This is a genomic window from Paenibacillus sp. FSL H8-0048, assembly GCF_038002825.1.
Taxonomy (GTDB): Bacteria; Bacillota; Bacilli; order Paenibacillales; family Paenibacillaceae; genus Paenibacillus_AQ.
In genome coordinates this window covers 5,301,775-5,359,445 of sequence record NZ_JBBODF010000001.1, presented here as the reverse complement: position 1 = coordinate 5,359,445, position 57,671 = coordinate 5,301,775, and the positions used below count along the sequence as shown (strand labels likewise).

Below are 57,671 nucleotides of genomic sequence, written 5' to 3'. Positions count from 1 at the left end.
TACTTATAGCAGGAGCTGCAGCCGAACCGTCCCAGCTTGCTGAACTGTGAATAGGTCATGCCGCAGTTTTCACAATGCAGACCCTGCACACTTTGTGCTGCTGCTGATTTGCCCTTGCCCGAGCCCTCCAGATCCAGGAGACCGGAAAGCAAGCTGTGGATAGAGAAACCGCCCGCAGTTCCGGGAATCAGTTCACCCTTCTCCCGCGCACAGCTTTCGCAAATATGAAATTCCGTCTTCTCCCCGTTCACGATCTTCGTGAAGTGGAGTGTAGCCGGTTTGACGCCGCATTCCTGGCATAGCATGAGCGGTGTCCCTCCTTACCATTTGACAAATTATTTGCCCAATAAAGAGATTAGCATAGCCTTCATAAGCTTGGCACGAATCTCATCCCGGTACGGCAGATTAACCGTCAGGCATTCCCGGGAAACCGCAGACCGCATCAGACACGCTTCACGTTTGGAGAGGAAACGGGCCTCCTCCAGCTGATAAATCAGCCCTTCGGCAGAATTCTGATCAATATCATTCCCTATCGTGGAGTTCAGATGTGCGTATAAGGCCACATTCTGAGGCAGCTCATAGCGCTGAATCCGGATATATCCACCCCCGCCGCGTTTGCTCTCCACCACATATCCCTTTTCCAATGTGAACCGTGTGCTGATGACGTAATTGATCTGTGACGGGACACAGGAGAACTGGTCCGCCAGATCATTGCGCTGAATTTCCACCGTACCTTCGGGACTTTCATGCAAAATATTCTTCAGATATTGTTCAATAATATCGGAGATATTACGCATCACTCATCCTCCAGTGTGTAAGCATTGGTTAAATCTGTGCTGCGCCAACGCCTGCCGTCAGAGACATGCTCTTAAGAACTTAACCCTTGCAATGCAATAAGAATCGGCTGTAATAGCCGCTGCACTGCACTTTTACTCTAAATGTTACATTCCTGAGAACGATCCTATCCGGCCTGCGTTGACTTTGACTTTCTTTGACTTTTTCATATTATAACATATTCTCACTGAATTCCAAGGGGTTACTCTTATTTTTTACTTTTTGGCTGTAATGTATTCCGGTTGCCTGCTTAGTTCACTGAACTTGGGCATTATGTATAGGAAAGCTCCTCCGCTTCCAAGGGAAGAAGAAGAGCCGTTCGCTGTCAGAAAAAATCGAATAATGCCGTCTCGGCCTGCGGAATCAGCGTTTCAAGCCAAGCTGTCGCCTCGGCATTCCCGGATAATTGTCCGTACTTTGCCGCCTGAAGCGGACGTTTGTATCCCATCAGCAGCACAGTAAGCGTGCCGATACTGCATTCCAGGTCAGCGTCTGACCGCTCGCCCTGAATCCGGATAAACGTCGCCTCCCCCTGCTCCGACACCGTCCACCGCCATAACCCGTTGTTCCAGGACGCATGCTTATCTTCAATATAAAGCACCCGCTCCCGTTCCCCCTCCGGCACATTGAAGCTCATGTTCTCCACAAAAGCCTTAGCATTGACGATACGCGCCATGAAGTATGGATAATTCTCCTGTGCAATCCGCGGGTCCGGGAGGAGGAATGGCAGAATGTCGTCAGCAGGCACCAGCTTCAGCTGTGCAGCCGTAATCATGGAGTCATGATTGGCAAGGAAGGTCCACAAGCCCTGGCGGGCAAGCTCGTTCCCATAGATGAACTCATCTATGACCAGCTCCTGCTGCACTATTTTATACAGCACATAGCCTTCCGGTTCACCCGCCTCAGAATAAAACACACAGGAATGCGTATCGTCATCAAGCACACTTTCCTTCCACCAGGTCTCTGTACGCTGGAGACTTCCGTTATACCTCGTGGCGAATTGGTCATACAGCTGCTGGAATACTGCAAGATCAAGAGTATCGCGCTTCACGCTGCCCTTAATCTCCGTCTTGTGCGGGAACTTCCCTACCGGAAGAGTGTACTTCTTATATTCACAGTAGATTTCCCAGCCGAATTTACGGTAAAAGGGAATCAGGAACGGATGCAAAAAGGACAACGTCTGACCGGCTTCGTTCATGGTCTGGAGCGCATGGGTCAGCAGATGGGCCACATACCCCTGCCGGCGGTTCTCCGGCCAAGTCGCTACACCGGCGATGCCCCCCATAGAAACGGGCTTGCCTTGTATATATACCTGTAATGGAAGAAGAGTCAGCTTCGCACCGATGCTGTCCCCTTCAAAAATCGCCCAGGTTTGTTCCGGTTTGAAATTCTCCTTGGCACGTACTCTATCTTCTGCAGCAACCTTATATTTAAAAGCATATTCGGACAAGCTCAGGCTGTCCTCAAATTCTCCGGCACGTAATTGCCTGATTTCCATTCTGTTCCCCCCGTTACAATTCATAAATTAGCTTCAGTTATTTGCTTAATAGAGAGTATAACAAGCGAAGCCGCCAGATGCTAATAAAGGCTTGCCATCAGCTGCAAAAAGAATAGTTATCCACACCTTTTGCACAGCAAAGCAAAAAACCGGAAGGAGTTTCTTTCCGGCTGAAATGAGTTATCCACGATTACATATTATCTATCCACATTATTCACTTTTTATCCACAAAATCGGTGTATTACTTATGTTTTTGCTTGACTCATCCACAAAATTATGCGTTATGTACCCATGATCCGGGGATCATTCTGTTCCTGTAAAGCTATCCACATGTGCGCAACTTTTCTGGACTTACTGAAATTTATCCACAGCTTTTCCACAGCCCTGCCCGCACGCAAAAAAACCACTGTCGATTGCTCAACAATGGCTCATATGCTTGGCAACGTCCTACTCTCCCAGGACCCTTCGGTCCAAGTACCATCGGCGCTGGAGGGCTTAACGGTCGTGTTCGGGATGGGTACGTGTGGAACCCCTCCGCTATCGCCACCAAACGTGATTTTTGCGCTGCTTGGACATCTGTGAGATCACTCTCGCAAAATATCAATCCTTAGAAAGGACATGCAGCTTAAAATCGTTCAGGAATTTGATTCCTGAAAACTGAATCCGAAACGAATCTGCGCTCGCCCTTCTTACGGGGCCCCCGGAAAGTACTCGGAATTCGCTTCGTCAGCGTCATCTTCACTTTTTGGGGTAGTTTTTTGGATAAGCCCTCGACCGATTAGTATTGGTCAGCTCCATGCATTGCTGCACTTCCACCTCCAACCTATCTACCTCGTCGTCTTCAAGGGGTCTTACATGTTGGGAAATCTCATCTTGAGGGGGGCTTCACGCTTAGATGCTTTCAGCGCTTATCCCGTCCGTACGTAGCTACTCAGCCATGCTCCTGGCGGAACAACTGATGCACCAGCGGTACGTCCATCCCGGTCCTCTCGTACTAAGGACAGCTCCTCTCAAATTTCCTGCGCCCACGACAGATAGGGACCGAACTGTCTCACGACGTTCTGAACCCAGCTCGCGTACCGCTTTAATGGGCGAACAGCCCAACCCTTGGGACCTACTTCAGCCCCAGGATGCGATGAGCCGACATCGAGGTGCCAAACCTCCCCGTCGATGTGGACTCTTGGGGGAGATAAGCCTGTTATCCCCAGGGTAGCTTTTATCCGTTGAGCGATGGCCCTTCCATGCGGTACCACCGGATCACTAAGTCCGACTTTCGTCCCTGCTCGACTTGTAGGTCTCGCAGTCAAGCTCCCTTATGCCTTTGCACTCTGCGAATGATTTCCAACCATTCTGAGGGAACCTTTGAACGCCTCCGTTACTCTTTAGGAGGCGACCGCCCCAGTCAAACTGCCCGCCTGACACGGTCCCCGTACCGGGTTACGGTACTAGGTTAGAACCTAGATACGATCAGGGTGGTATCCCAACGGCGCCTCCACAGAAGCTTGCGCTCCTGCTTCAACGGCTCCCACCTATCCTGTACAGATCGTACCCAAATTCAATATCAAGCTGCAGTAAAGCTCCATGGGGTCTTTCCGTCTTGTCGCGGGTAACCTGCATCTTCACAGGTATTAAAATTTCACCGGATCTCTCGTTGAGACAGCGCCCAAGTCGTTACGCCATTCGTGCGGGTCAGAATTTACCTGACAAGGAATTTCGCTACCTTAGGACCGTTATAGTTACGGCCGCCGTTTACTGGGGCTTCGGTTCACAGCTTCGGACTTGCGTCCTAACCGCTCCCCTTAACCTTCCAGCACCGGGCAGGCGTCAGCCCGTATACTTCGCCTTACGGCTTCGCACAGACCTGTGTTTTTGCTAAACAGTCGCTTGGGCCTTTTCACTGCGGCCCCCTCGGGCTATTCACCCTACCGAGGCACCCCTTCTCCCGAAGTTACGGGGTCATTTTGCCGAGTTCCTTAACGAGAGTTCTTCCGCGCGCCTTAGAATTCTCTTCTCGCCTACCTGTGTCGGTTTGCGGTACGGGCACCTTCTCCTGACTAGAGGCTTTTCTTGGCAGTGTGAGATCATGACCTTCGCTACTGTAATTTTCGCTCCCCATCACAGCCCAGCCTTACGGTGTGCGGATTTGCCTACACACCAGCCTCACTGCTTAGACGGACATCCATCAGTCCGCGTCACTACCCTCCTGCGTCACCCCATCGCTCATAGCGGATTACGGTGGTACAGTAATTTCAAACTGTTGTCCTTCGACTACGCCTGTCGGCCTCGCCTTAGGTCCCGACTTACCCTGAGCGGACGAGCCTTCCTCAGGAAACCTTGGGCTTTCGGCGGATCAGATTCTCACTGATCTTTTCGTTACTCATACCGGCATTCTCACTTGTGTAGTGTCCAGCGCTCCTTACGGTACACCTTCAACCCCTACACAACGCTCCCCTACCCCAGGATCGACTTCACTCCAGCTTCGAAGTCTGTGTTTATCCCCTGAAAGCATTTAGCCATTCATCCCTTCGGAGGGTTCACGGCATTCATGTCAATCTGGATAAACACGCCTCAAAGGCGCAGTGAAGTCGATCCTAGCCATAGCTTCGGTGGTGTGTTTAGCCCCGTTACATTTTCGGCGCAGAGTCACTCGACCAGTGAGCTATTACGCACTCTTTCAATGGTGGCTGCTTCTAAGCCAACATCCTGGTTGTCTGTGCAACTCCACATCCTTTCCCACTTAACACACACTTGGGGACCTTAGCTGATGGTCTGGGCTGTTTCCCTTTTGACAATGGATCTTAGCACTCACTGTCTGACTCCCGGCAAGAAGTAAATGGCATTCGGAGTTTGACTGAGCTTGGTAACCCTTGCGGGCCCCGCACCCAATCAGTGCTCTACCTCCACCACTCCATTCACCGAGGCTAGCCCTAAAGCTATTTCGGGGAGAACCAGCTATCTCCGAGTTCGATTGGAATTTCTCCGCTACCCCCACCTCATCCCCGCATTTTTCAACATGCGTGGGTTCGGGCCTCCAGTGCGTGTTACCGCACCTTCACCCTGGACAGGGGTAGATCACACGGTTTCGGGTCTACGTCCACATACTTAGTCGCCCTATTCAGACTCGCTTTCGCTGCGGCTCCGGCTTCTCACCTTAACCTTGCATGTTAAACGTAACTCGCCGGTTCATTCTACAAAAGGCACGCCATCATCCATAAAGAGGACTCTGACTTTTTGTAAGCACACGGTTTCAGGTTCTATTTCACTCCCCTTCCGGGGTGCTTTTCACCTTTCCCTCACGGTACTGTTTCACTATCGGTCGCCAGGTAGTATTTAGCCTTAGCAGATGGTCCTGCTGGATTCATACGGGGTTTCACGTGCCCCGCACTACTCGGGATCCGTCTCGGAGAGAATACCATTTCGGCTACAGGGCTTTTACCTCTATCGCGGGCCTTTCCAGACCTCTTCGCCTACCGTATTCCTTTGTAACTCCATGTGAGACGTCCCACAACCCCAAGGGGCAAGCCCCTTGGTTTAGGCTGTTCCGCGTTCGCTCGCCGCTACTGACGGAATCACTATTGTTTTCTCTTCCTCAGGGTACTTAGATGTTTCAGTTCCCCTGGTCTGCCTCTGCGTATCCTATGTATTCAGATACGAGTAACTGCGAATTACCACAGCTGGGTTTCCCCATTCGGACACCCCCGGATCAAAGCTTGCTTACAGCTCCCCGAGGCAGTTTCGTTGTTCGCCACGTCCTTCGTCGGCTCCTGGCGCCTAGGCATCCTCCGTGTGCTCTTAGTAGCTTAACCAATGCGTTTTCCGTTAGGAAAATCGCTTAGCATCACTAAAATATTGAAACTTGTTTACACAAGTTCAGCTTAAAGGAATGTTCTAAAACGCAAATTCGTTTCGGTATCCAGTTTTCAAGGATCAAGTTGTATCCATTATTTCAGACATACAAATAGATGAAGTTTGTTGGTGGAGCCAAGCGGGATCGAACCGCTGACCTCCTGCTTGCAAGGCAGGCGCTCTCCCAGCTGAGCTATGGCCCCGCAAATTCCATCAAAACCGAACAAATGGAAACGCTCAAGGCTTTACAAAGTAAAGCCTGCTTCAGGAAGTAAGCTTCCTGAAGACTTTTATTTGAATGTCACCATTGCAGGTGACGATTCTCCATAGAAAGGAGGTGATCCAGCCGCACCTTCCGATACGGCTACCTTGTTACGACTTCACCCCAATCATCTACCCCACCTTCGGCGGCTGGCTCCCTTGCGGGTTACCCCACCGACTTCGGGTGTTGTAAACTCTCGTGGTGTGACGGGCGGTGTGTACAAGACCCGGGAACGTATTCACCGCGGCATGCTGATCCGCGATTACTAGCAATTCCGACTTCATGCAGGCGAGTTGCAGCCTGCAATCCGAACTGAGACCGGCTTTGCTGGGATTGGCTCCACCTCGCGGCTTCGCTTCCCGTTGTACCGGCCATTGTAGTACGTGTGTAGCCCAGGTCATAAGGGGCATGATGATTTGACGTCATCCCCACCTTCCTCCGGTTTGTCACCGGCAGTCACTCTAGAGTGCCCAGCTTCACCTGCTGGCAACTAAAGTCAAGGGTTGCGCTCGTTGCGGGACTTAACCCAACATCTCACGACACGAGCTGACGACAACCATGCACCACCTGTCTCAACTTTCCCCGAAGGGCACCTGATGCATCTCTGCTTCGTTAGTTGGATGTCAAGACCTGGTAAGGTTCTTCGCGTTGCTTCGAATTAAACCACATACTCCACTGCTTGTGCGGGTCCCCGTCAATTCCTTTGAGTTTCAGTCTTGCGACCGTACTCCCCAGGCGGAGTGCTTACTGTGTTAACTTCGGCACCAAGGGTATCGAAACCCCTAACACCTAGCACTCATCGTTTACGGCGTGGACTACCAGGGTATCTAATCCTGTTTGCTCCCCACGCTTTCGCGCCTCAGCGTCAGTTACAGCCCAGAAAGTCGCCTTCGCCACTGGTGTTCCTCCACATATCTACGCATTTCACCGCTACACGTGGAATTCCACTTTCCTCTTCTGTACTCAAGTCACCCAGTTTCCAGTGCGACCTCAGGTTGAGCCCAAGGTTTAAACACCAGACTTAAATAACCGCCTGCGCGCGCTTTACGCCCAATAATTCCGGACAACGCTTGCCCCCTACGTATTACCGCGGCTGCTGGCACGTAGTTAGCCGGGGCTTTCTTCTCAGGTACCGTCACTCCGGCAGCAGTTACTCTACCGGACGTTCTTCCCTGGCAACAGAGCTTTACGATCCGAAAACCTTCATCACTCACGCGGCGTTGCTCCGTCAGGCTTGCGCCCATTGCGGAAGATTCCCTACTGCTGCCTCCCGTAGGAGTCTGGGCCGTGTCTCAGTCCCAGTGTGGCCGTTCACCCTCTCAGGTCGGCTACGCATCGTCGCCTTGGTGGGCCGTTACCCCACCAACTAGCTAATGCGCCGCAGGCCCATCCCCAAGCAGCAGATTGCTCCGCCTTTCATTCTCTCCTCAGGAGAAGAAAGAAATTATCCGGTATTAGCTACCGTTTCCGGTAGTTATCCCAGCCTTGAGGGCAGGTTGCCTACGTGTTACTCACCCGTCCGCCGCTAAGTCTGAAAGGAAGCAAGCTTCCTCTTAGACTCCGCTCGACTTGCATGTATTAGGCACGCCGCCAGCGTTCGTCCTGAGCCAGGATCAAACTCTCCAATTAGGACGCTTGCGAAGCAAGCATCACCTGCAATCTCCTCGATCCAGCTCGGTTGAGCGGATGAAGAGATTGCAGTATAGAAAGAGCGATTGCTCATTTTGAAACTGACGATTCATTGAATGAATCTTGTGAAAATTAAAGCGTTCCATTTGTTCAGTTTTCAAAGAACTTGCTCCCGGCATTTCAACATTATGTCTCTTGCACAGGAATTAGATCATATCATTTTATTGCGCTTGTTGTCAACTTATTTTTCTTCCGCCGCTCAATTCAGCGTCGATGACTCATAAGCACAAGAGATAATATATCACGCACTCCAAGCCTTTGCAAGCTTTTTTTCAAATGATGATTAGCCCCCCCCTTTTTTTTGAGCTAATAATGAATAGTTGACCGCTTCCCTGCACAAATTGATTCCCATAATGCCTCATTTGTCGCTACAATAGAATTTATCTTCATATCCATAGTTAGCTTACTTATTAGTTGTTCCTGAAAGGAGTTCAAATGTCCAACAAGACCCTGCCTCAAGCTCCACCCGGCCCTCTGGGGGAATCACGCAATCTGCAGCAGGCTACCATCTACCGCATTTTGCTCGCTGTCAGCTTTGTTCATTTATTCAACGATTCCATTCAGGCATTGATTCCGGCGATGTTCCCTGTACTGAAAGATAATCTGGTGCTCTCCTATACCCAGATCGGCTGGATAGCATTTGCGCTGAACCTCACCTCCTCGGTGATTCAGCCTATTATTGGCTTCGCCGCTGACCGTAAGCCGCGTCCGATTCTGCTGCCGCTGGGGATGTGCTGCACCTTTGCAGGAGTGTTCCTGCTCGCTTTTGCCGGTAATTATGTATTAGTGATCGTGTCCGTAATGCTGGTGGGCTTCGGATCCGCTGCGTTCCATCCGGAAGGCATGCGCGTGGCTCATATGGCTGCCGGTCAGCGCAAGGGGCTGTCACAATCTATCTTTCAGGTGGGCGGCAACGCCGGTCAGGCCCTGGGTCCACTATTAATGAAGTGGGTATTCATTCCCTTCGGTCAGATGGGTGCGCTCGGCTTCACCGTTATCGCCGCTGCCGGAGTCGCCATACAAGCCTATGTGGCCCGCTGGTACCGGGAAATGCTGGATGCCGGATACACCTTCCGCAAAAAGTCGGCGGCACGCTCTATCGACCCTGCCCGCAGCAAACGCATTCTGATTACAACGGTTATTCTGGTCTTCATCGTATTCGTGCGGTCCTGGTACGGCGCCTCCATTGGCGGGTACTATGCCTTCTATTTAATGGACAAATACGGGATGACGCTGGATAAGGCACAGATCTATATCTTCATCTATCTAGCTGCCGGCGCTGTCGGCACTTTCTTCGGGGGCCCGCTTGCAGACCGCTTCGGCCGCCGCAATCTTATTCTGGTGTCGATGATCGGGACGGTGCCGTTTGCGCTGGCCCTGCCTTTTGTGAACCAGTTCTGGGCGGCTGTGCTGCTGATCATCTCCGGGTTCATTCTGCTATCCAGCTTCTCCGTCACTGTGATCTACGCGCAGATGCTGTATCCGGGCAATATCGGGACGGTCTCGGGTCTGATTACCGGCCTTGCCTTCGGGCTGGGCGGAATTGGTTCTGTCGTAATCGGGTACCTGATCGACACCATCGGAATCGCCACGGTGTTCGTGACCTGCGGCTTCCTGCCGCTGCTCGGCCTGCTGGCACTGCTGCTGCCCGGTGACAAGAAGCTGGAGGAATGGGCTGCCGAATAAGCACAACTATTCATAGCATCGAAAGAACCTTGGAGAACATAGCAGCCGCAAGCCCGCTGCCGGCAGTCATATAGTTATCCGGATCAGAGTGGTCGAAGCCCATCCATACCGCTGCGGTCCATCTCGGGGTATAGCCTACAAACCATAGATCCCGGTTGGCTTTGCCGGGAACTCCCGGCAGATCCAACTGCGTGGTTCCTGTCTTACCGGCGACCGTAACCTCCATTCGCGCCCGTTTGCCCGTCCCTTCACTCACCGCCTGACGGAGCATTCCGGTCATATCCGCTGCGGTTCGCGCCGAAATGACCTGCTGCGGCGCAGAGACATGCGAGTAAACTACCCGGTCCTGCGTATCCCTGATACTACGTACCAGATATGCCTTGTTAAGAATGCCTCCATTCGCAAAGACAGTGTATGCCTGGGCCATCGTGAGCGGGGATACGCCGCCATGCAGACCTCCAAGGGCAATAGCCAGATGATTGTCCTCTACACCGAGTTCTACCCCCAGCTTGGCAGCAAACCCGCGGGCGTAGCTGACCCCCACCTGATGCAGCAGCCATACCGCAGGGGCATTGATGGACTGCTGCAGGGCTACCCTCATGCTCACCTGCCCACGGTATACTCCGTTCAGGTTAGCGGGTCTGTAGCTGCCATAGGTTGTTTTAATGTCAGGCAGGAGACTGTCCGGCGTATATTTCCCGCTCTCCAGCGCCGGCCCATAATCTATAATGGGTTTGAGTGCTGAGCCTGGCTGCCGGGAAGGCGTTACGGCTCTGTTCAGACCGCCTGTACGCGGGTTTCTCCCGCCCAACAGTGCAGCCACTTCACCGGTCCGCTGGTCCATGATGACCATGGCTGCTTCAGCTCTCTGGTTTTTGCCATCCGGCGGAAATGCCTCTTCCTGTGAGAAGGCCCGCTCCATAGCCAGCTGCGCCTCAATATTCATGCCCGTCACCAGTGTATATCCGCCTGTGCTTAGCTCCTTTTGCGATAATCCTGTCTGCCGCATTGCTTCCTGAATTGCCGCATCCATATAGGACGTCCCGACTATCTCAGTCTTATCCTTAACCGGTGGTACGTAGGTGCTCTTCATTGCTGCCATCATCTGCCCGGTTGTTATCAGCTTGTGCTGCTGCATTATCCGCAGGACCAGATCTCTTCTGCCTGCTGACAATTCAATGTTGTCTGCCGGGTTATAGATGGAAGGCCCTTTGGGAATAGCCGCCAGTGTTGCGATCTGTCCAATCTCCAACTGCTTCAGATCAGTTATACCAAAATAACGCTCCGCTGCAGATTTCACCCCATATTGCCCTTGCCCCATATAAATTTGATTAAGATACAGCTGCAAAATCTCATCCTTCGATAACCGCTTCTCCAGCGCCAACGCTATTGAGGCCTCGTTCAGCTTACGCAGCAGATTCTGTCCCCGGTTCAGATACAACCCCCTTGCCAGCTGCTGAGTGATGCTGCTTCCGCCCTCCGATACCCCCATATGTACGGTATTGTTGACTAATGCGCGGGATATTCCTTGATAGTCCAGACCCGTATGACTGTAAAAGCGCCGGTCCTCAACAGCAATGAACGTATCGATGAGCAGCTGCGGCATCTCTCCAAGTCCTGCTTGAATTCGATAGCCTGACTCAGGCAGCGGTATTCTCCGCAACACTGTTCCGTCAGAGGCCATAATGACACTTGATTCTGGTAAAATCATTTTCTCCGGATAACGTTCCAGCATCAGCTTTCCATACTGACTCATATAAATAATTCCTGCTAGCATGAGAATAGCAAGGATGACTGTCAGATCAAAAACGGCATAGCAAATACGCAGCAGCGATCTCCGTCCTGTTCTCATACCTGCCGAGTCCAATGCTCCAGAATCTTTTCCATTCCCAACGCTTCGTGCTTAGCCATCGCCAGCAACTGCAGAACTGCAGCAGGGATATTATTGACCTCTTCCTCTGACTCCCCCACAGTCAGTTCCAGCGTGCGGATCAACGCCCGTGTCCGTAAAATAAGCGCCATGAATTCTTGTGCATCCGGCTCCCGCATTAGTATTTGTGGTGCAGGGGCCGCTGCTGGCCGCAATCCGGCTTGATGAATCCGGTGCAGACTAGCGGCCAGCCGTCTGAATTCCCCACCCGATTGCACCTCAAGGTCCTTAAGCTCACAGGAGCCGTGAACCGCCAGTTGCTCTGCGGCGCGCAGCAGCGCGGTGGTATCATTGGCTGCTCTGTGTGAACGGAGCAGGAACAGTCCTGCACATAGGGCGGTGAACATCATGACAGCCGCTGGTCTTGCGCCGATATGATTGATGACCCAATGCATGGAACGGACAAACAGCGCAGTCGATTCCGGCGTATACCAGGAATAGAGCATAGTAAAAATCCCCCGCATAAGCAGCAACAGCAATGCACTAAGCAAAGCGCTACCGCAGAATATGTAGAGGTAAAGTGTGCGGATCGTGTGTATTTTTGACATCAGCCAATTTCTCCTGCCTCCCCGGGTCTCATCCCATAGCCCAAGGATATCGGCTAAATCTTAAGAAACACCATTGCCACTTCTTAAGAAATACTGAAGATTGTCAGGAGGATACCGGAAATCGGGTAACAAAGTCAGTCCGGGATCTGGTGCTGTGAGCCGTAATCTCCCCATGATGCCTTTCCACAATTCCCTTGGCAATCGCCAGACCCAATCCCGATCCCCCGGTAATCTGCGATCTGGAGCGCTCCGCCCGGTAGAACCGCTCAAAAATATGTGGAAGATCCCCCTCCGCAATCATCTCGCCGAAATTGCTGATCCGCACAACTGCATCGTTACCTTCACGGCTGAGTCCAATCTCAAGACGTTTTCCGTCCTTCCCGTACCGGATCGCATTGGCAATCAGATTCTCATACGCACGTACCAACTCATAAGGAGCCGCTTCAATCCACAGCGATTCGGTATCATCCTGCAGTTCATAAGTCATGCCTTCACGGGTCAGTGCCGGAACCGATTCCTCCGCAAGCTGGCGCATAAATGCTTTGAGATCGAGCCGCTCCAGCACTAACGGCAGTCTGCTGCTGTTAACCCGCGTGTATTCAAACAAGTCGTCTATCAGCTTGCGCAGCACCAATGACTTCTGATAGGCAATCCCTACATAGTAACGTATCTCCGTCTCTTCCCGGCAGCGGTCCTGCTCAATATATTCTAAAAACCCAAGCACTGAGGTCAACGGCGTGCGGAGATCATGTGATACACCGGTAATCAGCTCGTTTTTAGACTCAACAGCCTTGCGTTCTTCCAGCAGCGAATGCTGTAGCCGCTCAGACATAATGTTGATGTTCTCTGCAAGTACCCCCAGCTCGTCCGACGTTCGAACCTCAATCCGGTGCGATTCATCAAGCTTCGTGATCTGCTGGATACCGCTGGTGATCTCTTCGAGGTACGAGACGATTTTACGCGTATAGATGAAGAAGAAAATCAGGAAGCTGGCAATCCCGACAGCAGTCATCAGCGGCGCTGAACCGATATGGTTGATGATCCATTTCAAAGTAAGCGAGTACAGCGCGGAGGGCTCCGCCGGCTCAAGATACACTAAGGAATGGACCAGCCGATAGCCAGCCAAAGCCAGAGCTCCCCCCGACAAAATGCTCAGCACAAAGGCCCAGATAAACTTCCAGCGGATGGTGCTTATATATTTGGTGTTCACTACAGTTCCCCTCAGCTTTCAGGATGGATGATCCAGTTTGTAGCCAATGCCCCATACGGTCTGCACATAGCGGGGCTGCTTTGCGTCCAGCTCGATTTTGTCGCGGATATTGCGGACATGCACCATCACGGTGTTGCCGCCATCCAGAAAAGGCTCATTCCACACTTTCAGATAAATCTGCTCCATACTGAGCACCTGTCCCTGATGCCGTGCCAGAAGTTCCAGGATAGAAAACTCGCGGGGTGTCAGCTTCACCTTGCGATTATCCACACTTACCTCATGCCGAAGTGTATCTATCAGCAAATCTTCAAAGATCAGTTCATGCTCATTCGTTCTGGCAGAAGTGCCGCGGTTCAATTTATGGTAACGGCGCAGCTGCGATTTGGCCCGCGCAACCAGTTCCAGCGGATTAAACGGCTTGCCCACATAATCATCTGCACCGATGCTGAGTCCTAGGATTTTGTCCATATCGGCATTCTTGGCGGAGAGCATAATAATTGGCATGTTGCGTTCTTCACGAATCTTCATGCAGGCGGCAATCCCATCCATTTGTGGCATCATCACATCCAGTATAATGAGATCCACCTCTTCCTTGCCAAGGCATTCAAGCGCCTCCCTTCCGTCAAATGCCTTAAGCAGCCGGTACCCCTCATTGCGAAAATAGATATCCAGCAGTTCCACAATCTCCACTTCATCATCCACCAGCAGTATCGTTTCTTGGTTCACGGTCAATTAATCCTTTCCTCAGCTCTTTCCATTAGTCTATAAGAAAAAGTTCAGCGAAGGCAACCATACGGCCGGGCTTAATCGGGGTAATATTATTCAGCGGTGTTTTTTTGCGGTACAATTAGTTAAAACTTAAATTAATAATGATGTTGGACACTTATTCATCAACGGGAGGGGCTGCAGGTGAAAAAAATATTGACCGGCATCCGCAAGGGATACGGAAAGAAGCTCGTCTCGATTCACTTGTGGAATGCCTGGCTGGTCTTAATTCTTGCCGTTAGCGGTCTGATGCTGGTGGGCGGTTTCTGGAGAGAGCTGCTGGGTGAAGGCAGAGTGTGGCTGAAATGGGCCCATATCGTGTTCGGTCTGGCGCTGTTGATCCCTGTGGTCTATTATCTGCTCCTGGCGGCGAAGCACTGGAAACGGCTCAAGGGTAAACCTGCGCAAAAGGCCAACGTCCTCTTCGTGCTGACGCTTTTGACCGGCTGGCTGATCTCAGGGGTTGTGCTCTGGCAATTCAGGCTTGCCGGGCCGAGAGCAGCGAATACTGCGTTATTCATCCATGATCTGCTGACCTGGGTTGGCCTTCCAGTCATCATCTATCACTCCATTACCCGGGTGAAGTGGCTGAAGGAGCCCAAGAAGCGCACGATTGTGGCAGAAGCTGGACGGGCGCAGCCTGGGGCTCCTTCTGAAGCCCAGCCTATGTATTCACGCCGCGGGTTCATTAAGGTTGCGGTAGGCGCAGGGCTTGCCGTCACGCTCGGCCCTACTTTTGTCCGCTGGATCGGTAAATCCCTGCAGTTTCCGGGTGCAGCCGACTATGCGGCAACCAATGCCAATGCATTGATTCCCGACCCTGTTCCGCTGCCGGAATCAGCACCTCCTATCGGCGGGGGAGCCGAGGGCAGCTTTCGCGTATATACGGTCACGGCTATTCCCGCGTTCGATAACTCCAACTGGTCTTTTACCATTGATGGCCTGGTGGATAAGAAGCTGAGCTGGAACTGGGAAGAGTTCGTCAAGCTGCAGCGCGAGGTGCAGGTCAGTGATTTTCACTGCGTGACAGGCTGGTCTGTGTACAAAAATACATGGGAGGGCCTCCCCCTCTCGAAGCTGCTCGATATGGCCGGTGTGCAGCCTGGGGCCGTCATGGTCAAGTTCTACTCGGGAGACGGTGTCTATACGGACTCACTCACTCTGGATCAGGCGAGGATGGACGATATCATGGTGGCCGTGATGCACGATGGCAAACCTATCCCCAATCAGCTTGGCGGGCCGGTTCGTCTCGTTACTCCGCAAATGTATGCCTATAAATCAGTCAAATGGCTGAACCGGATTGAGTTAATCAATGAAGATTATGTCGGGTACTGGGAACAGCGGGGGTACGATAAGGATGCCTGGCTGCCGGGTGCGAAGCGGGTATAATGTAGCATCCACCTTCTAGTTAATTTAAAAAACCTCCGCTCCCAATTAGGGATTTGGAGGTTTTTTGTGCTTGCAGATAGATTACAGGCTTCTGAAGGAAGCGTCGTACAGGCGGAACATGGTTTTGTAGCCGGACTCGTCAATCTTGATGCCGACATCCAGGCGCCCCGATATTTCCAGCGGACCTGAGGTGTGGCGGAGCTTACTGCCTTCAGGAACAAACACGATCATAATCTTGTTCCAGTAGGTCTCATCCCCATTATCGAACGGACACTCTGCACCCGGTTCGGGAATAAGCAGAAACCAGTTTTTCTCAAAAGAAAGCACCTCACCCATGAACCCCTTAATAGTGACCTGCTGTCCGCTGAGGTCCCAGAAGTGCTCTGAGGGCCGGGTCTGATCGTCTCCGTCAAAAAAACCGTTCCAGTCTATGGCTGTATTTCCTGTGGAAGAAGTCCCTGACGTAGCTGGCCTAGCCGCTACAGCTGTAGGGGATAGAGACGGGCTTAACGCCGGAGCTGGATCAGACTTAACGGGCTCTGCTCCAGCGCTGCTCCCTTCATTACCCTTAGGCGCTGCCGCTGGGCGGGGGCTTTGTACAGAAGAAGAGGCGGAGGGACTCGGGAGAGTAGTTACAGTCTTCCCGGAAGGCTGCCGGGTAGCCGTTCCAACAGGTGCAGCAGTTGGAGCGGGAGACGGCTTGGACGTAACCGTCACCTTAGGGACGGCATCCCCACCTTTGGATGGAGCAGCGGATGCCGCAGCTCCGCCCTTGGCAACTGGAGCATTGGCCTGCGGGGAAGGGGCGGCGGATATCTGTGCTTCCGCCGGGACTTCCGCAGTGCTCTGCGGAGCTTCCGCCACTGCTGCAAAGGATTCTCCGTTGCCTTCGGTAGCAGCATTCTGGCCACATGCCTGAAGCAGCAGCATACCTGTCACAGCTCCCGCCAGCAGAAGCTTTCTTCCTTGTAGTCGTATCAATTGAACGTACCTCCTATGATTTGAACAAGGCAAGCGGATGCATCCGGTACATCCGGAAGGCTGGTCCAAGCGAGGACAGCAGGCCGATAGCCAGCGCCCCAAAGACAATAAGCCAATGCTCCGGTGTCCAGTGGTAGGGCTCAATTTGAATGCCCGCCTGCGAGAAGAGCATATCCCTTAGCAGATAAGCGCCTAGATGACCGATTACAAGCCCCGCGATGAGTCCGGTTGCAGTCACCAGCAGGCCTTCTGTGGTCAGGGAGAGCCATACGTAAGCCCTTGATTTTCCGAGAAGACGCAGTATTCCAACATCCTTGGTCCGCTCTGAGGCTGCTGCAACAAGAGATAATAGAATCGCAATACCTGCGAGCAGCACACATATGGACGTCAGCATTCCAAGCAGGCGTGAGCCCTGATCCACTGCATTCAACACATCGGACACAGCCTTGCTGGTATACACCGCCTGAACACCGCTGCTGCCATCGAACGCCTGCTTCAAATCATGAGCCCCCAGCAGACTAGCCGGCTTAACCAGCACTGCCGTAATCTCCCGCTCCTCAGGCGCCAGCCCATGTACAGCCCAGGCATAGTCCACCGTTGTAAAGACCGCACGGTCATCCGGAGTATGGAGTTCTGGAAGAATACCCGCTACCCTATACCGAAAATCCTCATGAGCATGCCCGCCTGATTCTCCGGTTGCATGCTCCTCATCATGACCCTCCTCATGCTCAGGAGCTGCGGATTCGTGGTCTTCTCCCTGCACAAGTCCATGCGCCCCCGCAAAGGTATCGCCTACCTTCAGTCCCAGGGACCGGGCGACATAAGCTCCTACAATCGTATCGCCAGTATCGGCATACATCTTGCCTTCCTGTAGTCTGCTGCCGCCGTAGCGGGTGAAGAAGTACCCGGAATCTACCCCGACAATTGGATAGCCCTTGTAGTTGTCGCCCGTGGTCATTGCATAAGCGGCTTCCACAGACGGGTCACGCCGTGCCTCATCCAGTACAGCGAGCGGGATATTCCCGGTTGGTGCGCCGATATGATAAAAGGTATTGAGCACCAGCTGTGTCTCACTGCCCGCTGCTCCTATGACAAGATCAAAGGGCCCATAGCCTTTCTTGGCCCCCTGCTCAACACTCTGACGGGATAGAACAAGTAAGACAATAAAGGCAACTGTAATCGCCACGGCGCACACGGTAAGCAGAGACAGGAACCGCCGGTGCAGCACATTGCGGAGGGTGAGCCGGAACAGGCTCATAGTAAAATCCCCTCCTTGTCTATCCCGCTGAACGAAGACCGCTGCCGGGGGAATACCTCCCGGCGTACTTCATTGATATCTTGAATGTTTAAGCGGCGCGGAAACCGTTCAGCCATATTGAGATCATGGGTTACCACGATTAAGGTGTGTCCATGCGCTGCGCTAAGCTCCAAAAGCAAAGAGGATATCTCATCGGCAGTCTCCCAGTCCAAGCTGCCTGTCGGTTCATCTGCCAGCAGAAGCGGCGGGTGATTGACCATGGCCCTTACAATGGCAACGCGCTGCTGCTGCCCGCGTGAGAGCTGGGAAGGCAGCTGCCTTCCGCGGTCCTCCAGGCCCACCTGCTCCAGCCAGCCGTCCACTATGCGCCGCCGCTCCTTGTGCGGAAGCCGGGCCGTCATAGCAATTTCGACATTCTGCCGTGCGGTCAGCGAGGGAATCAGATGGAAGTCCTGCAGCACATAGCCGACAGCAGAAGCACGGAAGGCATCGCGTTTCGCCTCAGCTAACTCGTGAAGCGGTTGTCCATCTACAGTAATTCTGCCGCCATCTGCACGCATGATGCCGCTGATCAGGTGCAAAAGTGTGCTTTTACCGGACCCGCTGGGTCCGGTAATGGCTACGCGCTCTCCCTTTTCAACCTTCCAAAGCGGGATATCAAGAATCGGCACAGCTCTGCCGTCCACTTTGAATTGTTTGGTTACATTCTGAATCTGGAGCAATAAGTGCCACTCCTATCTGAGGACAATCCGCTCGGACAAGGCATCCCAGGTTAAGGTCGTGCCCTTCAACTGGTTGAACGCACTAAGCGGAAGGTAGAGTACGTTGTTATCCACATCCACCGTGTATGCGACCGGTTTGCTGTTCAGCTTCGCTGTTTTACCGGTCAGATCGACCTCAATCGTATTCTTTCCAATAGTAAGCTTTGCAGCAGAAGTGCTTCCTGTATAGGTTCCTCCAAGCGCCTTCACCAGAGCCTGTGCCGGGTAGAGCACTTCGTTGTCGCGGCTGATTTTGAACTTCGGATAGACATATTTCGACTGCAGCTCGGCGGAACGCTTGTTCAGATCCAGTCCCAGTATTCCTGCTCCTACAGTGGCGATCTGCGTATTATCGATCTGTCCCTTCACCTTGTCCGCAATCGGGCCATACGCCCATACCCCAACATCCACCGCAGAGTGTCCATGACCCGACCAGCCGACCAGCAAGCGCTTGGAAATCACTGCATTATATGCGCCTTCACGTTTGTAGGAAGAACCGTCGCCATTCATAATCTGGGTAACTTCCTCATCCGTCAGATCTGTAATCCAGGTGTTTGCCGTTACGATCTTGCGGATCTCTTCCGGTGTCTGTGCGGCTTCAAGATCGGCTGCCAGACTCTCGGAGGAATGCTTCTGCTTGTTCCACAGATCGATGTTGATCTCATAGATATTATCACGCGAGAGGGAAAGGCCGCCTGTCTCATGGTCAGCCGTAACGACCACGGAGGTATTTCCATTTTTCTTCGCAAAATCAACGGCTGTCTTGAAGGCTGCGTCGAAGTCGAGCGCTTCCTGCACGAGGGTCGGCAGATCGTTGGCATGACCGGCATGGTCGATACGCCCGCCTTCAATCATCATAACGAAGCCGTCTTTGTCGGTGGACAGAATATTCAGGGCCTTGGAGGTCATCGCCGAGAGGCTCGGAATTTCCGGAGTGCGGTCTGGAGTATACGCCACATGGGAGTTACCGAACAAGCCTAACACCTTGGTATTCTTGGAAGTGAGCGCATTTAAGGCTGTGGTATTCTCAACAACCGTGTACCCTTTGGCTTTGAAGTCAGGCAGCAGGTTCTTATCCGTACGTTTGCCCTTCTCATCCTTGGTCAGGAAGAACTGCTTCCCGCCGCCCATAAGCACATCTACACCGCTCTCCAGATACTGCGAGGCAATCGCCGATTCATTGTCACGGTTACGGACATGAGATGCGTATACAGCTGGTGTGGCATGGGTGATACGGGCAGTGGTCACAAGGCCGGTGGCCTTGCCCGCGCTCTCCGCAGCTTCGATTATAGAAGCAAAGGGCCTCGAGACATCCTCATTAGAGACGCTGATGCCCGCGTTATAGGTTTTATGGCCTGTAGCAAATGCAGTACCGGCTGAGGCGGAGTCTGTGACGATCCCGGATACGATTTTACCGCTGTCCTCTCCCCGGTCTGCATATGTAGTAGCTTGTCCCACGTAGTATGGATCGAGGTTCAGGTGCTTGACACCCTTGGTATATTGCTGAAAATATCTTGCCGCAGACACTTGGGCCGGGCCCATGCCGTCGCCGATCAGAACGATTAGATTCTTAGACTGGGCCTTGGCAGCGCCCCCGGCACTTCCCGGGCTCTTGGCCGCACCTGCAAGGGTTGCTCCTGATACTACGGCTGCCGCCAATCCTCCAACAATCATGCCTCTCATTAACTTGTTCATCATATACCCCTTCCTCATTGTGACGGTTCTAATCCCAAGCTTACCTTGGAAAGATTAACTAACTGTCAAAATAAGTATGGAGTTGTATTAAATTATCAAGTGTTCATATATAAAAAGCCCTGTCCCCCCGCTGCCGTTAGGCAAAGGAAGTACAGGACTCCGTATAACTACTCTATCCGTCGATCGTTCCCAACTTACAGCTCCAGCAGCCGGATCAGCTCATCTTCATCCTCAATGACCTGAATACCGAGCTGCTGGGCCTTGGCCAGCTTGCTGCCCGCCTTCTCCCCGGCGATGACGAGGTCAGTCTTCTTGGAGACGCTGCCGGATACCTTGGCTCCCAGAGCTTCCAGGCGTTCGGCGGCTTCTTCGCGGGTCATTTTGTGCAGCGTACCTGTGAGTACAACAGTTAAACCGCTGAAGTAAGAGTTGGTAGCAATTACACGCGGAGCTTCTGGAGCCTTGGCCTCTACGCCCAGCGCCCGCATACGGTCGATGCTTACCACTACGAACGGGTCGGCAAAATAGTTCACGATGCTCTCCGCCACTATCCCCCCGATATCCGGCAGCCCGGCCAGCTCCTCCGCTGTAGCAGACATAACGGCTTCCAGGCTGCGGTAATGGTCGGCCAGCATTCTTGTTGTGGCTTTGCCGGTATTAGGAATGCCGAGCGCATAGAGGAAGGATGCCAGATCTCTGCCTTTGCTGTCTTCGAGTGCCTTCAGCAGATTCGCCGCCTTCTTCTCTCCGAACCGCTCCAGCTTCACCAGCTGGTCGAAGGTTAGCTCATACAGATCCGCAGGCTCCCGTACACTAAGCTCCTCATGCAGCTGAGCGGCCGTCTTCTCACTGAACGTCTCAATATCCATCGCATCTCTGGACGCGAAATGGGTAATCCGGCTGACAATCTGCGGCTTGCAGTCAAGCTTGTTGTTGCAGAACAGATGAGCGCCGCGCATCTCCAGCGGGAACCCGCAGGCCGGGCACTCCTCAGGGAATAGAATCTCCCCGCCGTCACTCTCTTCTGTCACCTTGCCCAGAATCTCCGGGATGACATCATTGGAGCGGCGGATGAACACCCGTGTGCCCAGTGCAAACTTCAGATTCTTGCGCTCAATATCGCCCACATTGTTAAGGGTGCAGTTCTGCACCGTAACCCCGGCTAGTTCTACAGCCTCCACCCGCGCGAGCGGAGTCACTTTGCCGGTGCGTCCGACATTCCAGCTTACAGATTCCAGAATGGTTGTGGTCTCTTCCGCCTCGAATTTATAGGCAATCGCCCAGCGCGGGAACTTGTCGGTATAGCCCAGCGCCTCACGGATGCGGAAGTCCGTGACCTTAATCACTGCTCCGTCAATCAGATAATCCAGACCGGAACGGCTCTCTTCAATCTCGGCCAGCTGCTCGGTTACATCATCGAAATTGCTGAAGTAGTTGAGGTAAGGGTTAACCTTGAACCGGTTGCTGCGCAGGAAATCCATCATCTCCTGATGATCGCCAAACTGCACGCCCTCTGCATACCCCACATTATAAAAGAAAGCATTCAGCCTGCGGTCGGCAGTCATCTTGGGATTCAGGTTGCGCAGCGCGCCCGCCGCACCATTGCGTGCATTCTTCAGCGGCTCTGCTGCGCGGGTATTATAATCCGCCAGTACAGACAGGTTCATAATTCCCTCGCCCTGCACTTCAATAACGCCTTCCTTGAACGGGATATTCAGCGGAACGGACTTAATCGTCTTCACCTGGGCCAGAATCCCCTCGCCTGTCACCCCGTTGCCGCGGGTAGCTGCTTGTACAAGCGCCCCGTCACGATAGGTCAGGTTCAGCGTCAAGCCGTCGAACTTCAGCTCCACGGCATAACACGGCTCCGGCAGCGGATTGTCCGGGTTCTTGGTATTATAATCATTCACCAGCTTCAGCACACGGGTGTTCCAGGTACGAAGCTGTTCAATATTCTGCGCCTTATCCAGACTCCACAGCGGTGCCAGATGGCGGTGCGGTGTGAAGCCCTTCAGCAGCTCCCCGCCTACCCGCTGGGTCGGGGAATGCGGCAATACAATTCCGCTCTCCGCTTCCAGTGCTACCAGCTTATCGTAGAGTACATCGTATTCCTTGTCGCTGATCTGCGGGGCATCCAGCGTATAGTAGTGATAATTGTATTGATTCAGCTCGGCAACAAGCTCTTCCATCGTGAACATAATATCCATCCGGCACATCCCTCCGTCAAATGGGTTTCCTACGGTTAGCGTGATCCAAAAGCACTGCCGTTAATCGCAAGCTTGATTTATTCAACTTTGGTGATCGGCGCAAAGCCGGCCAGCAGGCGCTTAACGCCTACCGGTGCCGGGAAGGCAATCTGCAGCTCCGTATCGTTGCCGCTGCCCTTCACGGCTACAATGGTGCCGGTGCCCCATTTGCCGTGGGCGACCTTGTCGCCCGCCTTGAAGCCTCCGGCCTCCGCAGCCGCCCCGGCCCCGCCCGTCGTGCGCTGCGCGCCTCCGGTCGTTACCACCACACGGCCCGCGCCAGGCACCGCGCTGGCCGAGCTGCCGCTGCCGAAGCTGGCGGACCCGCCGCCTCCCGGCGCGTTCCCGGCAGCAGCGGTGCGGCTGCCGAAGTTCCCCCGGCTGCCTCCGCTTCCCCCGAAGCCCCGGCCGCCATAGGCACCGCCTGCCTCCGCGCCTCCGCGCCGGAAGCGGTCCGATTCACGGACGGTATCTTCCTTCAGCTCCTCCGGAATCTCCTCCAGGAAGCGGGACGGCGCATTCGCGTTCGTCCGCCCGAACAACGTGCGCATCCGTGCGCAGCTGAGGAACAGCTGCTTCTCCGCACGGGTAATGCCCACATACGCCAGCCGGCGTTCTTCTTCCAGCTCATCATTGTCCTGGAAGGCACGGCTGTGCGGGAACACCCCTTCCTCCATCCCGATGATGAAGACGGTCGGGAACTCCAGCCCCTTCGCGCTGTGCATCGTCATCAGCACCACCGCATCACTGCGTTCCTCATCATCGTTCACGCTGTCGATGTCCGCGATCAGTGCCAGATCGGTCAAGAAGGAGACCAGCGACTTGTCTTCATTGTTCTTCTCAAATTCCATCGTCACGGACAGGAACTCGTCTATATTCTCCAGGCGTGAACGGGATTCCAGCGTATTCTCATTCTGCAATTCAAGGCGGTACTGGGACAACTCCAGAATCTTCTCCGTCAGCTCTGTCACTGAGAGGAATTCCACCATCCGGTGCAACGCTTCGATCATATCGTAGAATTCCACCAGCGTGTTGCGGGTCCGTCCGGCGAATCCGAGATCATCCACTGTCTGCAACGCCCGGAAAATCGAGACGCCCTGAGAAGCAGCCGCTGCCGCCAGCTTGCCAACGGTTGTATCCCCCAGCCCGCGCTTTGGAACATTGATAATCCGCGTCAGACTGATATCATCATCAGGATTAGACAGCAAGCGGAGATACGCCAGCAGGTCCTTAATTTCCTTACGGTCATAGAACTTGATCCCCCCGACGATCTGGTAGGGAATATCCGATTTGATCAGAATTTCTTCTATTACACGGGACTGGGCGTTCGTACGGTACAGAATCGCATGGTTCTGATAAGCCTGTCCCTGCTTCACATTCTTGCTGATCTCCCCGGTGACAAAATATCCTTCGTCATGCTCAGTGTCACCGCGGAACACCTTGATCTTCGCGCCTTCGTCGGAGTCCGTCCACAGCTTCTTCGGCTTGCGGCCCGTATTGAGGGCAATGACGCCGTTGGCGGCATTCAGAATGTTCGAGGTGGAACGGTAATTCTGCTCCAGCAGAATGGTCTGGGCTTCGGGGTAATCCTCTTCGAAGTTCAGAATGTTCGAGATATCCGCCCCGCGCCAGCGGTAGATCGACTGGTCACTGTCCCCGACCACGCATATCCGGTGGTGGCCTTCAGCCAGCATCCGGCAGAGCATGTACTGCGCACGGTTCGTATCCTGATACTCATCGACATGAATATACTTGAACTTCTTCTGATAGAAATCCAGTACATCCGGCTTCTCCTTGAACAGCTCGATCGTCTTCATAATCAGGTCATCGAAATCCAGAGAGTTATTGCTTCTCAGCCGGTGCTGATATTTGGTGTACACCTTAGCAACCAAGCCTTCAAAATAATCGCCGGCCTTCTGCTCATACTGCGCCGGTGTAATCAGCTCATTCTTGTTCGTGCTGATCACGGCCTGGATGGCCTTCGGCTCGAACTTCTTGGTATCGATATCCAGATCCTTCATACAATTGCGGATGACGGACAGCTGGTCTGTCGAATCCAGAATGGAGAAATTCGAGGTGAAGCCGATCTGATCAATATCCTTCCGCAGAATCCGCACACACATGGAGTGAAAAGTGGATACCCAGATATCCCGGCCCTCCGGCCCTACCAGCTTGGAGACACGATCCTGCATCTCCCGGGCGGCTTTATTGGTAAACGTAATCGCCAGAATCGCCCAAGGCGGTGCCTTACGGTTCGCGATCAGCCAGGCAATCCGGTGGGTCAGCACGCGGGTCTTGCCGCTGCCTGCGCCAGCCATGATGAGCAGGGGTCCATCAGTTGCTTCTACAGCCTGACGCTGCGGGGGATTCAGACGGCTTACGGCGTCTTGTATGTTAACAAGTTGCATGTGTTACATGCTCCTTTCTGAATAAAAGCTATATCAAGATCTATAAACTCTACCAGTCCATCCGCGGAGTATCCCGCACAGCCTGGACCGTCAACAGCGCTTGCTCCACATTACTATAAATAATATTGCCGACCACTACTGTATCACATAGCGCGGCTACATGCATGGCTTCCTCTGCACCTGTAATTCCGCCTCCATAGAAAAGCTGGCTGTGCTCAACCACTTCCCTGACCTCGCGCACAATCTCCAGATCTCCGTAACGTCCGCTGTATTCAAGATAGACCACCGGGAGGTTCATCAGCTTGTCTGCAATCTGCGCATAGGCTCCCGCACCAGCCACATCCAGCGAGCAGTCCGCACCGGTCAGGCGCGCAACCGAGGAATCGCTGTTCAGCACAATATAGCCCTCTGTCAGCAGCAATTCCCATGGGATCAGACTGCCGAAGCGTTCAATCGCCCGGCGGTGATGGCCGAGAATCCATGAAGTATCGTCAGTGTTGAGCACCATGGGAATCATATACAGGTCAAAACCGGGCACAGCGGCCTCCAGATCCGAGATCTCCAGCGCGCAAGGCAGGTCATACTGCCGGATTCTCGCAAGCAGACTCACCGTATTCTCATAAGTCACGCCGGTAGAGCCGCCTACGAGAATCGCATCGGTTCCCGACTGGCAGACCGCGGCCAGCTCCTTGTCACCAAGCACACGGTCCGGGTCCAGCTTGAATACATGCCGCCATGGCCTGATCATTTGCCGCATCTCGTTCATCCTTGTCCATCCTCATTGTTCATCTAAGTGAATATACACACTCCTGCGCACGCAAAAATCCGTATCTCTAGTCTAAGTCAGTACGAAGGGGAGTGTCAATTTAAAAGAGAACAAAATGCGAACATTTTTTCGCATATTAGCCTTGGACTTCTCCCCGATCAGCGGAGACCCTTGATCCGGTTCAAATCATTTTCCGGGACGAAATCAGTGTAGAATCCGTTGACGCCCAGCCGGGACAGCTCCACAATTTCCTGCTCATCGTTCACGGTATGCACATAGACTCTGGCGCCCGCTTTTTTCAAGTTATGCACGAAGCTCTTGGTAGCCCTGGTTGTCGGCATCGTGATGTCCACGCCGGTCTGCTTGACGAATTCAATGACCACCTCGTCGCTGTCCTCAGTCTGATATAGGGTATAGATGATTTCCGGAAAATCGTACACCTGCTTCACAACCTCGAGCATATCCCGGTTGTAAATCTGCGGAACAATCCGCTCCAGCAGCGCCGGGTCCTTTTTCCGGGCCGCTTCTACAATGAGCTGAAATTGCTTCGTTACCTGCTGCGGCTCCAGCTCCTTCGTGTCCGTTACAATATAGGTATCCGGGTAGATCTCCATCAGATTGACGATTTTCTCAATATCCAGCGGAGAGTAGAGTTCCAGCACCGGGCTGTTCATCACTTCATCGTGAGTCAGCACCTCCCCCTGCTTGTCGGGAGGAAGGACCTCTTGTTGACCCAGCTTTTTACTCATACCTGTGGTCCATTCATGGCGGGCTACCAGCTCGTCATCACTGGTCAGCAGCAGGTCCGCCTCAAAGATCCGGGTCCCCTGCTCATAGTTCGCGATAAAAGCATCCTTGGTATTGGTATACGCCTTGTCATTGATTCCGCCCATGGCATGGGCAATGACCCTGTGGGCTGCGAAGCCGGTAGCCGGCTGTTTTTCTTTTCCTCCAAGCGTCAGTATAAGCAGAAGTGCAACAGCCCCGATCATAGTAATAGAAGCAATAAGCTTTGTTCTCTTCATGATGGCAGTCTCCTTTGCAAGTAGTAGAGAGTGTCTGCTAAAAAAGCAAAAACGGCTGTGTCATCCTCAAGGGGCAGCAACCGTTTTTTAGCGGAGAATATAATATAGATAAGACCGTGTATTAATAAGCGTTCTTAAACCCGTTACGGATCGTCTTGGCAATAATCCGGATGTCGAACAGCAGCGACCAATTCTCGATATAGAAAATATCATGCTTGATCCGGTCCTCAATTGAGGTATCCCCGCGCAGACCGTTGCTCTGAGCCCAGCCGGTAATCCCCGGCCGCACATGATGCTTGACCATATACTTCGGAATCTCGCCACGGAACTGCTCTACATAGTAAGGACGCTCTGGCCGCGGACCGACCACACTCATCTGCCCGAACAGCACGTTGAAGAACTGCGGCAGTTCATCCAGACTTGTTCTGCGGATAAACGTGCCAAAGCGGGTCCGGCGGGGATCATCCTTCGTGCTCCAGCCTGTGTCCACTTCACCGTCCGTCTGCATTTTCATGGATCGGAACTTGTACATCATGAAATTACGGCGGTTCAGGCCCACCCGCTCCTGCTTGAAAATCACCGGTCCCGGTGAAGTCAGGCGCACTCCGAGCGCTACAATCAGCATCACGGGAGACAGCATGATGATTGCGAACAAGGCGAACACAATATCAAACGCACGCTTCGCCATTTTGTTCCCGGCCATATCCAGCGGAATATCGCGCACATTAATCATCGGCATCCCGGCAAAGTTATCGAAATACGGACGGGCCGGCAGGTAATCGAAGAAGTCGGGGATAATCAGCGTCCGCATCCCGGCTTTCTCACAAGTAGCAATAATAGCCGGATATTTCGAGTGGGCATCCAGCGGCAGCGCCAGAATGACCTCATCGACAGGGAGCATCTCCAGCATAGCCTCCAGCTGATCCACTGTGCCCAGAATCGGCTTATACCGCTGCTCCTCAATGCCATCCCACTGATGGAAGTCATCCAGGAAGCCAATAGCCTCATAGCCCAACTCCGGATACTGCTCCAGGTTGTTATAGAATCTTTTACCCAATGTGCCTGCACCAAGAATCAGGACGAACTGGCGGTTGAAGCCTTTTTCACGCAGCGACTTCAGCATCTTCTTCAGCACATAACGGTACAGCATAATGGACAGAATATTGAAGCCCATATAGATCGCCAGGTATTGCCGGGAGATATCAATCTCCCTCAGGAAGAACATCAGGCCCAGCAGTATGAAGATCCCCATGGCATGCACCTGAAAAACCTTCAGGAATTCATCAATGAACCGCTTCTTCCGCTTAGGCAAATATAGAGACACTACAATACCAATCAGTACGGCTATGGCCCCGTAGATGATACTCCAGTACCCATAGGATTCTATAGGCAGCGTCCGGTAGGATTCCAGCAAGCCGCTCTTGAACTTCAGCCACCAGGCTGCAAGGAAGGATATCTGAATCACGAGGAAGTCAGCTACCATATATAGTTGGGTCAAAAATTTTTGATTCCGGCGAATCATAATCTCACCTCAGCCTTCGATTCATTGCGGATACCGGCTTCCCCGGGAACATTCAGACTCTGTGCGGGTGTAGGTACCTTACGCGGGGCAATCAATGCGTTGCGCAGCAGCGATAGTGTGAACTTAACGCCGACGCCCGCATAAACCGCTCCATTTATCATACTGTTGTAACGGCTGCTATAATGCTTCTTATGAAATAAAATCATCGCCCGGTGAAACTCATACACAATCTTGAACGGTCTGCGGCGCGCGCTGCCACCCTTCAGATGTACGATGGATGTCTGCGGATAATAATAAATTCCCCAGCCGGCTTCCTTGATCCGGTAACACCAATCCAAGTCTTCTCCGTACATGAAAAAAGACTCATCCAGCCCGCCCACCTGCTCAATCGTCTCCCGGCGCAGCAGCATGAACGCTCCCACCAGACAATCTACCGGATATTCGTCATTCGGGTCCAGATACCCGAGCTGATAGCCGTTGAACTTCGGACGGTCGGGGAACAGCTTACTGAAGCCAAAGGCATAATAGAACGACGCAGACGGGGTCGGGAACCCTCTCCGGCAGGCCTTATCGAGCGACCCATCCGGCAAAATCACCTTACACCCGGACGCGCCAAGATCCGGACGGCTGTCCATGAACGCCAGCATCGTCTCCAGCGTATCCTTGCGGATCACGGTATCTGAATTAAGCAGCAGCACATAACGCCCGGACGCTACCTCCATGCCCTGGTTATTCCCCTTGGCAAAGCCTACATTCTCCGAATTGGCGATTAACAGCACCTCCGGGAACTCCTTGCTTATCGTCTCCACCGAGTCATCCTGGGAGTTATTATCTACTAGAATAATTTCATAGGAATAGCTTGTCTCCGAATCATATACCGACCTCAGACAATCCATCGTCAGGCGGCATGTGTTGTAATTTAGAATCAATATACTAACATCTACATTCACTGCTATACTCTCCTGACAAAAATAGTAATCTATCGACAATTATTATAACACAAAACCCCCGCTGATAGGCAGCGCCTATTCAGGGAGGTTTTTACAAGGCTAATGAGCCGGTTCAAGGTACGCCTCATTACGAATAGCAGCCAGCGTCCACTAATGATCGAGTTGTCTCAAGATTGTTGAAAATGCTCTTCATTTCGCCTCTCCAATCTTGCGCTTGATCCTCTCCTGAATATACCGGCGCTTGCGCTTAAGAGTAGCTCTCTGTGCGAAAAATGTAGTCCAGGCTCCCAGCAGCTTAGGCTCCTTTAGTAGAGAGTAGCCGTGTGCTGCGATTTCGTAAGGCAGAGAATTTAGCAGAGTGAGCAGCAGCGTGCGGGAGGACTCGTTCTTGTATATCATTTTGTAGCGGTTAATGTAAGAGATCCGCTTGATGAACATCGCCTTGCTGCTTCGGCCAGAAGTCTTCCAGCCCCGCTCATGGTAGCCTATTGCCGCCGCATCATAGTAGGCCTTCCAACCGAACAGCCCTGCACGCCAAGCCACATCCACATCTTCCTTATACGCAAAAAAATCAGCGTCGAAAAACTCCCCCTCCACGCTAATATCCTCAATCATCCGCCGCGAGTACATCGCCGCTGCACCAGAGACACCGAATACTTCACCTGAATCATTCCACTGGTCAGCAGACTCTCCCGCCCCACGGTCAAACGCCCGCCGCGCCTTATTCATCCGCAGTCCGGTACTATCCACCAGCGCATGGTCCGCCTTCAGAAGCAGCTTGCCTGTGGCACTCCCGATCCGGGAGTCGGCCTCCATCCGTGCGATCAGCTTGGAGATATAGTCCGGGGCCAGCGTAAGGTCCGGGTTCAACACCAGCACATAATCGGTCGTAGTCCCGGCAATCGCCTGATTGTGCGCGGGGGCAAAGCCGGTGTTATGTTCATTTTCTAGGAGGACGAGGGTTGGGATAGAAGGGCTCTCCAAACTTCCTACATAGTTGGCTGAGGCTGCGGTATGTGATGAGATTCCTGCTGCGTCTACGGAGTGTAACGGATCAATAAGCATACGCGCTGATCCCTGAGTAAGCTCATGATAGAACGCCCTAACCTTCTCCACCGATCCATCCGTGGACGCATTATCCACCACCACAATCTTTTTGACCGGATAATCCTGATTGAGCACAGCAGACAAGCATTCCGCAATATCATCTGCGCTGTTATAAGTAACAATATGCACACTGACCGTTTTAAATTTCATGGGGTACCTCGAGTTTCTTATTTCAATCTATATGTGAGCATATCAAATATAGATAACTTCAACAGAAATTAAGGCTATCTTAAATCTTTGACAAATATCAAAAGGGTATGCTCATAAAAAATAGAGCAATCCCACTAGACATATTTACATACAGAATTCATGCCCTTGCGGAAAAAAGCCAGATATCATAAAGGAATAGTACTACATAGTTGAGTCCAGCTAAGAATTTCTATAAACAAATATAGGTTTTAATATTATCAGTAATAATCTATATCTGGTATTAAATGAAACTCCCCACAGCTCGCTTCGGGGTATCGTACTTTCTAAGTTTTGCGTTTTATGCTAATTATAGCTCAAACATTTAGTTGTACTCAGCAAGTTGGACCCATAGCAATTAAAATTTTAATTTATGCAAGTGGTTCTTTAGATTAATAGCTTTTTTTCAACAAAAATCCAAGAAAGAAAAGATAAGGAAGAAGAAATAATGATTGAGATAATAAAAAGTGAATATGGGGTAATATTTAGACTTTTTAGTGTTGCATAATAAATAAGGAATTGTTGAACTGGCCAGGTATAAATATAAACACCATAAGAAATATCGTGTTTAAGAACCATATTCACATTCAAATATTTCCCTATGTATATAAGAGCAGGGGGTAATATGAGTAAATATACGAAATAGTCTAATATATACGAAGAAAAACCAGGTCCATAAAGCCAAGGCAAACTACTTATTAATTTAGACAATGATTCAGGGAAGAACTCTAATAAAAATAATAGTACTACACTGGCTAATCCAGCATATTTCATTTTTATCTTTTCTTCATGTAAAGCAATAAATGCACCTGATAAAAACAAAAACAAGAGTGGTATAATAACTTGATATACTTGAGCTTGGCTTGTAGAGTTAATTAAAATTAAAATAAATGAAACGATCCATACTGATCCTAATATTGACGAGTTCAATAATCCCAAAAATCCTATCATCCCAATTATCAAATAACAAAAAATTTCCCACGACAATGTCCATATAGGACCGTTAATAATATATGGTACTGGATTATCAATAAACCCATTTCCCAAATTAGCTAAAATCTTCCCCAATAAATATGCGATAATATATGCTGGTAATATTCTTAGAATCCGTTTTATAGTAAATTCACTAAAATTCGTAGACCTAACGAAACTTAGCGTTATAAAATAACCACTTACAGCAAAAAAACAATGAACTGCAAAATTCCCAAAACTCCTATGGAAAATTGTTGGCTCATCTAAATTCAATAGACCAAATGAGTGGGAGAAGACTACCAGTATACTAAAAATCAGTCGCATTAGATTAAAATTATTATGCTTCACATACCAAACCACCTTACATATATTCATCATGTCATATTGTCTTGGAGAGCAGTGAATTATTATATAATTAACCCTATTTTTTACACAGTTTGATTCTATAATGAAACTCCCCGCAGCAAGCTGCGGGGTATCTTAGCTGGAGAATTCGCTTCACTTCCAAATTTACTTACCGTGTTTATAAAATATCCGTTTGACCAAAATCCCCAACCCCATAGCTTCTTCTTCACGTCAGGCTATCTTGCAAAAATCCCTTTCGTTGTTATACTTTTGATCGTTATATGAATTTCCTCAGACTATACTTCGACACCGATTTTCTATACTTTGCTGGACATACAAAATGATATATGAGCACCGATACGTTATGTGATTTATGGATATACTCACTCAAATCACAGCGTTGCCCTCTACGTTTCCATTTGTTACTCTTTTCAGCTCAAACGTTTAGTTACTAAGCAGCAAGCTGCGAGGAATTAACATTCATTCTAAATAAAACATCATAAAAAGAATGAAATCAATGTTGAATGCTAATTAAGAAATCCTTCAGTCCCTCACGCCATGGACGTATATCAGTAAACCCGTTTGTGCGAATGGACAAATGCTCCATCACCGAGTTGCGCGGGCGCGGTGCCGGACGAGGATATTGCTCGGTAGTACAAGGTTCAAGCTTCGCTGTGAACTTCAGCCCCAGAAGTTCCTCTGCCTCCGCAAAAATGGCCTGGGTGAATTCAAACCACGTGCAAGACTCACTGTTCGAGGCATGGTATACTCCATACTTTTCCGTCTGGATCAGCTCCAGCAAGAATCTGGCCAAGTCTACAGTGTAGGTAGGCGAACCTTTTTGGTCGTCGACAACCTGTAACAGCGGCTTTTCCTGCCCTAGCTTCAGCATGGTTTTGACAAAATTATTGCCGTATTTGCCGTAGACCCATGAGGTGCGTACGATGAAATACTTGGAGGATAACGACTGGACCAATACCTCTCCAGCACGCTTGGACTTCCCGTAGATACTCTTAGGATCGGTATTATCATATTCATGGTAAGGCTGTTCTCCCATGCCATCGAACACATAATCTGTGCTGATATAGACCAGTTTAGCCCCGGCCTTCTCAGCAGCGAGCGCCACGTTCCGGCTTCCTGTAGCATTAATGAGGTACGCTGCATCCACATCAGTCTCGGCTGCATCCACTGCCGTATGAGCCGCACAATGAATGACCGCATCGGGAGCGAATGCACCAATCGTCTGCTCACACTGGTTCAGATCGGTAATATCCATCTCCTGACGGTCACAGCCCAGCACCTCATACCCCTTCCCTTGAAGCAAAAGCATAAGATCCTGCCCCAGTTGCCCTCCAGAGCCTGTGACAAACACCTTCATCTTCGCCATTACAGAGAATCCCCCAGAAGGGTACCGTACTGGAGAGCAGCATATTGCTGGTATTCGCCAGACTGAATGCGGGTCCACCATTCCTTATTATTCAGATACCACTGAATCGTTTCCTTAATTCCGGTTTCGAACGTGTGCTTAGGCTTCCAGCCTAGCTCATTCGTAATTTTCGTTGGATCAATGCCATAACGGCGGTCATGACCGGGACGATCCTGAACATATGAGATCAGCGAATCCGGCTTACCGAGCTCTTGAAGCACAGTATTCACGATATGCACATTCGTCCGCTCATTGTTGCCGCCGATGTTGTACACTTCACCATTCACGCCTTCATGAATAACCAGATCAATCGCGCTGCAGTGATCTTCAACATACAGCCAGTCACGGATATTCATTCCATCTCCATACACAGGCAAAGCCTGACCTGCCAGCGCACGCGAGATCATCAGCGGAATCAGCTTCTCCGGGAACTGGTAAGGACCGTAGTTATTCGAGCAACGGGTAATGTTCACCGGCAACCCAAAGGTTTCATGATAAGCACGCACCAGTAAATCTCCGCCTGCTTTACTTGCAGAATATGGGCTGTTCGGGGTCAGCGGAGTCTCTTCCGTGAACAGACCTGTAGCACCAAGCGATCCATAGACCTCATCCGTGGACACTTGAACGAACTTAGTCACACTATATTTCTTAGCCGCAGCCAGCAGCACCTGAGTACCGAGCACATTTGTCTTCACAAACACTTCCGGCTCCAAAATACTCCGGTCCACATGCGACTCCGCCGCAAAGTTAACCACCACGTCTACACCATCACCGATCAGCTTATCCATCGCCGCTACATCGGTAATATCCGCCTTCACAAACGTATAATTCGGATGATTCTCAACAGATTTCAAGTTCTCCAGATTCCCCGCATACGTCAACGCATCCACATTGACGATCTGGTAATCCGGGTGTTGCTGCAGCATGTAGATTACGAAGTTGCTGCCGATGAAGCCGGCTCCGCCGGTTATTAGGAGTTTCATTTGTTGACCACCTTTTATACGAGAGATGATTATTGCTTCAGTATTGTAATTGATGCCGTCTATTCATACTTAACGGTCATATAGTATGCCAAAATCGTTTTAATGGGAACAAGATTAGTCTACCTAAAAATTAGGTGTTTAGGATAAGTTGAGAAAACGAATATTCGTATAGAATCTTTATTTTACTTTTTATTGACTATTTCTCTAACCGCATCACATATATAATCTACTAAATCTATACTTAATTCCGAATAAATAGGTACCGTCATTACTTGTTCCGCAATGATTTTCGCATTTTCTAAATGTTCATCATTTTCGCTTTTATAGCAATCAAAATCACTACACAAAGGATAAAAATACTTTCTCGTCATAATATTGTATTCTTTTAATCTCTCATGCATTTCATCCCTAGTAACGCCAGCTTCAGCAGAATTAATTAAAATGGGAAAATAGGCGTAATTATGCTCAACGCCCTCAAAATCAGGAAGGAATCGAACACCATCAATTTCATCGAATCTCTTTTTATAATGTATAGAGATCGACTTCCTTTTATTTATCTCTGAAGCAATATATCTCAAGTTCACAAGTCCCATTGCTGCTTGGAATTCATTCATTTTAGCATTAATTCCGAGTCCCTCGACTGTTTCAGGGCCACTTATCCCGAAATTTTTAAACAATTCAATTGAGTTTCTCGCATCATCCTCTTTGTATGTCAGGATTCCACCTTCAATTGCATGGAATACTTTGGTGGCATGCAAACTGAACATTGAGACATCTCCAAAGTTACCAATACCAACACCGTTAACTTTCACACCAAAAGCATGGGCTGCATCATACAATACAGTGAGATTATATTTTTTTGCAATACGATCAATTTCATCAATGTCACAAGGATTTCCAAAAACATGTACAGGCAAAATGGCAGAAGTTTTTTCAGTAATAAGCGATTCAATTTTTTTTACATCTATATTTAAATTATAAGGATCAATATCACAAAAGACAGGAATCAATCCTGAATTAGCTATGGCATGGGCTGTAGATGCAAATGTAAATGGAGTGGTAATAACTTCACCTTGCAGGCCAAGCGTTTTCAAGGCAACTTCGAGTGCAAGGTGTCCATTGACTAAAAGAGAACAATTATTCACTCCAAGATATTCACGAACCCTCACTTCGAATTCTTGGTGAATTTGCCCATTATTCGTCAACCAATGAGAACTCCAAATTCGCTCAATCTCCTGGGTATACTCTGCAAAAGGGGGTAAAAAAGATTTAGTTACATGTATTGGCATATCTAACTTTTTCATTGGAGGTCCTCTCTAACATTTTATTTTCTCGGAAATAACTTGACATACAAATTTTTCGCTCGATTATACACACCCGGCTTATTCTCCAAATGTTTCCTGGCATTATCAATCACCATGTTTGTTATTGTCCTTTGACTGGAATCCAACAGTTCATACTGCCCAGTCATTTTAAAATAATCCCTATATGTATAGGAATAGTCATGTTCTAAAACCGCTCTTGTTTTCTCGTTTTCTAATAAATGATGAAGTTTTTCTAGTGCAATTAATTGGTATATGTAGGCAACTTCTGTTTCAAAGTTCAAATACATAAACGCCTGTTCACATAGAAATTGTTCGTTAGTATTGAAATCTTTTTTGCGTAAGAGATCGCTAAAGCCTTCTTTAAAAGATTCTATAGTTACATCCTCAAAAAAGTCTTTCATAATCAAATAAATTTCATTACGTGTACGAATTCTATTAGATGTAGTATCTGCACTTGCATTTTCGCCATTTGCTAAGACACGGAATATTACTAATTTCTCAGGCATAATATAAATATTAATAAATTTCAGAAGGTAAACCCACATTTTAAAATCGGGCAGTTGTCTAAGAGAAGGATCATACAATGTGGTCCGCTCATAAATCTCCCGTTTAATTAAAATACTAGGATGACATAAACAGTTTGAATAAAAGAAAAAGTATCGTAGCCATTCTGCACTACTTCTATTTTCTTTATCAAAAACATCAGCCCAAAAATAATCTATTTTGTTCAATTCTTTCTTTTCTTCATTAATAAACATTGCATTTGAAAAAACCGCATCTATCCTGGAGTTTCCTTTCAAAAATGACACTTGTTTTTGAAGTTTATCTAGGTCCCATATATCGTCGGAATTAAGTAACGCTATATATTCGCCTTTAGCAAGTTGGATCGCACGGTTAGTAGTATAAACAGCACCTTCATTTTTTTCATTAACAAATAATTTTATACGATCATCTTTAAAATTTCTGATTACGTTCACAGAATCATCTGGTGAACAATCATCAACTATAATCAGCTCGAAATCAGTAAACGTTTGATTAATAACACTCTCAATAGCTTCCGAAATAAACTTAGCATGATTATATGATGGAATAATAACACTGACAATTGGGGTGTTTTCCATAATTTCTCCTTAACTATTTCTAAAGTAATCTAACATTTTAGGTGGAACAATATATTTAATAATGCTTAATAAAAATGGAGGCGTAAAGTTCTTTATATTTCGCTTAAGTCTTTGCTTATTACTGATAGGTGCGTTGCTTATCACCAAACGATTTAACAACCTAATCCGATGTTGTTGAAACTCACTATCGTATAAAAAATCGAAGTATTTATTATATTCATCAATACTTTGTACCATATCATTAATCTTTTCTGATTCAGACTTTTGAGTCCAAGTACCGTTGGGATGTAGCCTATACACCGACATTACTTCAGGTATATAACCAATCAGTCCGAATTGTGCATTCACCATATTAAACATCCAATCATATACCTTAATATCATATAATGAACTGCTAATTTTCTTAATGTTATCGTTTCTATAAACACATGTCGAAAAATTACCAATCATATTGTCTTGAATGAGATCCGATATAGTTATTAGTTGAAATTTCTCATGTATTGGCCAGGGCTGTACATTATATTTTTTTGTATTAGTCTCCGAAACAATAAATCGATTAAACGCAAGTGAGCATCCTCTGTTATCATCCAAAAAATTAATCATTTTAGCTATTTTATGAGGTGACGTCCAGTAGTCATCTCCCTCTAACACAGCGATGTACTCCCCCCTACAAGCTTCAAATGCTCGCTTATAGTTTTGTGTAATACCATGATTTTTTATATTCGGAAGAAACACAAAACCCTCATGGTGAGTTGCGTAATCTTTAATGATAGCGAATGTTTCATCTGTGGAACTATCGTCTGCTATAACAATTTCATAAGAGTAATCATGTTGTTGCATTATTATGCTGTCCAGCGCCTCTTTAATGTAAGTCTCATGGTTATACGTGACAACTAGAATGCTTACCTTAATAGGATAATTCATTTAACTTGTGCTCCTTATCGTTTCCGTTTTAATAGAAGATGGATCTTTCTTAATGGAACTGTTATTCTCCATGAAAGTGAATTTTTATACTGCCCCACCTCATATTCCAATAATTTCAACTCTCTATCTTTATATTCCAACATCAGATTTCTTTCAATTATTTCTTCATTTTTCTCATTAATTGAAATTTCCAGAAGGGAATTTTGCTTTAAGGTGGCTTCTAACAGATCAACTATTTTATCTATCTTTTTATTTTGTTGCTCAAATAGATTTTCTTGCTCATGAGAGTTCACCTTGAATTGAGACATAAGATAATCAGTTTTATTCTCCACAATGGCAAAGGTGTTATTGATTTTTTCAGTTAAATTATATATTAACCCAATCCCCAATTGATGGTACTCTAGTGTTACAATTAATTTATCAGCCCCATTAAAGTCCCCCTTGAGTAACATCTGAGGATCATCATTTTCAAAAACGTATACGTCATGTGTTTGAAACGTAGCATTAGATTGGATGACTTCAATACTCTCTTTTGATCCATTGGCATATATGGATATAATCGAGTGAATTTGAATAGTTTTTTTTTGTGTTGTAGGGTCGATTCTTATTCTTTGTATTCCCTTGAATTCACCTATATCAAAAATGAACTGCGCTTCATTTCCCTGTTGCTGGTTCTCATATATATATAAAGATTGACTCTTTTCTTCGGAAAACCCCTCACCTGTATCAATAAATAGTTGAATTTTATCCAAAGGTTCTTTCTTAGAATTATTAATAATGTCACATAACTTGTAAAAACTATTTTCTAGGTCTAAGAATTCTGCCCATAAATCATCAGTTATCCTTAATTCAACATCTTTTTTATACACATATTCAATAGGATTACGAGATTTTGGAATAATAATAAAAGTTCGGATTCCATCTTCTGTAAAATCATTCGGGAATAAGTCCTCGTTGTAGTAAGAATTAATTTTCTCCCAATATACAGTGGCTTGTGGACTTAATCCAGTTAAGAATTCCATTCTCATTAATTTTTCCCAGATAAGTGAATTCCCATGTGAAATCGTTATTGGTTCTGCTTGCGCAAAGCCTCTTATTATTTCTAAATTTTCTTCTAAAATAGGCAACCCATTCTCAGCATGCTCATTTTGCCATAATATCTCGCTTCCATAAATAGCTCTATAAAAAGATGCAATTCGTTCCTCTGATTTGACATTCTTGTTAGTTAGAAATGGTGCAGACAAAATTACGCCGTACTTACTTACTCTGTATAATTCACTTAGAAATTCTTTTCTTTTATTAGGTGGGATATGTTCTAGAACATCCAATGCCAAAACAATATCAAATGAACTGTCAGCAAACTTCATATCAGTCGCATCACCTTGGATAAATTGTGGATCTGAAAGCATTTCTTCTGATAAAATTATATCCAAATACAAAATTTCATCATTCGGAAAAAACACCTTTAAGTTTTTATGTTCATTAGCACCTACTTCCAATATATTCAGCTTCTTATTATCAATTTTAAAAGAATTAATCAGAGGTTCAGCTAATTTATATCTTTGATATTGATGGAAGGGTATCATGACAAGGTTTCCTCCCAACTGCGAGCCAGCCTTACTCCATTTTTAATATAGACCTTATTCCAAACCCTAGAATCCTTATTCTCGGAGACATTAAAAATGATTGCATTTTCAGTATAATCAACAAATAGCGCGGCCCTATTATGGATCGTTGGAGTTGAGATTACAGTTGAAATATTATAAATCCCTTCTGTTAATGGTACTTTTGTCTCAAACTCAACTATCATTTTGTCTCCTGGATTTCCTTTTATTTCACCCAGCCCTTCAAACAAGGTACTAGTTCCAAGTATTTCAATATTTTTATTGTCCCTTATATGATAGCCCACTACAACACTACACTCTTTATTGAATTTTACATACATTCTAATAATAATATCTTCATTGAAGGCAGCACTTTCTAAATATTCCCCATCCATGTTTAAAAGTTCAATTTCAGTAAGTTCAGCATCCATTGTTCCTTGCCTAAAGTAGGCAACTCTCTCTTTGAAACTTTCACTTTCTATAAAAGGCCTTGTTGTAGTATCCAAATTTTCAAAATCATTTATGGTACTAATGGGTGCATCTCCAGATTCTTTCGAATTAGCAATCATTTCTTCCCTAACAGACTTTGAATATAAGTCCACTACTTCTTCTGAAGGTCCGTAACAAACAAAGTTCCCCTTATTTAAATACAAAGTTCTATTACATAAAGATTTTATTGAGTCAGTATCATGTGTAACAAAGATAACAGTTACTCCTTTTTTAAACATATCTCTTAAGCGTGTCATACACTTTGCTTGGAAGTACATATCACCGACGCTCAATGTTTCGTCTATAATTAGTATTTCCGGTTCTACATTAATTGCTACTGCGAATGCTAATCTTGCAAACATCCCGCTACTATATGTTTTTACTGGTTGTTTTATAAATTCACCAATATCTGCAAAATCAATAATAGACTGAACCTTTTGCTCCATCTCTTCCCTAGTAAAACCCATAACCATTCCATTAAAGTATATGTTCTCTATACCTGTGTATTCAGGATTAAAACCCGCACCTAACTCAAGCAATGCAGAAACCTTTCCATTTACAGTAACACTGCCGCTTGTTGGACTTAGAACCCCTGTAATGATTTTCAACAAAGTTGATTTTCCAGACCCATTTTTCCCTATAATCCCAACAATTTCACCTTTATTTATTTCGAACGATATGTCATTTAATGCGTAATGATCATAATGGTAGGCTTTCTTCAAAGGATTCAATGATTCTTTTAATCTATCAATCGGCTTAGAATACATTTTATAAATTTTACTTAAATTAGTGACTTTAATTATACTTTCACTCATGATAAATTACTCCTTTACAGCACATCTGAAAAATGAGGTTTTAGCTTTTTGAAAATAGATGCGCCGATTATAAATACAATTAAGGTAACCACCCAAAAAAACAGCGTCTGATTATACCTATGGAAGAACCACACGTGATTAATAAACGTATCTCTATAGCCTTCAATAATATAATATAGAGGATTAAGTTTAAACCAATATGCTACATTTGGAGGCAACATGGTAGCTGGCCACGCTATTGGCGTTAACCACATTCCAAATTGCAGAAATATCCCTACTATTTGTCCAGCATCCTTGAAAAAGGGAATGATGGCCGAAGTAATCCATGATAATCCAGTCAATAGGACAAACATGCAAAAGAGATAATATAGGAATTGAAAATAGTAGACATTAGGTTTAAAACCATAAAAATATAGAATTAAAATGAAGAGAAAAACAAAAAATAAATGAATAAATATTGAGGAAATTATTTTCACAATTGGCAGTACACTCACACGAAATACTACTTTTTTCACCAAGTAACTATATTCAAACATACTATTGGTAGCACTACTCCAAGCTTCTGAAAAAAAGAGCCACGGTGTTATACCAGCAATAAACCAAATAATAAATGGAACACCTTCAAGAGGTGAAGTTGCTCTGAGCCCTTGTGAGAAAACAAACCAATACACCGCTACTGTAATAATAGGATTTAACAATGCCCAAACTAACCCAAAATAAGATCCAACATACTTTGAAGAAAAATCTTTTCGCGCTAATGAGAAAATCAAACCTCTCATTTTCATAGTATCGATTATAAATCTAAAAAAACTTTTCATAAGTATCCACCTTGAATTTAAAATTATATTTATATTGTTATTTTCTTTTTATCGTCTTAGGTTTATTAAAGATTCAATCGAATCCAGATCAAAAGTAGCAATTCCTAGTTGACTAGCAATATCATTACGTTCTGCAAAAGAATCGTCGATTAAAATGGAATTTACCGGATCAATGAAAGCCGATTTCAATGTTTTATCAGTAATATGAATTACCTCATCAAAAAGATTGTGCAACCTATATTTCTTCAATGAAGTATTAATATCATCTTTATGTCTTGTAATCAAAATTAACCTCTTACCTTCATTAAGACATTGATAAACAAATGACATTAAAATAATATTCACTTTTCCATCACAGATCAATGTATCATCAAAATCTATGTACACATTTTTGTAAGAGAGATTCGATGAAAATGAACTAACTAAAGCCCTATCCATTTCTAAAGAATATTGATTCATATTAATTTCGACTTCATACCCCAAAAGATCATAAATACTTAGTAACGGTAAGTTCACACCTAAATTCCTAAAAAAACCCATTGTCCCCGCAACACGAGGGGCTATCTCTAATAGAGATAGTTCATTGTTAATATTCAATTTCAGTTGAAAAAACCAAACGCCTTTAAATACCATTGAGCTATTTATGATACTAGCTATCCTCTTAAATTTCTCATCTTCCTTTATTTGCACGGTATTTACACTTATCCCATTGGATACTCTTGTTCTCTCTCTAACCCCCACAAACTTCAGTTCACCATGTCTATCAGTAAAACAATCTATTGTAAACTCTTTACCAGGTAAATATTCAAGAATAAGAAGTGAAGAATCTTTTTTCAGATAAAACTCTAGTTCATCCATATTATGAACTAGATACGTTCCCTTTGAACCTTGGCCTACATCTGGCTTAAGAAACACAGGAAATTCTGACACGTCCTCTTTGGAAAAGTAAACCTTCGGAGTCAAAATTTCACCTTTCATAAACTCGTAAGTTTTTCCTTTTGACCTTGAGATATCACAAGTTTCATAATCCGATCCCACTACAGTACAATTAATTAAATGACGGTTCTCGCTCAAAAACAACACTACACTATCGTGTGCTGGAAAGATAAAATCAATTTTATACTTAGTAATAATTAGGTTGATTTGCTCTATAAAATCCGGGTGTTCGACTTGGGGAATATTATCAATGTAATTTTCAAACACATATTTCCCATGATTAGAATCTACACTAGAACCCCCATATAGCTTAAGCATTTTGTTAAACCCTAAAGCACGATGAATTTCCAGCCCTATTTCTGATCCGCATGGAAAAACAAGAATATTTTTTTTATCCATATTATCACTACCTTATATTTATTATAGATACGCTTTACAATCGTCAGCCTTTGTACAAAGTTCCCGCTTTTATGCTAAAATATCCTCGTACCTACAGATAAAGGAGATTAAAAACGTGTCGAAACCAGTATACGGTAAAAATGCGGTTCAGTCGAGAAATGTTGAAAAGATATCCAGTTACATATGGGCGTTAGCGATAGGGTTCATTGTTTTTTTGGTCTGGGCTCCGTTTCAAGTGGGATTATTTAATGGGCAGCAGATTGACTTCGAAAAGCCGATCTATCTGTCTTCGCTGCTCAGTAGCCTATTGCTGCTGGTGTGGGTAGGCTTGTACTTCACGAAGTACAAGCTGGAGGGACAGCGTGATCTGCTGGCTATGGCCTCGCTGCTGCTACCTGCTACTTATGCGTTGTCGCTTATTGGCGCTGCTTCGCATTATATGGCGATGAACCTGCTGTTTGTTCAGAGCATGTATGTCGCAATATTCATTATAGCGTTATATTTGCTCCAGCAAAAGCAACTAAATGTTGTCATTCAAAATGCCATTCTGGCGATTGCTTATTTCATCGTCGGTTTCGGTCTGCTGAACTGGCTTGGCAGCTGGAAATTCGCCGGTGGGTTGGTGGGCTGGTTCTCCAACACGGTGGGTAATGGTAAATACTTGGATGCAGTCATGACGGATTCTAACGGGCTGCGTCTGACCTCCATTTTCCAATATGCCAATACTTATGCAGCCTTCCTCATGGCCTTCCTGTTCGTAGCGGTGTATGCTCTGGTCCGCTCCAAAAAGTGGTACGGTACGCTGACACACAGCTTCATGCTGGTACCGATTATTGTATCTCTGCTGCTGACCTTATCCCGTGGGGGACTTGTCATGCTGCCGGTAGTGTTCATCCTGCTCCTGCTGTTCTTGAAGCCTGCGCAGCAGATTCTCTGGATTATTCATCTTGCGCTATCTGGCCTGGCGGCTCTGCTGGTTACCAACCCGCTAACAACACTTGGCACAGAGTTAAATACGGCTTATACCTCATCAGCAGCACTTAAAGCCTGGGCCTATCTGATCGGAGCCTCGGCAGTGGTTGCTGCTCTGGGATGGTTGATTCAACGTTATGTTGCACCGTGGCTGCATGGGAAACTCGGCGGCTCGGAAACACGCAAATTCACAGGACTATGGATTCCACTCGGATCAATCGTGGCTGTAGCTGTTGTTGCTTTCCTGCTGATTGGGACAGGCTTGAAAAGTGTTTTACCGGATAATATCGAGACGCGGCTGGAGAACATCAACTTCAAGCAGCACAGTGTACTCGAACGCTTTACTTTCTATAAGGATGCCATGAAAGTAGTGAAGGATTATCCGATTCTCGGATCGGGTGGGGGCGGCTGGTCTGCTTTATATGAAGAATACCAGAACAATCCTTATGTGAGCCGTCAGGTCCATAACTTCTTCCTGCAGTATTTGATTGAAGTCGGCATTGTCGGGTTCATTGTGTTTATGGGCTTTATCGGATTTATTTTCTACAAATATATCCGTGCTTACCTGAAGCGTGACAAGGATGAGTTCAATAACGGCTTCTTCTTCTACATTATTGCGCTGTCTATCCTTGTACACAGTCTGCTGGACTTTAATATGAGTTACGCGTTCATGGGTATTCTAGTGTTCATCGGTCTGGCTGGTATGGGTGCTGTAATGGATAACAAACCGCTCCGTCAGAACTGGAATAAAGCCGGCATTCGGATGGGATACATGGCTGTTCTGACCATCGGCACAATATTCCTGCTGTTCCTGTCGAGCAGCTACATCGGGTCCAGCAATGCTGCACTCAAGGGCAAAAACTTAGTTTCTGTGAGTACTTCCTATGAGGAGATCAAAACTCCGTTGGTCAAAGCATTAGATGCCCGTCCATACCATCCGGAAGCAGCATTATACTTGTCCTCTCTTGACATGCAGGTATTCAAGCAAACTCAAGATGAGCAGTATCTGGCTGAAGTATCCACTGTGTTGACGCGTGCTTTGAAAGATGAGCCTTACAATAAAAATCTATTGAATCAACTGGCCAGCTATTACGATCTGAAGGGCCAACCTGACATGGCGTTAGCAGTATACAGCGACAATGCCTACAAATTCAACTGGGATATCACCTGGTATGAGTCATTAATTAACCGCGCTCAGACACTTGCTGCAGCAGCTACTGAGCAGAAGGATGAAGCCAAGAAACAAGAATACCTCACGACCGGCCTGGATGCGTATAAGCATGTTGTGGATGGCGTGGAGCATTTGAAAACCTTGCCGCCTGAGCAATTGCAGGGCCGTCCGTTCTCTGTTACACCTACGATGGCATTGAACGCTGGCAGACTTCAGTTACTTACAGGCAATAATGAAGCTGCAGCCGCTGCCTTGAAAATGGGCTTCAACGATCAGTACTCTGATGTCATTAATAGCGCAAGTCTCTGGGATACCAACTGGTATAGCTTGCTAATTACTCGCGCATATGACTTGGCTCAACAGGCGTATACTCAGAAGAATGATGCCGATAAGACACTGCATTTGGAGATCGGACAGATAGCCTACAGACAAATAAGCTCAGATCTGCAAGCGAAAAATATTCCACTTGCTATTACGCTCAATGCTGGAAAAATCCAAGTAATGTCTGCACAAGAGCAGGCTCCAGCACTACAGACGGCCATATCTACCCTAAAGTCTGGATTGGGTGAGGATTACAGTGATCCAAATAATCGTGAGATTGCACGTTGGTACCTAGCGGCACTTGCAAAATCAGGAAGCGACCAAGATCAGGTGGTCTACGGAAAACTGATTGCAGCTGATCCTGCAGAAGCTGATCGGATAAATGAGATTGTTAATACCAACTTTAAGGACCTTCAATAATTTAAAAAAGCGAACTACTGTCTGAGTACAGTGGTTCGCTTTTTATATATTATTTGGTATACAGCCGTTCTTCCTGCTCAATAACTTCCTTCAAATACTCCAACAGCCCTTCCTTAAGCTCTTCATGCTGAAGCGCATAATGAATGGTCGTTTGGATGAAACCCATCTTCTCGCCGACGTCATGCCGTCTGCCTTCAAAGTCATAAGCAATAATCCGCTCTACTTCGCTTAAACGGGAAATCGCATCTGTAAGCTGAATCTCGCCACCTACACCTACCTGCTGTTCGCCAAGCATATCAAAGATACGCGGAGTCAGGATATACCTTCCCAGGATTGCGAGGTTGGATGGAGCGTCCTCACGCTTTGGTTTTTCTACAAGCCGGTTGGCTCTGTAGACACGTTCTGCTATTTCAGAACTGTCCACTACCCCGTAGCGGGACACCTCTTCCCAAGGCACAGGCTGCACACCAACAATGGATGATCTGTATTGATCGTATACTTCGATCATCTGCTTCAGGCAAGGCTTGTTCGACTCCACGATGTCATCCCCCAGCAGGACGGCGAAGGGCTCGTTACCGATGAACTTCCGTGCACACCAGATAGCATGTCCGAGACCGCGCGGTTCTTTTTGACGAATGTAGTGGATGTCGGCCATCTCGGAGGATTTGCGCACCGATTCCAGCAGCTCCCACTTCTGCTTCTCTGCCAGATTGAATTCCAGTTCGAATGAATTATCGAAATGGTCTTCGATTGCACGCTTGCCTTTACCTGTCACAATAATAATATCTTCGATCCCGGAAGCTACCGCCTCCTCCACAATATATTGAATCGTTGGTTTGTCTACGATGGGCAGCATTTCCTTGGGCATCGCTTTGGTCGCAGGCAGGAAGCGGGTTCCTAAACCGGCAGCGGGAATAATCGCTTTACGGATCTTCATCTCATGGCTCCTTTAACAGATATACTCATAATCTCAATTATAACAGTTCCTGCTGATTTTGGGCAGTATACTAAGGCAGGGACAAATAGGGACGATCGTTCCGGGTGTACACCCGGCGTTGACGGTCTCATTGGATGTTGATATAACAGCACTATAACAAGTATTTTGTAGAGGAGGATAGCCATGTTAGAATTATCCAGTCCGGTGTGGCAACAGCTTCACGGTCCTTTTGGTTCGTCCGAAGCGGTCCCTGGCTTGCTGCAACAGTTGCAGGAGGACTACACCGCAGAGGTTAAAGATGAGCTCTACTGGGAGCATCTGTTCCATCAGGACTCGATTTACAGCATTACTTATGCTGCTTTGCCTTATTTGTCGCAGCTTGCCAGGGAGTCGGATGATCCCGAAGTTCGAATGGATATCTATGCGAGCTGCGGGATCTTCGTGGCAAATCAGTTGACAGTCCACAGCGGAAATCTTCCTGCTGAATTTGCACATCAGAACCCGCCGCTTGCTGAGGAGCTTGTTCAAGAGATTTATACGGCCTACCTAACTGCCGTTGAACAACTGGGCATGCTGTCAGAAGAGATCTTTCGCTATGCGGAGGGGGCTCAAAAGGATGATCAGGAGAAACGATACATCCTAGCCGCAGATGCTGCTTACCGGGGAGATCGGGCAGTAGCGGGTATATTGTTGATCTATTCGGAAGGCGATGAATACATGGTCGGATGCCCGAACTGTTATGAGGAAATGTATATTTGGCCAAATGAGAACAGCCCCGGTATGACCGCCTATTCAGACGATCCGGTGTTCAACGGCAAGGAGAATGGTCAAGCTATTACGCCTTCCGAGATTGGCAGTGTCCGGCCGGAAGACAGCCCGTTAGCACGCCTGTGGCAAGCAGCTTATACCATCAAGAACGGTCAACTGCTGGAGCAACTTCCCTATCTGTGCGGCCATGTAAACTGTCCAGCCTGCGGTGAAAAGCTGGATATCTGGCCGGAGCTGTTCCCGTTGTGAGAGATGTATTTGGGTATAAGCATTAGTGGAATGGGGCCAGGATGCAAAAAAAGGACCCGGAAGAATAGCGGAGCCATCTGGTTGGATGGCTCCGGCTTCTGCCGGGCCTTTTATTATGGCCTTAGCCGGTTATGTGCGTGAAACACACGAAATCAGCCCTCTTGGGGTTGGGCCTGATTTATTTACTTCGCATTCACCAACTGCCCACGGGTTACCCCGAGCTGGTTAGTAGCCTTCAGGCTTTTCCAAACCTGGGTACCGGAGATTTCGCCACGCAGTGCGCGGCTGTAGAGATTAATGACCTCTGCTACCTGCTCTGGAGTTTCCTCCAGGAACTCTACACGGAAAGAAGCTACGCCTAACTCACGGAAGTTATTGAGGTATTCAGCGCCCGACTGCTCTACCGCGTTATAGACAGTGTTGCGGCAGCCTTCGTCCACTCGGACGGGATGAGACATGCCGATCCGGTCCTGCAGCGAGGCCCGCTGCTCCTCACAAGGACGGCCGCAGTTGGTGTAATCCGTGCCTTCGCTCATGAAGGTACAGTAGACGCAGTGTTCTGTATGGAACATCGGCAGATGCTGGTGGATGACAACCTCCATACGGGAGGTGTCGCTGTGCCCGAGCAGATCCACCATCTGTTGAATGTTCAGGTCATACGATGGTGTCACCATGTCACAACCGGCGTCCAGGAACAGATCTACTGCCCGGTGATTGGCGATATTAAGTGAGAAATCGCCGATCAGCCGGGGATGCGCAGCCTCCGGGTGCTCCCTGCGGTGGCGCAGGTAATAATACAGCGCACCCGTGTTGCGGACCAGCACAGCATCCGGCTGCAGCCGCAGGATGTTGGCATGGTAGCCGTTCTCGTTCGGCATATGGATGCGCGGGGTGGCCAGCGCAATGCTGGCCCCAGCAGCCCGCACAGCGTCTACTGCCGCCGGGAACTGCTTGATGAACTCGAAATCGGCGTAGATATTCGTTACGCCGGCTTCGAGTGCAGCCTGCACCTGCGGCAGGCTGCGGCACAGCGCGGTGAGCTCCGCATCACCCCTGCCCACAACCGCTGCGGCGCCCCTGCGTGAGGCGCCGCCGTAGACCTCTACCTCCCGTTTCACATACACGGGAGGCTTAGGGCGCTCGCCTGCAAGCAGTTCCACCGCCTGGCGGCGGATGCTGTTCAGCTCGCGCATGGGTACGATCACGTCGCCTTGCAGATGCGACTCCAGCGCTTCAAGCTGGAACAGGGTCCCGCCCAGGCGGCCGAATTGTTCTTCCAGCAGCGCGGTATCCATCGGACGCTTCTGCGCTGTCTCCAGCGCGAGCTCCGAATCCACACGGACAGTGACGTTCTTCTGAACGTCTGTCCACCAGGTCGTCAGCTTCTCGCCAACGCAGCCCTGTACCCGCACATGAACCGGGAATACCCGGTACGGCTTCTCGGTCTCGTAGGACTGGCGCAGCGCCTTGTCGAGCGCCGGGTCGTTTGTCTTCCAGATGCGGTCCCCCACATGCAGACGGCGCAGATCGACGTCATTACGGCCAGGAACGATGTCAATAATCCAGCCTTCTCCGGCCTCACCCTCCAGCTTGACGCCCTTGCGCCGCAGATCATAGACTCGGCCGCCCTCTTCCTTCTTCGTCGGATCTCCGGCATCGAACACAATGCCGTCTCCGCGCTTAAGCGGAGCATGAATGCGGCAGACTACACCATCGCGCAGGATCTGTTCCACGGTGCCCAGGTACACCCCGCGGCTTTTCGGGAAGGTGCCATCGACTAACTTCTTATTATTAGTGCCTTCAAGGAAACCATTCGTGAACCCGCGTGAGAAGCTCTGTTGCAGCTCACGCATGTCTTCCTTCGAGGTCGGCGTCCAGTTACCTTCAAAATACTTATCAATCGCCTTACGATACTTACTGACCACATTAGCGACATATTCCGGGGTTTTGAGCCGGCCTTCGATCTTGAACGAGGTTACTCCGGCTTCAATCAGCTCCGGCATCAGGTCGATGGCGGCAAGATCCTTCGGCGACAGCAGGTAAGTCACATCGCCCATCGGCTTCACTTCACCGTCAATCATCAGATCATACGGCAGACGGCAGGCCTGGGCGCATTCCCCGCGGTTCGCGGAGCGTCCGCCCCACATCTCGGAGGTCAGACACTGGCCCGAATAAGACACGCAGAGCGCACCATGCACGAATACCTCCATCGGCAGGCGGGCTTGCTCGCCAATCGTGCGGATCTGCTTCAGATTATTTTCACGGCCAAGGACTACACGTTCCAGCCCCCATGGCTTCGTGAATTCCACCGCTTCCGGCGAGGTAATCGTCATCTGAGTAGAACCGTGAATCGGGAAGTCCGGCGAGATCTCGCGGATCATCTGCACCAGCCCCAGGTCCTGAACGATAACGGCATCCACACCCGCGTCCACGCAGGCATCAATCAGTCCCTTGGCATCCGGCAGCTCATTCTCGAACACCAGTATATTAAAGGTCAGGAACCCCTTCACTCCATAGCTGTGCAGAAACGCCATAATCTCCGGCAGCTCGTCCATCCGGAAGTTGTTCGCTCTGGCCCGTGCATTGAATTTCTCTACGCCAAAAAAGACAGCATCCGCCCCGTTCGCCACCGCTGCACGCATACAGTCCCAATCTCCCGCCGGAGCCAGCAGCTCTACGTCTTCTCTGCGTATTCCTTGCTCTTTCATTTATATCCTCCCAAACCGCCTGTTCGGCGGGTCATTTACAGCTTTTTAACTTATTAATTGTATCAAATATCACAGCTGTCTGCCAGTAAAATAGAAACACTTGGATTTTGCTTTCCCTAGGGATCTATCTTAAAATAGGCCAGGAGCTCCCGCTTTAATAGACAAATGAAGAAGAACCAGCGTAAAATATGAATAGAAAAGAATAAATACGTAAATGATCTCATCGTTCCCAAAATTTATATGCAGCAAAAGGAGAGTTGAAACAGTTATGAAAGGCATAATTCTTGCGGGAGGAAGCGGAACCCGGCTATACCCTCTCACAATGGTAACCAGCAAACAATTACTGCCGGTCTATGATAAACCCATGATCTATTATCCGCTGTCCACATTAATGCTGGCAGGCATCCGAGAAATTCTTATCATCTCTACCGCTGAAGACACACCGCGCTTTGAAAATTTACTCGGAGACGGCTCCCAGTTCGGAATCTCGTTGCAATACAAGGTACAGCCAAGTCCTGACGGGCTGGCGCAGGCTTTTATTCTGGGGGAAGACTTCATCGGGAAAGACTCCGTAGCCATGGTGCTCGGAGATAATATATATTACGGCAATGGAATGACTAGGATGTTGAAACAAGCTGCCGATAAAACAAGCGGAGCGACTGTATTCGGCTACCATGTTCCCGATCCCGAACGTTTTGGTGTGGTGGAATTTGACGAAGACGGCAAGGTCCTCAGCATCGAAGAGAAACCGGAGCATCCAAAATCCAATTATGCGGTTACCGGCCTTTATTTCTATGACAACCGGGTAATTTCTATTGCTAAGGAAGTCAAGCCGTCGCACCGCGGTGAGCTGGAAATCACTTCGATTAATGAAGCCTATCTGAAGCTGGGTGAGCTGGATGTTGCTCTGCTTGGACGCGGATTTACTTGGCTTGATACCGGAACCCACCAGAGTCTGGTGGATGCCACCAACTTCGTCAGAACGATTGAAGACCATCAAGGGATCAAAATCTCTGCACCCGAAGAAATCGCTTTCATTAATGGCTGGATCACCAAGGAACATCTCCTGGAATGCGGGCATAAGCTGAGCAAGACCGGATACGGCCAATATTTAATTAAGGTCGCTACAGGTAAAATCCAATTTTAAACCATAGAAAGAGTGGATACAATGAAGTTTATCAAAACCCATCTGGAGGATGTTCTTGTCGTTGAACCGGCAGTCTTCGGAGACCACCGTGGCTGGTTCATGGAGACCTACAGCGAGGCTAAATTCCATGAACAAGAGCTTCGGTATCAGTTCGTTCAAGACAATCAGTCTTATTCAGCTGTAAAAGGTACTCTACGTGGGCTTCACTTCCAGCTTAACCCGAAGGCACAGACCAAGCTTGTACGGTGTACACGCGGTTCGATCTTTGATGTAGCTGTGGATATCCGTCAAGGCAGTCCTTCCTACGGCAAGTGGTATGGCATTGAACTCAATGCCGAGAATAAGAAACAGCTGCTCATCCCCAAAGGGTTCGCCCACGGCTTCATGACACTAACGGAGGATGTCGAGGTCCAGTACAAATGCGATGAGCTGTACGCACCCGAATGTGACGGCGGAATTCTTTGGAATGACCCCGATATTGCCATTGAATGGCCGATCGATGTAATTCCTGTACTGTCTGCTAAGGATGAACAAGCACCGCTGTTAAAGGATGTAAAGCATAATTTTGTTTATCAGGCTTAAGTAAAAATATTATTCGTTTGTTACAAAAAAACCGTCCCAGCTGATCAGCAGCTGGGACGGTTTTTTTCATATACTCCTACTCGTATTCTCCCCCTACTCCCCCACCCACCCAAACGACCCCAGCACCCGCTCCAGCACCGCCTGCTGGCTCGCCGTGGCGTTGGCGGTGTTCAGTGTGACAGTGAGCGTATAAACCACATCGTTGCGGCTGAAGACGATGATCTTCGTGCCCACCGGGATGCCGCTCTTGGTCTGCTCAACAGTGAGTATCGTGGCCGGCATACCGGCGAAGGTAGTTTCTGTGACGCTTTTTACCTGTGGTCCCTTAGGGTCTTGCTTGGTGTTCTGGTAATAGCTCTGCAGCTGGCCGATGGCATATTCCGGCGTAACCTCGGGGCTGGCGTAGAGCTGGAACCGGCCGCCGGTGAAGCGGTATTCCACACTCTGGCTCTCAAACAGATCCTGAACCGGGCTCCAGAGCCGCGGAATCTCAAGCTTATAGCCGTAGGTTTTGGAAATCTTGGTGACCGAATTCTGGCTGAGCTGGTTATAATCCTCTGACGCCAGGCGTCCGAAGTTGCTCTTGGTCTGGGCAAAATCAATATCGACCGAGTTCAGCACCTCTGTGAAGCGCGCCTGATCACTACTCTGCCCCGGCCCGGAAGCCGCAACATATTCAAAATAATAACGGTACCCGTTCTTCAGCAGCAAAATCTGGTATTCGGTGCTCCACCCGCTGCCCGGGTTAAGCCCGATCTCATTGATCAGCACCGGCTCACCGGAGACCTTGCCCGCTACGCTGTCCTTCAAGGTGTAAGCCTCAGCCACATAGGTGTCACGGAGCTGAGAACGCAGTTCCTCGTTCCAGCTTGCCAGCGTGGAGCCCGCAGGGGCGGAGCTTACTTTTACACGCAGATAACTTCCTTGCTTGCCTGCATAGTAGAGCTGCTGGTCATCTGCACTCCAGTCGGCAGGGACCTTAAGTGCAATCCCGTAATCATCGTTGTAGCCTGCGCGCAGGCCGTTGCGGATGGTGGAGAGATCGCGGATGCTCCGGTCGGATGCGTCAAAAGAGGGCTGAAACGAATTCAGCAGCGCCGCGTATTTGCCCAAGTCCTTATAATTCGCTGCATTATCATCTGTCAGATAGATCTCATACAGCCTGCCTCCGGCATAATATTGCCTGCCCTCCCAGAGCGCGCCGCTCGAATCCTTGCTCACAGTCCGGGCGTAAGGAACCTTGGCCTTAGACACAGCCTCCCGGTCGAGCACAATCTCCCCGCCCTCTTCCGAAGAGCGGACCAGATTCTCCAGCAGCCCTTCGGGATCAAGCGGAACGGCCAGCGGCGAAGCATGCACCTCCAGATAGTAACCGTTCTCTGCACTTGTAAAAGTCGCTACGCTCTCATTCCCTCCGCTGTCGCCTACCACCAGCCCTGGCGGATAGTTCATGCTCCACTCCAGATAACTGTTGCCGATCCGGGTTTTGCCGGCGTCACTGTCGATCCCGCTCTGCGCTAGAGCGTCTACTGCTGCTACCGGAGAAGATAGCGTAACCAGTACTCCTCCACCCTCCGCCGGAGCCATCCGCGCGCCGAGCACTTCAGCCACGAATCTCAGCGGCACCATCAGCACACCGGATACCATACGCGGGGGCGCGGCGAGCTTGATTTTGACGCCATCCTTCCAGGCAGTCGTACTGCCTATCGTCATCGCACCGGTATGCGGCCCGTACATAATCTTCACCACATCATCGCCTTGCAGGGAGACGGTGCTGCCGAAGGCTTTTTTGAAAATCCCCAGCGGGACCAGCAGCGTTCCATTCTCCGAAAAAGGCTTCGGGATCGTGACCGGCTTCCCGTTAACCGTTGCAGAAGCACTGCCCGCTTGAAGACTAAGCTGTAGCAGAGCACCCTCCGCCGCCTGGGCCTTTCCCACAGGAAATAGGCTGAGCAGCAACAAAAGGACTACAATAACAGTCACTCCGCGCCGTAGTTGTCCCGCCCTGCTTCCCGGCACGGCTGTATCTGCCGCCTCCTCACTCTGTCGTCTGATCATCGGTCTCCTCCTCCGTCTTAGCGGCGCTCACCAGAGGATCACCTTGTCCAAGAACAAGGCTTCTGGCCACGATATCGCCGTCACTCTGCATCAGCAGCTTGACCACTGCCCCCGGCTTGTACTGTCTGAATAACTCATTAACATCGACAAGTGAGGTTACCCGGTGTCCGTCTATGGCGTACAGTGCATCCCCCGCCGTAATTCCTGCCTTGCGTGCTTCTGCCGTAAGCACCTTTGTCACCGTCAAGGGCTCCTGCCCCGGCAGTCCGACAATCACGGGCCAGCTCTCCTCAAGCTCCACTCCAAGGCTCGGACGCCGCACCTCTCCATATTGGAGCAGCTGATTCATGATGTACTTCACCGTATCTGCGGGAATCGAGAAGCCCATATTCTCCACACCCACAGCTGCGAACTTCATACTGTTGACCCCGAGTACCTCCCCCTTCATATTGACCAGCGGTCCTCCGCTGTTGCCGGGATTGATCGCCGTATCGCTCTGGATCAGCCGGTACGCCGCATCCACCGAACGGTTGAGACCGCTGATTACGCCTACAGTAGCCGAATTTCTCAAGGAAAAAGAGATCGGCGTCCCAATCGCTATCACCTTCTCCCCTACCTGAAGCTTGGCGGCGCTACCCGCGAAGGTTGCGGGCTTTAAGGCTTTGGCTTTGATTTTGACCAATGCAAGATCACTGAATTCATCCGAGTATGTATCTGTGATGTTATAGCTTGTCCCGTCTGAGGTGACCACTACTGCCTTCTCCAGCCCTGCCATCACATGAGCATTGGTAATGATCCATCCGTCTGCTCTGACGATAATGCCGGAGCCGTGGGTCAGATTGTAGCGGTCATCCGGCCCGCCGGTTTCTCCGCCCGCTTTGCCGATAATGCCGACAACAGACGGCGAGACTCTGCTTATGATCTGCGGAACCGGGTCTGCTGCTGCGGGCTGGCTCCATTGCCCCTTGCTCTCCTTTTGCACAATACCTGCTTGTCCGGCCTTCATTACGTTGACAGCCGCGCCTCTCTCAGCCGCTACTGTCCCGCTGTAGACCGCCCCATGAACAACACCGGCTGGACTTACGAATCCCGACAATACCCATAGCATCGTGCCCAGCAGTACCACCCTGCCCCGGGCTGTCCCGCTCCTCCCCATTCCCATGGCTCTCCCCTTCTTTCCTGCGCTGGAAGCATATAAATTCTTATCTTTAAAAAAAGACGCCTTTAGGATCGCCGCTGGCGGTAAAGGTGTCTTTAAGATGAGCTTGCCTCTGAGGTTATGTGTGCCTTACTCTAGCTGAACCAGTTCATAATCATTGCATAATCGGATACCACAAAAACCAGCAGGCTTACCACTGCAAAACCGATGGCAAATTTGTTCTTCTGCGGAGCTCTAAGCAGCCGGACCACACCGATAAGTATCAGGATCGTGAATACAATCATAAACGCATCGAAGGTATGAAATTTAGACGGTTCTTGCGCGGCAGCTTCTGCAAGCAGCATGGCAATCCCTCCCTGAGAGTGTTGTCAAGCAAGTTGCTCTAATCCATATCACCTTCTATGTTATCGTTACCATTTCCGTCACGCAATAGAAATATTTTAAAAACGGCGTATTTGTCACAAAAAATATTCCTCATGGCAAAACTCCGCCTCGGATTGGCGATATTTATCATTGACCGCTGTTGTATCTTTAGTTTTCAATGAGCCCATCCACCTCAATCCAGCCAACAGCTGCTGCTATCCATTCAACGTAAAAGCTTCTCACTAGAATATTACGGCAGACATGCTGTAGATATGCCTGTTTGGACTCGGTGGATTGGGTGGACTTGTCGGACCTCAGTACCACAAAATCACACTATTTTAACACCTTTAATTAAATCCTCATTAATGAGCGCTAAATCGCTATCCACCATCATCTTGATCAATTGTTCAAATGTAACCTCCCGTTCCCAACCCAGCTTTTCTTTAGCCTTGGAGCAATCCCCAAGCAGTAGATCCACTTCAGCAGGTCTAACAAATCTCTGGTCAACCACAACATAATCTTTCCAATCCAATCCTACATGCGTAAATGCAATATCTACAAGCTCTTCAATCGTATGCGTCTCCGCAGTCGAGATTACGAAATCATCCGCTTTATCCTGCTGAAGCATCAGCCACATCGCTTTAACATAATCGCCTGCGAAGCCCCAGTCTCTTTTGGCATCCAGATTCCCCATCCGGAGTTCGGTTTGCAGACCCAGCTTAATTCTCGCAACAGCATCAGACACTTTACGGGTTACAAATTCAATGCCACGGCGTGGCGATTCATGATTGAACAAGATTCCAGAGCAAGCAAACATGTTATAGCTTTCTCTATAGTTAACAGTAATCCAGTGACCATAAACTTTAGCTACACCATATGGACTTCGTGGATAAAATGGGGTCGTTTCTTTCTGAGGTGTTGCTAACACCTTACCAAACATTTCACTGCTTGAGGCTTGATAAAATTTAGCATCCGGTTTAGTCAAACGCACCGCCTCGAGCAAATGGGTAACACCCATTCCGGTAGCTTGGGCAGTTGCAACGGGTTGAACCCAGGAGGTTGCTACGAAAGACTGGGCGGCCAGGTTATAGACTTCATCCGGATCTGAAATGTTCACCGCTCTCATCAGTGACCCCAGATCCAGCAAATCCCCCTCAATAAATTCGATTTCATTCTTTAGATGTCCGATGTTATCCATAATTGGTATACTCGTTCTGCGGCGCAAACCAAATACTTTATATCCTTTTGACAAGAGAAGCTCTGCCAAATAAGATCCATCTTGTCCTGTAATCCCTGTAATTAGTGCATGCTTTGTCATTTTACGATCTCCTTTTTCAAAGGTAATTGAGCTTACTCATACCTATTAACAAAGCCTGACTAATATGTCTAAGCGCTTTCTTGTCCAGTATCCTTACAAAGCAGACTCATTGACGAGAATACACACGCCTGCTCCGAATCCATCTCGGGACTCATTATTAAGAAAGAACGGTGACTACTCCTTGAAATACATCGAATTTGGAATCGGAAATACGTGGTGGGTGCGAACAGAGATTGAACAGCCGGATGGCACGGAGGTCGAAATACAGGGTATCGTCCGGCCAATTATCTTCCGTTCCTGTTACATTCGCGTCTGGATCGGAAGAACCGTCTGGATTGCAGACTCACGGGAAGGATTCAAACGGGGATTTAAAGCATCCCGCCGGTTCAAAATCATCTTGGGCATCCGCAGTGAGCTGTAGCGGGGAGCTGATACTATAAATTGCTGATTGGGCAAAATTACTGCTTCGTGTGTTTTTGCTTACCGCCGTAGTGGGAGTGCGAGGGATATTCAGTGGAATTCGTACATTTATTTTGGCGAAACCCTTGCAATTATGATCAATAGCTGGAAAAACAACACTTCTTTAGTCCAATTTTCGCAGAATCTACAGAGTTCCATGGAGAGAAGTGGACTTTTTCCAACTCCGTTCGTTCAACACACCGTTCAGGCAGTATTAAGTGCCTTATTTCCAATTACGTCCGCTCTACAACTTAGAGACTCAATCGAGAGCGTTCTGACTCCCCAAAACGTATGAAGCTTGTGAAACCTGCCGCAATTTC

41 protein-coding genes, 1 tRNA gene, 3 rRNA genes and 2 pseudogenes (1 of these 47 running past the window's edge) are annotated in these 57,671 nt (G+C 48.7%); 7 read left to right on the top strand and 40 right to left on the bottom strand.

The window, feature by feature from the left end; all coding sequences use genetic code 11:
- From NSU18_RS22940 to NSU18_RS22910, 7 genes are all read right to left on the bottom strand, one after another.
- Nucleotides 1-305: the 5' portion of a UvrB/UvrC motif-containing protein gene (locus tag NSU18_RS22940; RefSeq protein ID WP_341150153.1), read on the bottom strand. 214 nt of this gene lie to the left of the window's left edge; only the first 305 of its 519 coding nucleotides appear in the window; it begins with the start codon at nt 303-305; the stop codon falls past the left edge of the window.
- Between the two features lie 30 nt (nt 306-335).
- Entirely contained in the window at nt 336-797 is a 462-nt protein-coding gene (locus NSU18_RS22935; protein WP_036721901.1) for a CtsR family transcriptional regulator, read from the bottom strand.
- 362 nt (nt 798-1,159) lie between these two features.
- Nucleotides 1,160-2,332: a GNAT family N-acetyltransferase gene (locus NSU18_RS22930; RefSeq protein WP_341150152.1), complete on the bottom strand. Its 1,173-nt coding sequence runs from the start codon at nt 2,330-2,332 to the stop codon at nt 1,160-1,162.
- A gap of 434 nt (nt 2,333-2,766) precedes the next feature.
- Nucleotides 2,767-2,883: ribosomal RNA gene (gene rrf / locus NSU18_RS22925) — 5S ribosomal RNA — on the bottom strand.
- A 207-nt stretch (nt 2,884-3,090) separates the two neighbouring features.
- A 23S ribosomal RNA gene (locus tag NSU18_RS22920) occupies nt 3,091-6,138 on the bottom strand.
- 167 nt (nt 6,139-6,305) lie between these two features.
- Nucleotides 6,306-6,381: transfer RNA gene (locus NSU18_RS22915), tRNA-Ala, on the bottom strand.
- A gap of 127 nt (nt 6,382-6,508) precedes the next feature.
- Nucleotides 6,509-8,069, bottom strand: a 16S ribosomal RNA gene (locus NSU18_RS22910).
- The 16S, 23S and 5S rRNA genes sit together here with 1 tRNA gene alongside, the layout of an rRNA operon.
- A 495-nt stretch (nt 8,070-8,564) precedes the next feature.
- Here NSU18_RS22910 and NSU18_RS22905 point away from each other — a divergent pair.
- Complete coding sequence (locus tag NSU18_RS22905) at nt 8,565-9,815, top strand: MFS transporter (RefSeq protein ID WP_341150151.1); 1,251 nt, start codon at nt 8,565-8,567, stop codon at nt 9,813-9,815.
- A gap of 10 nt (nt 9,816-9,825) precedes the next feature.
- Here the strand turns inward: NSU18_RS22905 and NSU18_RS22900 are convergent, their stop codons facing one another.
- The 4 genes from NSU18_RS22900 to NSU18_RS22885 form a co-directional block, all read right to left on the bottom strand.
- Complete coding sequence (locus NSU18_RS22900) at nt 9,826-11,571, bottom strand: transglycosylase domain-containing protein (protein WP_341150150.1); 1,746 nt, start codon at nt 11,569-11,571, stop codon at nt 9,826-9,828.
- Nucleotides 11,572-11,663: 92 nt separating this feature from the next.
- Nucleotides 11,664-12,293 (bottom strand): hypothetical protein, encoded by a 630-nt coding sequence (locus NSU18_RS22895; protein ID WP_341150149.1) that lies wholly within the window; start codon nt 12,291-12,293, stop codon nt 11,664-11,666.
- Between the two features lie 103 nt (nt 12,294-12,396).
- On the bottom strand, nt 12,397-13,503 hold the full coding sequence (locus NSU18_RS22890) for a sensor histidine kinase (protein ID WP_341150148.1): 1,107 nt from the start codon (nt 13,501-13,503) through the stop codon (nt 12,397-12,399).
- An 18-nt stretch (nt 13,504-13,521) separates the two neighbouring features.
- The gene (locus NSU18_RS22885; protein ID WP_341151088.1) at nt 13,522-14,229 is read right to left on the bottom strand and encodes a response regulator transcription factor; all 708 of its coding nucleotides are present in this window, start codon (nt 14,227-14,229) and stop codon (nt 13,522-13,524) included.
- Nucleotides 14,230-14,412: 183 nt separating this feature from the next.
- On the opposite strand from NSU18_RS22885, the gene NSU18_RS22880 reads away from it, so the two are divergent.
- Complete coding sequence (locus NSU18_RS22880) at nt 14,413-15,657, top strand: molybdopterin-dependent oxidoreductase (protein WP_341150147.1); 1,245 nt, start codon at nt 14,413-14,415, stop codon at nt 15,655-15,657.
- An 81-nt stretch (nt 15,658-15,738) separates the two neighbouring features.
- On the opposite strand, the gene NSU18_RS22875 is transcribed toward NSU18_RS22880, so the two are convergent.
- From NSU18_RS22875 to NSU18_RS22770, 23 genes and pseudogenes are all read right to left on the bottom strand, one after another.
- Nucleotides 15,739-16,638: a hypothetical protein gene (locus NSU18_RS22875; protein WP_341150146.1), complete on the bottom strand. Its 900-nt coding sequence runs from the start codon at nt 16,636-16,638 to the stop codon at nt 15,739-15,741.
- A gap of 13 nt (nt 16,639-16,651) precedes the next feature.
- Nucleotides 16,652-17,896, bottom strand: a complete 1,245-nt coding sequence (locus NSU18_RS22870) for an ABC transporter permease (RefSeq protein ID WP_341150145.1) — start codon at nt 17,894-17,896, stop codon at nt 16,652-16,654.
- Nucleotides 17,893-18,618 (bottom strand): ABC transporter ATP-binding protein, encoded by a 726-nt coding sequence (locus NSU18_RS22865; RefSeq protein WP_341150144.1) that lies wholly within the window; start codon nt 18,616-18,618, stop codon nt 17,893-17,895. Before NSU18_RS22865 ends, NSU18_RS22870 begins: the two co-directional genes overlap by 4 nt.
- 12 nt (nt 18,619-18,630) lie before the next feature.
- Nucleotides 18,631-20,352: an alkaline phosphatase gene (locus tag NSU18_RS22860; protein WP_341150143.1), complete on the bottom strand. Its 1,722-nt coding sequence runs from the start codon at nt 20,350-20,352 to the stop codon at nt 18,631-18,633.
- Nucleotides 20,353-20,546: 194 nt separating this feature from the next.
- On the bottom strand, nt 20,547-22,559 hold the full coding sequence (gene ligA / locus NSU18_RS22855) for an NAD-dependent DNA ligase LigA (protein ID WP_341150142.1): 2,013 nt from the start codon (nt 22,557-22,559) through the stop codon (nt 20,547-20,549).
- A gap of 77 nt (nt 22,560-22,636) precedes the next feature.
- Nucleotides 22,637-25,006 (bottom strand): DNA helicase PcrA, encoded by a 2,370-nt coding sequence (pcrA, locus tag NSU18_RS22850; RefSeq protein WP_341150141.1) that lies wholly within the window; start codon nt 25,004-25,006, stop codon nt 22,637-22,639.
- 49 nt (nt 25,007-25,055) lie between these two features.
- Nucleotides 25,056-25,763, bottom strand: a complete 708-nt coding sequence (locus NSU18_RS22845) for a heptaprenylglyceryl phosphate synthase (RefSeq protein ID WP_341151087.1) — start codon at nt 25,761-25,763, stop codon at nt 25,056-25,058.
- A 167-nt stretch (nt 25,764-25,930) separates the two neighbouring features.
- A complete protein-coding gene (locus tag NSU18_RS22840; protein ID WP_341016342.1) occupies nt 25,931-26,797 on the bottom strand; it encodes a phosphatidylinositol-specific phospholipase C/glycerophosphodiester phosphodiesterase family protein in 867 nt (288 codons plus the stop codon).
- Between the two features lie 121 nt (nt 26,798-26,918).
- Nucleotides 26,919-28,319: an undecaprenyl-phosphate glucose phosphotransferase gene (locus tag NSU18_RS22835; RefSeq protein WP_341150140.1), complete on the bottom strand. Its 1,401-nt coding sequence runs from the start codon at nt 28,317-28,319 to the stop codon at nt 26,919-26,921.
- Nucleotides 28,316-29,269, bottom strand: coding sequence for a glycosyltransferase family 2 protein (locus NSU18_RS22830; protein ID WP_341150139.1), 954 nt, complete (start codon nt 29,267-29,269; stop codon nt 28,316-28,318). The genes NSU18_RS22835 and NSU18_RS22830 overlap by 4 nt, the downstream gene beginning before the upstream one ends.
- Nucleotides 29,270-29,458: 189 nt before the next feature.
- Nucleotides 29,459-30,526, bottom strand: a complete 1,068-nt coding sequence (locus NSU18_RS22825) for a glycosyltransferase family 2 protein (protein WP_341150138.1) — start codon at nt 30,524-30,526, stop codon at nt 29,459-29,461.
- Nucleotides 30,527-30,949: 423 nt separating this feature from the next.
- Nucleotides 30,950-31,882 carry an acyltransferase family protein gene (locus NSU18_RS22820; protein ID WP_341150137.1) on the bottom strand — a complete coding sequence of 311 codons (933 nt, stop codon included), beginning with the start codon at nt 31,880-31,882 and terminating at the stop codon, nt 30,950-30,952.
- A gap of 149 nt (nt 31,883-32,031) precedes the next feature.
- Nucleotides 32,032-32,270, bottom strand: a pseudogene (locus NSU18_RS22815) (transposase); the annotation flags it as partial.
- A gap of 123 nt (nt 32,271-32,393) precedes the next feature.
- Nucleotides 32,394-33,257, bottom strand: a complete 864-nt coding sequence (gene rfbD / locus NSU18_RS22810; protein ID WP_341151086.1) for a dTDP-4-dehydrorhamnose reductase — start codon at nt 33,255-33,257, stop codon at nt 32,394-32,396.
- Between the two features lie 8 nt (nt 33,258-33,265).
- The gene (gene rfbB / locus NSU18_RS22805; RefSeq protein ID WP_341150136.1) at nt 33,266-34,288 is read right to left on the bottom strand and encodes a dTDP-glucose 4,6-dehydratase; all 1,023 of its coding nucleotides are present in this window, start codon (nt 34,286-34,288) and stop codon (nt 33,266-33,268) included.
- A gap of 182 nt (nt 34,289-34,470) precedes the next feature.
- Nucleotides 34,471-35,592, bottom strand: a complete 1,122-nt coding sequence (locus NSU18_RS22800) for a DegT/DnrJ/EryC1/StrS family aminotransferase (RefSeq protein WP_341150135.1) — start codon at nt 35,590-35,592, stop codon at nt 34,471-34,473.
- A gap of 20 nt (nt 35,593-35,612) precedes the next feature.
- Complete coding sequence (locus NSU18_RS22795) at nt 35,613-36,734, bottom strand: glycosyltransferase (protein ID WP_341150134.1); 1,122 nt, start codon at nt 36,732-36,734, stop codon at nt 35,613-35,615.
- A gap of 9 nt (nt 36,735-36,743) precedes the next feature.
- Complete coding sequence (locus NSU18_RS22790; RefSeq protein ID WP_341150133.1) at nt 36,744-37,658, bottom strand: glycosyltransferase family 2 protein; 915 nt, start codon at nt 37,656-37,658, stop codon at nt 36,744-36,746.
- 14 nt (nt 37,659-37,672) lie between these two features.
- Nucleotides 37,673-39,244 (bottom strand): class I SAM-dependent methyltransferase, encoded by a 1,572-nt coding sequence (locus tag NSU18_RS22785; protein ID WP_341150132.1) that lies wholly within the window; start codon nt 39,242-39,244, stop codon nt 37,673-37,675.
- Nucleotides 39,241-39,693, bottom strand: a complete 453-nt coding sequence (locus NSU18_RS32435) for a Wzt carbohydrate-binding domain-containing protein (protein WP_445321870.1) — start codon at nt 39,691-39,693, stop codon at nt 39,241-39,243. The genes NSU18_RS22785 and NSU18_RS32435 overlap by 4 nt, the downstream gene beginning before the upstream one ends.
- Before the next feature lie 360 nt (nt 39,694-40,053).
- Nucleotides 40,054-40,431: pseudogene (locus tag NSU18_RS32430) on the bottom strand (ABC transporter ATP-binding protein); the annotation flags it as partial.
- Nucleotides 40,432-40,580: 149 nt separating this feature from the next.
- Nucleotides 40,581-41,384, bottom strand: a complete 804-nt coding sequence (locus tag NSU18_RS22775; protein ID WP_341150130.1) for an ABC transporter permease — start codon at nt 41,382-41,384, stop codon at nt 40,581-40,583.
- A gap of 48 nt (nt 41,385-41,432) precedes the next feature.
- Complete coding sequence (locus NSU18_RS22770; RefSeq protein ID WP_341150129.1) at nt 41,433-42,719, bottom strand: ATP-grasp domain-containing protein; 1,287 nt, start codon at nt 42,717-42,719, stop codon at nt 41,433-41,435.
- A gap of 376 nt (nt 42,720-43,095) precedes the next feature.
- Here NSU18_RS22770 and NSU18_RS22765 point away from each other — a divergent pair, with 376 nt between their 5' ends.
- Nucleotides 43,096-45,603: an O-antigen ligase family protein gene (locus NSU18_RS22765; RefSeq protein WP_341150128.1), complete on the top strand. Its 2,508-nt coding sequence runs from the start codon at nt 43,096-43,098 to the stop codon at nt 45,601-45,603.
- Nucleotides 45,604-45,652: 49 nt separating this feature from the next.
- On the opposite strand, the gene galU is transcribed toward NSU18_RS22765, so the two are convergent.
- Complete coding sequence (gene galU / locus NSU18_RS22760) at nt 45,653-46,540, bottom strand: UTP--glucose-1-phosphate uridylyltransferase GalU (protein ID WP_341016317.1); 888 nt, start codon at nt 46,538-46,540, stop codon at nt 45,653-45,655.
- Nucleotides 46,541-46,723: 183 nt separating this feature from the next.
- Between galU and NSU18_RS22755 the strand changes: the two genes are divergently transcribed.
- Nucleotides 46,724-47,557, top strand: a complete 834-nt coding sequence (locus NSU18_RS22755; RefSeq protein ID WP_341016316.1) for a hypothetical protein — start codon at nt 46,724-46,726, stop codon at nt 47,555-47,557.
- A gap of 182 nt (nt 47,558-47,739) precedes the next feature.
- Here the strand turns inward: NSU18_RS22755 and NSU18_RS22750 are convergent, their stop codons facing one another.
- Complete coding sequence (locus NSU18_RS22750) at nt 47,740-50,265, bottom strand: DUF3656 domain-containing U32 family peptidase (protein ID WP_341150127.1); 2,526 nt, start codon at nt 50,263-50,265, stop codon at nt 47,740-47,742.
- Between the two features lie 268 nt (nt 50,266-50,533).
- Between NSU18_RS22750 and rfbA the strand changes: the two genes are divergently transcribed.
- On the top strand, nt 50,534-51,412 hold the full coding sequence (gene rfbA / locus NSU18_RS22745; protein WP_341016313.1) for a glucose-1-phosphate thymidylyltransferase RfbA: 879 nt from the start codon (nt 50,534-50,536) through the stop codon (nt 51,410-51,412).
- A 21-nt stretch (nt 51,413-51,433) separates the two neighbouring features.
- Complete coding sequence (gene rfbC, locus NSU18_RS22740) at nt 51,434-51,994, top strand: dTDP-4-dehydrorhamnose 3,5-epimerase (protein WP_341150126.1); 561 nt, start codon at nt 51,434-51,436, stop codon at nt 51,992-51,994.
- A gap of 93 nt (nt 51,995-52,087) precedes the next feature.
- On the opposite strand, the gene NSU18_RS22735 is transcribed toward rfbC, so the two are convergent.
- The 4 genes from NSU18_RS22735 to gmd all read right to left on the bottom strand — a co-directional run bounded on the left by NSU18_RS22735 (nt 52,088) and on the right by gmd (nt 56,892).
- Complete coding sequence (locus NSU18_RS22735) at nt 52,088-54,052, bottom strand: stalk domain-containing protein (protein ID WP_341016310.1); 1,965 nt, start codon at nt 54,050-54,052, stop codon at nt 52,088-52,090.
- Nucleotides 54,033-55,214: a S1C family serine protease gene (locus tag NSU18_RS22730; protein ID WP_445321821.1), complete on the bottom strand. Its 1,182-nt coding sequence runs from the start codon at nt 55,212-55,214 to the stop codon at nt 54,033-54,035. Before NSU18_RS22730 ends, NSU18_RS22735 begins: the two co-directional genes overlap by 20 nt.
- A gap of 131 nt (nt 55,215-55,345) precedes the next feature.
- Nucleotides 55,346-55,555, bottom strand: a complete 210-nt coding sequence (locus tag NSU18_RS22725; protein ID WP_036721132.1) for a hypothetical protein — start codon at nt 55,553-55,555, stop codon at nt 55,346-55,348.
- Nucleotides 55,556-55,902: 347 nt separating this feature from the next.
- Nucleotides 55,903-56,892 (bottom strand): GDP-mannose 4,6-dehydratase, encoded by a 990-nt coding sequence (gene gmd / locus NSU18_RS22720; RefSeq protein ID WP_341150125.1) that lies wholly within the window; start codon nt 56,890-56,892, stop codon nt 55,903-55,905.
- Nucleotides 56,893-57,073: 181 nt separating this feature from the next.
- Here gmd and NSU18_RS22715 point away from each other — a divergent pair, with 181 nt between their 5' ends.
- On the top strand, nt 57,074-57,313 hold the full coding sequence (locus NSU18_RS22715; protein WP_341016308.1) for a DUF3977 family protein: 240 nt from the start codon (nt 57,074-57,076) through the stop codon (nt 57,311-57,313).
- Nucleotides 57,314-57,671: the final 358 nt, after the last annotated feature.

What these genes read in the sequence shown, in the direction of transcription:
- NSU18_RS22935 (WP_036721901.1), bottom strand. Translation starts at nt 797, where the DNA reads ATGCGTAATATCTCCGATATTATTGAACAATATCTGAAGAATATTTTG.
- NSU18_RS22930 (WP_341150152.1), bottom strand. Translation starts at nt 2,332, where the DNA reads ATGGAAATCAGGCAATTACGTGCCGGAGAATTTGAGGACAGCCTGAGC.
- NSU18_RS22905 (WP_341150151.1), top strand. Translation starts at nt 8,565, where the DNA reads ATGTCCAACAAGACCCTGCCTCAAGCTCCACCCGGCCCTCTGGGGGAA.
- NSU18_RS22900 (WP_341150150.1), bottom strand. Translation starts at nt 11,571, where the DNA reads ATGAGTCAGTATGGAAAGCTGATGCTGGAACGTTATCCGGAGAAAATG.
- NSU18_RS22895 (WP_341150149.1), bottom strand. Translation starts at nt 12,293, where the DNA reads ATGTCAAAAATACACACGATCCGCACACTTTACCTCTACATATTCTGC.
- NSU18_RS22870 (WP_341150145.1), bottom strand. Translation starts at nt 17,896, where the DNA reads ATGAGCCTGTTCCGGCTCACCCTCCGCAATGTGCTGCACCGGCGGTTC.
- NSU18_RS22860 (WP_341150143.1), bottom strand. Translation starts at nt 20,352, where the DNA reads ATGAACAAGTTAATGAGAGGCATGATTGTTGGAGGATTGGCGGCAGCC.
- ligA (WP_341150142.1), bottom strand. Translation starts at nt 22,559, where the DNA reads ATGGATATTATGTTCACGATGGAAGAGCTTGTTGCCGAGCTGAATCAA.
- pcrA (WP_341150141.1), bottom strand. Translation starts at nt 25,006, where the DNA reads ATGCAACTTGTTAACATACAAGACGCCGTAAGCCGTCTGAATCCCCCG.
- NSU18_RS22845 (WP_341151087.1), bottom strand. Translation starts at nt 25,763, where the DNA reads ATGCGGCAAATGATCAGGCCATGGCGGCATGTATTCAAGCTGGACCCG.
- NSU18_RS22840 (WP_341016342.1), bottom strand. Translation starts at nt 26,797, where the DNA reads ATGAAGAGAACAAAGCTTATTGCTTCTATTACTATGATCGGGGCTGTT.
- NSU18_RS22835 (WP_341150140.1), bottom strand. Translation starts at nt 28,319, where the DNA reads ATGATTCGCCGGAATCAAAAATTTTTGACCCAACTATATATGGTAGCT.
- NSU18_RS22825 (WP_341150138.1), bottom strand. Translation starts at nt 30,526, where the DNA reads ATGAAATTTAAAACGGTCAGTGTGCATATTGTTACTTATAACAGCGCA.
- rfbD (WP_341151086.1), bottom strand. Translation starts at nt 33,257, where the DNA reads ATGAAGGTGTTTGTCACAGGCTCTGGAGGGCAACTGGGGCAGGATCTT.
- rfbB (WP_341150136.1), bottom strand. Translation starts at nt 34,288, where the DNA reads ATGAAACTCCTAATAACCGGCGGAGCCGGCTTCATCGGCAGCAACTTC.
- NSU18_RS22800 (WP_341150135.1), bottom strand. Translation starts at nt 35,592, where the DNA reads ATGAAAAAGTTAGATATGCCAATACATGTAACTAAATCTTTTTTACCC.
- NSU18_RS22795 (WP_341150134.1), bottom strand. Translation starts at nt 36,734, where the DNA reads ATGGAAAACACCCCAATTGTCAGTGTTATTATTCCATCATATAATCAT.
- NSU18_RS22790 (WP_341150133.1), bottom strand. Translation starts at nt 37,658, where the DNA reads ATGAATTATCCTATTAAGGTAAGCATTCTAGTTGTCACGTATAACCAT.
- NSU18_RS22785 (WP_341150132.1), bottom strand. Translation starts at nt 39,244, where the DNA reads ATGATACCCTTCCATCAATATCAAAGATATAAATTAGCTGAACCTCTG.
- NSU18_RS32435 (WP_445321870.1), bottom strand. Translation starts at nt 39,693, where the DNA reads ATGGATGCTGAACTTACTGAAATTGAACTTTTAAACATGGATGGGGAA.
- NSU18_RS22775 (WP_341150130.1), bottom strand. Translation starts at nt 41,384, where the DNA reads ATGAAAAGTTTTTTTAGATTTATAATCGATACTATGAAAATGAGAGGT.
- NSU18_RS22770 (WP_341150129.1), bottom strand. Translation starts at nt 42,719, where the DNA reads ATGGATAAAAAAAATATTCTTGTTTTTCCATGCGGATCAGAAATAGGG.
- NSU18_RS22765 (WP_341150128.1), top strand. Translation starts at nt 43,096, where the DNA reads ATGGCCTCGCTGCTGCTACCTGCTACTTATGCGTTGTCGCTTATTGGC.
- galU (WP_341016317.1), bottom strand. Translation starts at nt 46,540, where the DNA reads ATGAAGATCCGTAAAGCGATTATTCCCGCTGCCGGTTTAGGAACCCGC.
- NSU18_RS22755 (WP_341016316.1), top strand. Translation starts at nt 46,724, where the DNA reads ATGTTAGAATTATCCAGTCCGGTGTGGCAACAGCTTCACGGTCCTTTT.
- NSU18_RS22750 (WP_341150127.1), bottom strand. Translation starts at nt 50,265, where the DNA reads ATGAAAGAGCAAGGAATACGCAGAGAAGACGTAGAGCTGCTGGCTCCG.
- rfbA (WP_341016313.1), top strand. Translation starts at nt 50,534, where the DNA reads ATGAAAGGCATAATTCTTGCGGGAGGAAGCGGAACCCGGCTATACCCT.
- rfbC (WP_341150126.1), top strand. Translation starts at nt 51,434, where the DNA reads ATGAAGTTTATCAAAACCCATCTGGAGGATGTTCTTGTCGTTGAACCG.
- NSU18_RS22735 (WP_341016310.1), bottom strand. Translation starts at nt 54,052, where the DNA reads ATGATCAGACGACAGAGTGAGGAGGCGGCAGATACAGCCGTGCCGGGA.
- NSU18_RS22730 (WP_445321821.1), bottom strand. Translation starts at nt 55,214, where the DNA reads ATGGGAATGGGGAGGAGCGGGACAGCCCGGGGCAGGGTGGTACTGCTG.
- NSU18_RS22725 (WP_036721132.1), bottom strand. Translation starts at nt 55,555, where the DNA reads ATGCTGCTTGCAGAAGCTGCCGCGCAAGAACCGTCTAAATTTCATACC.
- gmd (WP_341150125.1), bottom strand. Translation starts at nt 56,892, where the DNA reads ATGACAAAGCATGCACTAATTACAGGGATTACAGGACAAGATGGATCT.